Annotated in this window: 52 protein-coding genes, 1 tRNA gene and 2 pseudogenes (1 of these 55 only partly in view); 35 read left to right on the plus strand and 20 right to left on the minus strand. The window is 70.3% G+C overall.

All coding sequences use genetic code 11. The features are described from left to right. Window positions 1-293: 293 nt before the first annotated feature. The 3 genes from ACIRFL_RS09330 to ACIRFL_RS09340 all read left to right on the plus strand — a co-directional run bounded on the left by ACIRFL_RS09330 (window position 294) and on the right by ACIRFL_RS09340 (window position 3,674). On the plus strand, window positions 294-1,112 hold the full coding sequence (locus ACIRFL_RS09330; protein WP_404025757.1) for a hypothetical protein: 819 nt from the start codon (window positions 294-296) through the stop codon (window positions 1,110-1,112). Window positions 1,113-1,302: 190 nt separating this feature from the next. Beyond that, the gene (locus ACIRFL_RS09335; protein WP_404025760.1) at window positions 1,303-2,565 is read left to right on the plus strand and encodes a ParA family protein; all 1,263 of its coding nucleotides are present in this window, start codon (window positions 1,303-1,305) and stop codon (window positions 2,563-2,565) included. After that, on the plus strand, window positions 2,562-3,674 hold the full coding sequence (locus tag ACIRFL_RS09340; RefSeq protein WP_404025762.1) for a ParB/RepB/Spo0J family partition protein: 1,113 nt from the start codon (window positions 2,562-2,564) through the stop codon (window positions 3,672-3,674). Before ACIRFL_RS09335 ends, ACIRFL_RS09340 begins: the two co-directional genes overlap by 4 nt. Window positions 3,675-3,888: 214 nt before the next feature. Here ACIRFL_RS09340 and ACIRFL_RS09345 read toward each other — a convergent pair whose 3' ends face one another. Then, window positions 3,889-4,227 (minus strand): ankyrin repeat domain-containing protein, encoded by a 339-nt coding sequence (locus ACIRFL_RS09345; protein WP_404026148.1) that lies wholly within the window; start codon window positions 4,225-4,227, stop codon window positions 3,889-3,891. A gap of 252 nt (window positions 4,228-4,479) precedes the next feature. Between ACIRFL_RS09345 and ACIRFL_RS09350 the strand changes: the two genes are divergently transcribed. The 11 genes from ACIRFL_RS09350 (at window position 4,480) to ACIRFL_RS09400 (ending at window position 14,932) form a co-directional block, all read left to right on the plus strand. Then, window positions 4,480-4,779: a hypothetical protein gene (locus tag ACIRFL_RS09350; protein WP_404025765.1), complete on the plus strand. Its 300-nt coding sequence runs from the start codon at window positions 4,480-4,482 to the stop codon at window positions 4,777-4,779. A 122-nt stretch (window positions 4,780-4,901) separates the two neighbouring features. Continuing rightward, window positions 4,902-6,161: an MFS transporter gene (locus ACIRFL_RS09355; protein ID WP_404025768.1), complete on the plus strand. Its 1,260-nt coding sequence runs from the start codon at window positions 4,902-4,904 to the stop codon at window positions 6,159-6,161. A gap of 320 nt (window positions 6,162-6,481) precedes the next feature. After that, window positions 6,482-6,787, plus strand: a complete 306-nt coding sequence (locus tag ACIRFL_RS09360) for an MSMEG_0570 family nitrogen starvation response protein (protein WP_404025770.1) — start codon at window positions 6,482-6,484, stop codon at window positions 6,785-6,787. Beyond that, window positions 6,784-8,100 (plus strand): MSMEG_0569 family flavin-dependent oxidoreductase, encoded by a 1,317-nt coding sequence (locus ACIRFL_RS09365; RefSeq protein ID WP_404025772.1) that lies wholly within the window; start codon window positions 6,784-6,786, stop codon window positions 8,098-8,100. Before ACIRFL_RS09360 ends, ACIRFL_RS09365 begins: the two co-directional genes overlap by 4 nt. Before the next feature lie 4 nt (window positions 8,101-8,104). After that, complete coding sequence (locus tag ACIRFL_RS09370) at window positions 8,105-8,920, plus strand: amidohydrolase family protein (RefSeq protein WP_404025775.1); 816 nt, start codon at window positions 8,105-8,107, stop codon at window positions 8,918-8,920. A 39-nt stretch (window positions 8,921-8,959) separates the two neighbouring features. After that, complete coding sequence (locus ACIRFL_RS09375) at window positions 8,960-9,481, plus strand: MSMEG_0572/Sll0783 family nitrogen starvation response protein (protein ID WP_404025778.1); 522 nt, start codon at window positions 8,960-8,962, stop codon at window positions 9,479-9,481. Window positions 9,482-9,491: 10 nt separating this feature from the next. Beyond that, on the plus strand, window positions 9,492-10,583 hold the full coding sequence (locus ACIRFL_RS09380) for an MSMEG_0568 family radical SAM protein (protein ID WP_404025779.1): 1,092 nt from the start codon (window positions 9,492-9,494) through the stop codon (window positions 10,581-10,583). Window positions 10,584-10,588: 5 nt separating this feature from the next. Next, window positions 10,589-12,124: an MSMEG_0567/sll0787 family protein gene (locus tag ACIRFL_RS09385; RefSeq protein ID WP_404025781.1), complete on the plus strand. Its 1,536-nt coding sequence runs from the start codon at window positions 10,589-10,591 to the stop codon at window positions 12,122-12,124. Further along, complete coding sequence (locus ACIRFL_RS09390) at window positions 12,121-12,969, plus strand: carbon-nitrogen hydrolase family protein (RefSeq protein WP_404025784.1); 849 nt, start codon at window positions 12,121-12,123, stop codon at window positions 12,967-12,969. The genes ACIRFL_RS09385 and ACIRFL_RS09390 overlap by 4 nt, the downstream gene beginning before the upstream one ends. Continuing rightward, window positions 12,966-13,829: a carbon-nitrogen hydrolase family protein gene (locus tag ACIRFL_RS09395; protein ID WP_404025786.1), complete on the plus strand. Its 864-nt coding sequence runs from the start codon at window positions 12,966-12,968 to the stop codon at window positions 13,827-13,829. The genes ACIRFL_RS09390 and ACIRFL_RS09395 overlap by 4 nt, the downstream gene beginning before the upstream one ends. After that, on the plus strand, window positions 13,826-14,932 hold the full coding sequence (locus ACIRFL_RS09400; RefSeq protein ID WP_404025788.1) for an MSMEG_0565 family glycosyltransferase: 1,107 nt from the start codon (window positions 13,826-13,828) through the stop codon (window positions 14,930-14,932). The genes ACIRFL_RS09395 and ACIRFL_RS09400 overlap by 4 nt, the downstream gene beginning before the upstream one ends. Here the strand turns inward: ACIRFL_RS09400 and ACIRFL_RS09405 are convergent. Beyond that, a complete protein-coding gene (locus ACIRFL_RS09405) occupies window positions 14,919-15,944 on the minus strand; it encodes an NADP-dependent oxidoreductase (protein WP_404025791.1) in 1,026 nt (341 codons plus the stop codon). The genes ACIRFL_RS09400 and ACIRFL_RS09405 overlap by 14 nt on opposite strands. Window positions 15,945-16,014: 70 nt before the next feature. Between ACIRFL_RS09405 and ACIRFL_RS09410 the strand changes: the two genes are divergently transcribed. Next, window positions 16,015-17,085 (plus strand): GlxA family transcriptional regulator, encoded by a 1,071-nt coding sequence (locus tag ACIRFL_RS09410; protein WP_404025792.1) that lies wholly within the window; start codon window positions 16,015-16,017, stop codon window positions 17,083-17,085. Here ACIRFL_RS09410 and ACIRFL_RS09415 read toward each other — a convergent pair. Both ACIRFL_RS09415 and ACIRFL_RS09420 read right to left on the minus strand, forming a co-directional pair. Then, window positions 17,045-17,458 (minus strand): annotated as a pseudogene (locus tag ACIRFL_RS09415) (cupin domain-containing protein); the annotation flags it as partial. The gene ACIRFL_RS09410 and the pseudogene ACIRFL_RS09415 overlap by 41 nt on opposite strands. Before the next feature lie 144 nt (window positions 17,459-17,602). After that, a pseudogene (locus ACIRFL_RS09420) lies at window positions 17,603-17,823 on the minus strand (helix-turn-helix domain-containing protein); the annotation flags it as partial. 90 nt (window positions 17,824-17,913) lie between these two features. Between ACIRFL_RS09420 and ACIRFL_RS09425 the strand changes: the two are divergent. The 3 genes from ACIRFL_RS09425 to ACIRFL_RS09435 all read left to right on the plus strand — a co-directional run bounded on the left by ACIRFL_RS09425 (window position 17,914) and on the right by ACIRFL_RS09435 (window position 20,436). Then, a complete protein-coding gene (locus ACIRFL_RS09425; RefSeq protein ID WP_404025794.1) occupies window positions 17,914-18,972 on the plus strand; it encodes an NAD(P)/FAD-dependent oxidoreductase in 1,059 nt (352 codons plus the stop codon). A 248-nt stretch (window positions 18,973-19,220) separates the two neighbouring features. Next, window positions 19,221-20,294: a cyclophane-forming radical SAM peptide maturase AmcB gene (gene amcB, locus ACIRFL_RS09430; protein ID WP_404025797.1), complete on the plus strand. Its 1,074-nt coding sequence runs from the start codon at window positions 19,221-19,223 to the stop codon at window positions 20,292-20,294. Next, the gene (locus tag ACIRFL_RS09435; protein ID WP_404025799.1) at window positions 20,272-20,436 is read left to right on the plus strand and encodes a hypothetical protein; all 165 of its coding nucleotides are present in this window, start codon (window positions 20,272-20,274) and stop codon (window positions 20,434-20,436) included. Before amcB ends, ACIRFL_RS09435 begins: the two co-directional genes overlap by 23 nt. A gap of 400 nt (window positions 20,437-20,836) precedes the next feature. Here ACIRFL_RS09435 and ACIRFL_RS09440 read toward each other — a convergent pair whose 3' ends face one another. After that, entirely contained in the window at window positions 20,837-21,463 is a 627-nt protein-coding gene (locus ACIRFL_RS09440; protein WP_404025801.1) for a LysR substrate-binding domain-containing protein, read from the minus strand. 76 nt (window positions 21,464-21,539) lie between these two features. Here ACIRFL_RS09440 and ACIRFL_RS09445 point away from each other — a divergent pair, with 76 nt between their 5' ends. Continuing rightward, window positions 21,540-22,271: a Tn3 family transposase gene (locus ACIRFL_RS09445; RefSeq protein ID WP_404025804.1), complete on the plus strand. Its 732-nt coding sequence runs from the start codon at window positions 21,540-21,542 to the stop codon at window positions 22,269-22,271. Window positions 22,272-22,405: 134 nt separating this feature from the next. Here the strand turns inward: ACIRFL_RS09445 and ACIRFL_RS09450 are convergent, their stop codons facing one another. Together ACIRFL_RS09450 and ACIRFL_RS09455 are read right to left on the minus strand one after the other, a co-directional pair. Next, a complete protein-coding gene (locus tag ACIRFL_RS09450; RefSeq protein WP_404025806.1) occupies window positions 22,406-22,912 on the minus strand; it encodes a GNAT family N-acetyltransferase in 507 nt (168 codons plus the stop codon). Window positions 22,913-23,308: 396 nt separating this feature from the next. Further along, window positions 23,309-23,587, minus strand: coding sequence for a helix-turn-helix domain-containing protein (locus ACIRFL_RS09455; protein ID WP_404025808.1), 279 nt, complete (start codon window positions 23,585-23,587; stop codon window positions 23,309-23,311). Window positions 23,588-23,654: 67 nt separating this feature from the next. Here ACIRFL_RS09455 and map point away from each other — a divergent pair, with 67 nt between their 5' ends. Next, window positions 23,655-24,437, plus strand: a complete 783-nt coding sequence (gene map / locus ACIRFL_RS09460) for a type I methionyl aminopeptidase (protein ID WP_404025811.1) — start codon at window positions 23,655-23,657, stop codon at window positions 24,435-24,437. A 92-nt stretch (window positions 24,438-24,529) separates the two neighbouring features. Here map and ACIRFL_RS09465 read toward each other — a convergent pair whose 3' ends face one another. Beyond that, the gene (locus ACIRFL_RS09465; RefSeq protein WP_404025814.1) at window positions 24,530-25,768 is read right to left on the minus strand and encodes a right-handed parallel beta-helix repeat-containing protein; all 1,239 of its coding nucleotides are present in this window, start codon (window positions 25,766-25,768) and stop codon (window positions 24,530-24,532) included. 233 nt (window positions 25,769-26,001) lie between these two features. On the opposite strand from ACIRFL_RS09465, the gene ACIRFL_RS09470 reads away from it, so the two are divergent. Together ACIRFL_RS09470 and ACIRFL_RS09475 are read left to right on the plus strand one after the other, a co-directional pair. Beyond that, entirely contained in the window at window positions 26,002-26,670 is a 669-nt protein-coding gene (locus tag ACIRFL_RS09470; RefSeq protein ID WP_404025816.1) for a class I SAM-dependent DNA methyltransferase, read from the plus strand. 208 nt (window positions 26,671-26,878) lie between these two features. After that, a complete protein-coding gene (locus ACIRFL_RS09475; RefSeq protein ID WP_404025819.1) occupies window positions 26,879-27,847 on the plus strand; it encodes a ferritin family protein in 969 nt (322 codons plus the stop codon). A 162-nt stretch (window positions 27,848-28,009) separates the two neighbouring features. Here ACIRFL_RS09475 and ACIRFL_RS09480 read toward each other — a convergent pair whose 3' ends face one another. Further along, a complete protein-coding gene (locus tag ACIRFL_RS09480; protein WP_404025821.1) occupies window positions 28,010-28,972 on the minus strand; it encodes a GlxA family transcriptional regulator in 963 nt (320 codons plus the stop codon). Window positions 28,973-29,302: 330 nt separating this feature from the next. Between ACIRFL_RS09480 and ACIRFL_RS09485 the strand changes: the two genes are divergently transcribed. Then, entirely contained in the window at window positions 29,303-30,640 is a 1,338-nt protein-coding gene (locus ACIRFL_RS09485; RefSeq protein ID WP_404025823.1) for an MFS transporter, read from the plus strand. 42 nt (window positions 30,641-30,682) lie between these two features. Here ACIRFL_RS09485 and ACIRFL_RS09490 read toward each other — a convergent pair whose 3' ends face one another. Further along, entirely contained in the window at window positions 30,683-31,552 is an 870-nt protein-coding gene (locus tag ACIRFL_RS09490) for an oxidoreductase (RefSeq protein ID WP_404025826.1), read from the minus strand. 62 nt (window positions 31,553-31,614) lie between these two features. On the opposite strand from ACIRFL_RS09490, the gene ACIRFL_RS09495 reads away from it, so the two are divergent. From ACIRFL_RS09495 to ACIRFL_RS09510, 4 genes are all read left to right on the plus strand, one after another. Then, on the plus strand, window positions 31,615-32,241 hold the full coding sequence (locus ACIRFL_RS09495) for a TetR/AcrR family transcriptional regulator (RefSeq protein WP_404025829.1): 627 nt from the start codon (window positions 31,615-31,617) through the stop codon (window positions 32,239-32,241). Between the two features lie 241 nt (window positions 32,242-32,482). Then, on the plus strand, window positions 32,483-34,198 hold the full coding sequence (locus tag ACIRFL_RS09500; protein WP_404025832.1) for a SulP family inorganic anion transporter: 1,716 nt from the start codon (window positions 32,483-32,485) through the stop codon (window positions 34,196-34,198). A 449-nt stretch (window positions 34,199-34,647) separates the two neighbouring features. After that, window positions 34,648-35,073, plus strand: coding sequence for an ATP-binding protein (locus ACIRFL_RS09505; protein WP_404025834.1), 426 nt, complete (start codon window positions 34,648-34,650; stop codon window positions 35,071-35,073). 154 nt (window positions 35,074-35,227) lie between these two features. Further along, window positions 35,228-35,572, plus strand: a complete 345-nt coding sequence (locus ACIRFL_RS09510; protein ID WP_404026151.1) for an ArsR/SmtB family transcription factor — start codon at window positions 35,228-35,230, stop codon at window positions 35,570-35,572. A 16-nt stretch (window positions 35,573-35,588) separates the two neighbouring features. Here the strand turns inward: ACIRFL_RS09510 and ACIRFL_RS09515 are convergent, their stop codons facing one another. Continuing rightward, window positions 35,589-36,818, minus strand: a complete 1,230-nt coding sequence (locus ACIRFL_RS09515) for a nucleotide sugar dehydrogenase (RefSeq protein WP_404025837.1) — start codon at window positions 36,816-36,818, stop codon at window positions 35,589-35,591. A 258-nt stretch (window positions 36,819-37,076) separates the two neighbouring features. Between ACIRFL_RS09515 and ACIRFL_RS09520 the strand changes: the two genes are divergently transcribed. Then, window positions 37,077-37,490, plus strand: a complete 414-nt coding sequence (locus ACIRFL_RS09520; RefSeq protein WP_404026153.1) for an SsgA family sporulation/cell division regulator — start codon at window positions 37,077-37,079, stop codon at window positions 37,488-37,490. Window positions 37,491-37,521: 31 nt separating this feature from the next. Here ACIRFL_RS09520 and ACIRFL_RS09525 read toward each other — a convergent pair whose 3' ends face one another. Then, window positions 37,522-39,057 carry an LCP family protein gene (locus ACIRFL_RS09525; protein WP_404025840.1) on the minus strand — a complete coding sequence of 512 codons (1,536 nt, stop codon included), beginning with the start codon at window positions 39,055-39,057 and terminating at the stop codon, window positions 37,522-37,524. A 308-nt stretch (window positions 39,058-39,365) separates the two neighbouring features. Next, window positions 39,366-39,806, minus strand: coding sequence for a chaplin (locus ACIRFL_RS09530; RefSeq protein WP_404026155.1), 441 nt, complete (start codon window positions 39,804-39,806; stop codon window positions 39,366-39,368). 474 nt (window positions 39,807-40,280) lie between these two features. Here ACIRFL_RS09530 and ACIRFL_RS09535 point away from each other — a divergent pair. The 4 genes from ACIRFL_RS09535 to ACIRFL_RS09550 all read left to right on the plus strand — a co-directional run bounded on the left by ACIRFL_RS09535 (window position 40,281) and on the right by ACIRFL_RS09550 (window position 43,856). Beyond that, window positions 40,281-40,362: transfer RNA gene (locus ACIRFL_RS09535), tRNA-Leu, on the plus strand. A gap of 754 nt (window positions 40,363-41,116) precedes the next feature. Continuing rightward, on the plus strand, window positions 41,117-41,284 hold the full coding sequence (locus ACIRFL_RS09540; RefSeq protein ID WP_404025843.1) for a hypothetical protein: 168 nt from the start codon (window positions 41,117-41,119) through the stop codon (window positions 41,282-41,284). A gap of 410 nt (window positions 41,285-41,694) precedes the next feature. After that, window positions 41,695-41,877 (plus strand): hypothetical protein, encoded by a 183-nt coding sequence (locus ACIRFL_RS09545; RefSeq protein ID WP_404025846.1) that lies wholly within the window; start codon window positions 41,695-41,697, stop codon window positions 41,875-41,877. Further along, window positions 41,874-43,856 carry a hypothetical protein gene (locus tag ACIRFL_RS09550; RefSeq protein ID WP_404025849.1) on the plus strand — a complete coding sequence of 661 codons (1,983 nt, stop codon included), beginning with the start codon at window positions 41,874-41,876 and terminating at the stop codon, window positions 43,854-43,856. The genes ACIRFL_RS09545 and ACIRFL_RS09550 overlap by 4 nt, the downstream gene beginning before the upstream one ends. Window positions 43,857-43,988: 132 nt before the next feature. Here the strand turns inward: ACIRFL_RS09550 and ACIRFL_RS09555 are convergent, their stop codons facing one another. The 4 genes from ACIRFL_RS09555 to ACIRFL_RS09570 all read right to left on the minus strand — a co-directional run bounded on the left by ACIRFL_RS09555 (window position 43,989) and on the right by ACIRFL_RS09570 (window position 48,030). Next, a complete protein-coding gene (locus tag ACIRFL_RS09555; protein ID WP_404025852.1) occupies window positions 43,989-44,843 on the minus strand; it encodes a hypothetical protein in 855 nt (284 codons plus the stop codon). Between the two features lie 115 nt (window positions 44,844-44,958). Next, entirely contained in the window at window positions 44,959-45,552 is a 594-nt protein-coding gene (locus ACIRFL_RS09560) for a TetR family transcriptional regulator (protein ID WP_404025854.1), read from the minus strand. Window positions 45,553-46,078: 526 nt separating this feature from the next. Next, window positions 46,079-47,305 carry a DUF6923 family protein gene (locus tag ACIRFL_RS09565; protein WP_404025856.1) on the minus strand — a complete coding sequence of 409 codons (1,227 nt, stop codon included), beginning with the start codon at window positions 47,303-47,305 and terminating at the stop codon, window positions 46,079-46,081. A gap of 260 nt (window positions 47,306-47,565) precedes the next feature. After that, complete coding sequence (locus ACIRFL_RS09570; protein ID WP_404025858.1) at window positions 47,566-48,030, minus strand: ATP-binding protein; 465 nt, start codon at window positions 48,028-48,030, stop codon at window positions 47,566-47,568. Window positions 48,031-49,248: 1,218 nt separating this feature from the next. Here ACIRFL_RS09570 and ACIRFL_RS09575 point away from each other — a divergent pair. Beyond that, window positions 49,249-50,766: a phage/plasmid primase, P4 family gene (locus tag ACIRFL_RS09575; protein WP_404025861.1), complete on the plus strand. Its 1,518-nt coding sequence runs from the start codon at window positions 49,249-49,251 to the stop codon at window positions 50,764-50,766. Further along, entirely contained in the window at window positions 50,763-51,164 is a 402-nt protein-coding gene (locus ACIRFL_RS09580; RefSeq protein ID WP_404025862.1) for a DUF6009 family protein, read from the plus strand. The genes ACIRFL_RS09575 and ACIRFL_RS09580 overlap by 4 nt, the downstream gene beginning before the upstream one ends. A 1,126-nt stretch (window positions 51,165-52,290) precedes the next feature. Here ACIRFL_RS09580 and ACIRFL_RS09585 read toward each other — a convergent pair. Genes ACIRFL_RS09585 through ACIRFL_RS09595 form a run of 3 tightly spaced genes read right to left on the minus strand, consistent with a single transcriptional unit; the run spans window position 52,291 to window position 55,012 of the window. Beyond that, window positions 52,291-53,097: an amino acid ABC transporter ATP-binding protein gene (locus tag ACIRFL_RS09585; RefSeq protein ID WP_404025864.1), complete on the minus strand. Its 807-nt coding sequence runs from the start codon at window positions 53,095-53,097 to the stop codon at window positions 52,291-52,293. Then, window positions 53,094-54,023 carry an amino acid ABC transporter permease gene (locus tag ACIRFL_RS09590; protein ID WP_404025867.1) on the minus strand — a complete coding sequence of 310 codons (930 nt, stop codon included), beginning with the start codon at window positions 54,021-54,023 and terminating at the stop codon, window positions 53,094-53,096. Before ACIRFL_RS09590 ends, ACIRFL_RS09585 begins: the two co-directional genes overlap by 4 nt. A gap of 29 nt (window positions 54,024-54,052) precedes the next feature. Further along, window positions 54,053-55,012 (minus strand): ABC transporter substrate-binding protein, encoded by a 960-nt coding sequence (locus tag ACIRFL_RS09595; RefSeq protein WP_404025870.1) that lies wholly within the window; start codon window positions 55,010-55,012, stop codon window positions 54,053-54,055. 537 nt (window positions 55,013-55,549) lie between these two features. Between ACIRFL_RS09595 and ACIRFL_RS09600 the strand changes: the two genes are divergently transcribed. Beyond that, window positions 55,550-56,136, plus strand: the start of a protein-coding gene (locus tag ACIRFL_RS09600) for an NADP-dependent malic enzyme (RefSeq protein ID WP_404025873.1). It continues 637 nt past the right edge of the window; the window shows 587 of its 1,224 coding nt (coding positions 1-587); the start codon lies at window positions 55,550-55,552; its stop codon lies off the right edge, out of view.

Genomic DNA, 56,136 nt, shown 5'->3' on the forward strand with positions numbered 1-56,136 from the left:
CAGGCCGCCCCCATGCGCGTACCGCATGACGACGTCATACCGCAACGATCAAGAAGCGTCACGGGCCACCGGACTCCACGAGTTCAACCTGAGTAATCACCCGGCGGTCCCCGACCCATGGAGGAGTGTCGCCGTCAGGTACAGGGCCGGGGCGTTCTGTTGGGGGGTGGCCGCCGAGACTGGCTCACCTTCGGTGAGACGCGTCAAGGTTCCTGGGGGCGTGTAGCTGTTGGGAAAGAGGATTGGGCGATTCACAGAATGTGAATCTTGGTTTTCTGGGCACACTGGTTCGCATGGCTCGTCGTGTTCGTAAGTCCCTCTCCCCCACAACGCCGCTGGTCAAGCAGCCGCTACGGATTGGTGCGTTGGACGCGGTGGGCGTCGTCGGAGAGTTGCGTCAGCTGCATGAGGACGCGGAGGATCCCAGCGTTGAGCGTATGCCGGCGGACGACGAGGTCTATGGCGCCCTGCTGTATGTCGAGAAGCATGCCGGGGCGCTGCGCAGGCTGCCGGCCGAGCGGCAGAAGGCGGCTGCCCTCAAGCGCGTTCTGCTCTGGGAGTATCTGCGTGAGCGCGCCGAGGTTCATCAGGCCCGAGCCGTGGCGGAGGCGCGCGGCACCGGTGCCGAGTGGGCGGAGCTGGCTCCGGTGCTTGCCGTGAAGGCGCCGAGCGCCGCCTACAACAAGGCCAAGCGGCTGCGGGCGGCGGCCCTCGCCGACGAGGCGCCGCGCGATGCCGAGCCGCTGCGCCGCACCCCCGAGGCCGTCATCGCGGCCGAGAACCGGATCGCCCGTCAGCGGCAGGCCGAGCAACGGGCCCAGGAGGCGGTCAGGCGGCGCCATCACCTGCTGGTTCCGGTGGCGCAGCGGCTACTGGAGCAGCGTGCGGGGCTGGTCCTGGATGACGATGCCGAGTACTGGCTCGATGAGATGGCCGAGGTGCTGCCCAGTTGCACCACCGCGACTCAGATGATGAGCCTCAGCCGGTATCTGAGTGCCGCGGTTCGAGCGTTGAGCAGACGGGAGCAGCGCACCGCTCTGCCGGTAGCGACGACCGAGGAGGCACGCCTCGTGCTTGCCGCCGCCGTGGCCTGTGTGGCGGAGGAGATGTGATGGCCGGTCAGCCGGCGGTGGCCGACGCGGTCATGCGGCAGGCCCGCGACACGCGGATGGAGTAACGGCGAGGTGATTACGTCGTAATCGCTTCGTCGTTACCTTGGTGGAGCGACTCGTCGGCCATGGACCATCCATAACTAACGTGTCGGTCCTCCTAAGGATCATCGACGTTAGTATGGTGTCTAACATGAGCTCACCAGCAACCAGCGACCGGGAAAAGGTCGTCAGCAAGCTGCCCGGATGGCTCCGTCAGAATCTGAAGATCAGAGCCGCCCAGCACGGCGTCGAGATCCAGGCTGCGGTCGAACAGGGCATCAGAGATTGGTGCAACCTGGCCTCCGCGCCCACGGCCGTCGACACCGCCGGCGCCGACTCCTTCTCCACCTTCCTGCCCCCGGGACAGTGGGAGGACTTCCGGCAGATCGCCACCGACCGACGGGTGTCCCTGATCCAGGGGCTCGCCCAGTCCGTACAGCTGTGGCTCGACACCAATCCGGCGCCCGATGTCTCCCGTCCCGAGATCACGCGCCGCATCGTCGTGTGCAACCAGAAGGGCGGGGTCGGTAAGACGGCCATCACCGCCGGCCTAGGGGAAGCGCTCGCCGAGGACCCCAATTCACTCCACCCCGTACGAGTCGCCAAGGCCCTGACCCAGGCGCTGCGGCAGAGCGACACACACAACGACGACGCGGCGCAGGACGAGAACCCGCTCGACATCGAGAATCTGCCGGGCCCCGGCCAGCGTGTGCTCCTCGTGGACTTCGACCCGCAGTGCCACCTCACCAACCAACTGGGCGCCACTCCCCTGCCCATGGATGGCGACAGCCTCACCAATCACATGGCCGGTGACTCCAAGGGCGATCTTCGGGACCTCATCGTCTCGATCGACGAGGAGACGTTCAACGGCAGGCTGCACCTTCTCCCGGCCTGTCACGACGCCTTTCTGCTCGATGTCCGCCTCTCGGCGGTGCGTGCGCGCGAAGCCGGACTTGAGCGGGCCCTCGCGCCCCTCGAAGCTGATTACGACGTAATCATCGTCGACTGCCCGCCCAGCCTCGGCCTCAGCATGGACGCGGCGGCCTACTACGGTCGCCGGCGCGAGGGCGAACGCCCCGGCAATTCGGGGGCCCTGATCGTCGTCCAGGCCGAGGACAGCTCCGCGGACGCCTACGACCTGCTCACCACACAGATCGACGATCTGCGTGGCGACCTCCAGGTCGACATCGACTATCTCGGCATCGTCGTCAACCTCTATGACTCCCGCCGCGGTTACATCGCGACCTCGTCCCTGCAGGGATGGGTGGACATAAAGGATCCCCGGGTCGTCGGGCTCATCGGCGACCTCAAGGAACAGAAGGAAGCCGTCCGAGTGAAACAGCCCCTGCTGTCGTACGCCCCCAAGTCGCAGCAGTCGATCGGTATGCGCGCCCTGGCCAGGGAGGTGCTGTGAGCAAGGCCGACCAACTGGGTGCCGGCCGATTCGGCGGGGGAGTGCGCACCGTCAGCGCGCGCCGCCAGGCCGTGGCCGCGGCCACCGGTGTCCCCACCGAGGGCGTCGCCCCGCCTACGGAACTGCCCCCGAACCGCATCAGCCTCAACCCGGACAACCCGCGTTCCGCGCTCGGGGATCTCACCGATCTCGCGGGCAGCCTGAAGACCCATGGTCAGAAGCAGGCCATCACGGTCATGAACCGCGATGCCTATGTGAAGGCCAACCCGGACCGGGAAGCCGACATCGAGCCGGACAGCGCGTACGTCGTCATCGATGGCAGCAGCCGGCTCGCCGCCGCCCGTGAGGCCGGTCTTGCCGCGGTCAAGGTGATGGTCAGCGATGAGCAGGGCGCCACCTCCGAGGAACTGCTTGAATCCGCCCTCGTCGCCAATATCCATCGGCAGGACCTCGAAGAGCTGGATGAGGCCCGTGCGCTGCAACGCCTGCTGGCCATCCATGGCAGTCAGCGCGCGCTGGCCAAGCGGCTGCACCGTTCGCAGGGGTGGGTGTCGCAGCGGCTGTCCCTGCTGAATCTCACCCCCGAGCTTCAGGCGCGTATCCGCGAGGAGCCCATTGAGCTGCTGCGTGCGGTCGGGAACCGGCCGCAGGAGGAGCAGATTGCGGCTCTGGAGGAGCTCAAGGCCGAACGAGCGCGCAAGGAGGCGGAGAAGGCGGCCCCCAAGGCCCAGGCCGTCACCGCACCGGCGCCACCGGCGCCACCGGCAGCATCGTCGGCTCCCGCCGAGCCCGAACCGCGGAGCCAGCCGAGTGATTACGCCGTAATCACCCAGGAGTCTTCAGCAGCGCCGGTCGATGCCGCGCCGCGGCCGAAGCAGGAAGCGGCTCCCCGGACGGACATGGTTCCCGAGCCGCGTGGTGACGCCCAGTCCCCTGCCGTGCCGCGCCCCGCGGGTAGCCCGCCCAAACTGCCCTACGACGACGGCACCTTCATCGCCATGCATCTCATCAAGAGGATGGGGGACACCGAGTTCGACAAGATGCTGCACATCCTCAACGAACACCAACGTAAAAGGGACGCTGAGGCCGACGGCACCGTCGGAAGGTGAAGGCTTGGGGGAGTCCCGACCGAGCCATCCGATCCCACCCCCGCCGCGAGGGACACCGAGGCCGCGGCGGGGGAGTGGGGCAAGGGAACCGCCATGCGGCCTGCGATGTTGTGCAGGTGGGCCTTGTCAGGAGCCGACCCGATCCGCCCGGCTCGCCGCCTCCCGGACGCCGGGCCTTCCAGCGACCGAAGCGACTGAAGCGACTGTTCTTCGACTATGGCCCGGCGTACTCGCCATGTGGTCGGGCGCCTGCCGCGAGGAGCGCGGCGATGGTGTCGGGGTAGGGCCCCGTCATCGCCCATTCGAGCGGAGAACGGCCCGTGCCATGGTCTTCGCGGAGATCGGGGTCGGCGCCATGGGCGAGGAGCGCACGCACCGTCTCGGTATGACCCCAGCAAGCGGCCGCGCACAGGGGCGTGCCTTCCGCGCCACGCCCGCTCTCGGTGTCGGGCAAGGCTCCGGCCGCTAAGCGCTCCGCTGGAAATGCCGCGATATGCCGTCGGTCGTCTCCGGCACCGTCGTGGCTGGTCGCGCCCGCGCGGCGGAGCCGCATATCAATACAGCCCCGCGCCCCTTCGGTGCGCTGTCGAACCGCAGCGGACTTCACTGGACCTACTCAGTAGACACAGGACTTTGTCGACAGCTCCGTTGAGGATGCCTGGACAGCTTCTTCTGCTGCCTTCTGTTCACGATCGCTCACCGTACTCGGCGGGCATGTTCCGTGACGGGGGTATCAGGGTTCCCCGATGGACCACAGGACCCTCGATTTGGCGAGGCCGACAAGCTCGCCGCGAGCACCGACCCGATGGACGACCTCGCCCACCGCAGCGGGCTGGGTTTCCTCGGTCCGTTCCTGAGCCTCGGCTTCGCCGCGTCCTTCCTCGCCGGGCGCGCTGACCGTGTTGTGCGGTGTCGCGGGGGCGGCGGTGATGGCGTACGTCTTCTACCGCAACATGGTCCCCGTCCCCGCTTCCCCCCCCTGAACCTGCTGCCGTACGTGTTCGTGGGCTGCATGGCCGTGGGCCTCGCCGGATACGCCGCACTGCGCTTCCGAAACCCACAGGCCGCGACCAACGCGGGCACCTACGCCGAAGACGCCCAGTGACCTCAGGCCCCTGGAACGGGAGTTGGAGCGCCGCCCGCTCGGCCGGTTCGGTTGTCAGTGGCGTGTGGCACTGTCGGGGCCCGTGATGACCATCGTCAAGTGGACCAGTCGGGGGTGGCCCAGTGCCGGCTGCTGAGGAGACCGCGAAGGCTTCTGCGGCAGCCGGGGACCCGCGGGCGCAGGGCCGGCTGCCGCGGTCCTATGTGCTGTGGCTCGTCGGTGTCCTGGTGTCGCTCGCGGGCAACGCCGTCTTCTATTTCGCTCTCGGCTGGGCTGCCAGCGACTACGGCGGGAGCATCGCGGGTCTGACCCTGAGCGCGATCACGCTTCCCCGTGTCCTGCTCCTCCTTGTCGGGGGAGCGGTGAGCGACCGGGTCAGCGCGCGTCGTGTGCTGATCAGCGGTGATGCGGCGATGCTGGTCTTCTCGCTCGTTCTCGCGGTCGTTGCCTACCACTTGGGAACCCCGCCCCTGTTGCTCATCGCGACAGGGATTGCGGTCGGTGTCGTCGATGCCTTCTATCTGCCGGCCTCGGGGGCCATGCCGCGTCGGCTGGTGGCCAAGGACCGGTTGCCTCGGGCGTTGTCGCTGCGGCAGGCCGGTGGCCAGGTGATCAACATGGGGGGCGGTCCCCTGGGCGGCGTGCTGGTCGGGGTGGCGGGGTTCGCGGGTGCGGCTGTGGTCAATGCCGTCACATTCGCCTTCACCCTCGTCGTACTGGTGGCCATCCGCCCACGGCACGACGTGCCTTCGGCCCCGAGGACGGCCCTCCTCAAGGAAGCCATGGACGGCATGCGGGTGGCCTTCTCCCATGCGGTGCTACGCCCGAGTCTGCTGCTCACAGGAGCAGCGGCCGGCTTCATGCTGCCCGTGCTGTCCCTGTTGGTTCCCTTGCTCGCACGACAGGGGGAGTGGGGCGCGGGAGCCGCGGGCCTGGTGATCGGAGCGCAGGGTGTGGGCATGGTGGTGATCACCCTGGTGGTCGTGAAGAACGGGCCGCTGGGGCGGCCTGGTCTGCTGTCGGCGAGCGCGCTCGTGCTGGCGGGTGTGGGTGTACTCGCGCTCGGACTCTCATCCAGCGTGACAGGAGCCATGGTCGCCGGCCTGATCATCGGCGTCGGTAACGGGGCCTTCTCCGCGCACATCGCGCCGCTGGTTCTCGCATCGGCGCCCGAAACCCACTTGTCTCGCATCCAGGCGGTGCTCGTGCTGGTGCAGAGCCTGGCCTTGGTGTTCATGAACAGTGTGCTCGGCACGCTCGCCGAACTCCAAGGCGCCGCAGTTGTCGTCGTCACCTGCGGCATCGTGCTCGTCGGTGTCGGGTTGTCGGGTCTGGCCTGCGGACCGTTGCGCAGGGATCGGACGGGGCTGGGGGGCCGTTGAGCTCGGGCGGCACCTGGAATCCCGGGTGTCTTCGCCGGTGTGGGGGAGTGGCTTGTGGGGTGTGGGGATTGTCTGGTGAGCGTCGGGCAGGGGGACCCGGGCAAAACAGTGGGTGGTGGGTTTGCCTTGGGTTCTGGGCGGGGCCATGCCCGGGTTTTGCCTCTTGGGCAACTCTGCGTGCATTGATCGTAGCTGACTGTGAGGAGTCCGTAACTCGCCCTTATTCCGGATGACTTGGCTCCGTAATGGCCGCTGGCTGAAGTGGTGGGCACACGCAGCGGCGGGGTGTGACGGCCTCGGCGCCAGGCATGGAGGATGGCATGCCCGAGATGTATTTCGATGTGCGCTGGCCCGACGGTGCGACCCAGCGCTGTTATTCGCCCTCCACGGTGATCGAGGACTACTTCACGGCCGGTGGGACGTACGAACTGGCCGATTTCCTGGAGCGCAGTCGGACGGCGCTCGGCATCGCCGGTGAGCGGGTCCGGGAGAAGTTCGGGTTCCACTGCACCGGCGCGTCCGGCCAGTTGGCGCAGATCGAGCAGACGGCGCGGGTCGGTGCCTTCCCGGCCGGCAGCAAGGTCGTGGTCGAGGCGATCCTCGATGCCGAGGGGGGCTCGCGGTGACCTCCGTATCCCGGCTCGCCGGGGCCCACTACGCGGTGGCCGTGATCGGCGGCGGTCAGGCGGGCCTGTCCGTCAGCCACGGTCTGCGCGCCCGCGGTGTCGACCATGTGGTGGTCGAGGCCCACCGGGTGGGGCACGAGTGGCGGGAGCGCCGCTGGGACTCCTTCTGCCTGGTGACCCCCAACTGGCAGTGCAGGCTGCCCGGTCACCCCTACCGCGGCGATGACCCCGACGGCTTCATGGTCCGCGACGAGATCGTGCGGTATCTGGAGGAGTACGTCGCCGCGTTCCGGCCGCCGCTGGTGGAGCAGGTGGCCGTGACCAGGCTGCGCCGCTCGCCGAGCGGTGTCTTCGAAGTCACCACCACGGTGGGGGAGTTCACCGCCGACCAGGTCGTCGTGGCGACCGGCCCCTATCACACCCCGAAGCTGCCCCGGATGGCCGAGCGGCTGCCCGCGGCCGTGCGGCAGGTGCACTCCTCCGGCTACCGCAACCCGGGCCGGCTCCCGGACGGCGCCGTCCTCGTGGTGGGCACGGGCCAGTCCGGCTGCCAGATAGCCGAGGACCTGCATCTGGCAGGACGGCAGGTGCACCTCGCGGTCGGCAGCGCACCCCGCGTAGCCCGGTTCTACCGCGGCCGGGACTGCGTGGCCTGGCTGGACGACATGGGCCACTACACGAAGAGCATCGACGGCTTCGACGACGCCGACGCGGTGCGCCTGCGGGTCAACCACTATGTCACCGGGCGCGACGGCGGCCGCGACATCGACCTGCGGGCCTTCGCCCGGGACGGGATGCGGCTGTACGGGCGTCTGACGGGGATCGACGGGCCGGTGCTGGAGTTCGCCGACGACCTCGCCGCCAACCTGGACCACGCCGACGCGGTGGCCGAGGGCATCAAGGACGCGATCGACGCGCACATCGACGCCCACGGCATCGACGCGCCCGAGGAGGCCCGCTACCGGCCGGTGTGGCGGCCGGACGGACAACCCCGCACCCTCGACCTGGCCGAAGCCGGCATCACGTCCGTCGTCTGGGCGACCGGCTTCGCCCGGGACCACCGGTGGATCGAGGTCCCCGCCTTCGACGGACGCGGCTACCCGATGCACCGGCGCGGCGTCAGCAGCGTGCCCGGCCTGTACTTCCTGGGCCTGCCCTGGCAGTACACCTGGGGCTCGGGCCGGTTCGAGGCGGTGGGCCGGGACGCCGAGTTCCTGGCCGGTCACATCGACGCCTCGCGCCGCCTGGCCGACGTGTGCGGCACCCTGACCGGCGCGCCCGGCGCGCTCGCCTCCGCCCTCCCGATCGGCTGACGCCATGGTCCACGACGCACACCGCCACCTCGGTGTCCTGCCCGCCCACCCGTTCTACGGCGGCCCGCCCGTCCGCCCCGACACGACGGCACGCGCCACCATCAGACAACTGGTCGCGGACCTGGACGCGGAGGGCACCGAACGCGCCCTGGTCATCCCCAACTACGGTGTGCCCGACCCTGATGTCGCCTTCTCCTTCAACGAGTTGGTGCTCGAGGCGGCCCAGACGGACGACCGGATCCGGGCCGGACTGTGGGTGTCGCCGCGCCCCGAGGACACCGAACGCACCGCCCGCGCCCTGTCGCTGGCCGGTGAAGCCGGCGTCAGGGCACTGAAGTTGAGCTTCCTGCTCGGCGGACGGCCCACGGACCCGGCCTGCCGCCCGCTCCTCGACCGGATCTTCGCCACCGCGGCCCGGCACCGGCTGGTGGTGCACGTGCACACCTCGCCCGGCGCCGCATCCGACATCGACGAGGTCGGCCGTCTCGTCGACTGGTACGCCGACCAAGTCCCTGTTCATCTCGTGCACTTCGGCGGCGGCATGAGCGGCCACATCAAGCTCGCCGGCGCCCGGTTCTTCGACTGGATCGCCGCCGGCAAACGCGTCTACACCGACCTCTCCTGGGCCATCGGCTTTCTGCCGTACTGGCTGGCCCGGGAGATCGAGCACCGCGGCATCGGCCATGACCGGGTGCTCTTCGCCAGCGACCAGCCGTGGGGCGACTTCACCGGCGAGCACGCCCGGATGACCGCCGCGACCGGCGGCGGCGAACTGGCCGACCTCGTCTTCCGTGACACCTTCGCCGCCCTCTACGACTGACCGGACCCCCCAACCACCGCCTCCCGCAAGGAGACAGACATGTCGACCACCGCCCAGCTCAGCGACGTCGAGCAGAAGTCCCTCAACGAGATCCCGCACCCCTCCCTGCCGGAGGGCTCCAGCATCTACGGCACCACCAAGGTCTTCCCCGACTACCGGGCCGAGAACGGCGAGAGCTACTTCACCCTCGTCCACGGCATCGCACACGAGTCGTCGGTGTCCTTCGTCGCCGTCCTGCAGGCCACCCGCGCGCTGCGCAAGGGCTTCGAGACCGCCCTCTACTTCTACGGGCCCGGCTCCCTCAACTGCCTGGCCACCCGGGGCTTCCCGACCACCGGCAACTCCGCATTCCCCGGCGAGCACAACATCAACAACCAGCTCAAGACGTTCATCGCCGAGGGCGGCAAGGTCTACTGCTGCCGCTTCGGCCTCTCCCTGCACGGCGCCCGCGAGGAGGACCTGATCGAGGGCGTCATCCCCACCCATCCCCTCGACGTCCAGGACGCGTTGATCCACTACGCGCGCAAGGGCGCCATCATCAACTCCACCTACCAGCTGTAAGGGGGCCGCCGTGAGCGCTGGCACCGGTACCAGCAGTACGGCGGTGGCCGTGCGGATCATGACGCGCGCCGAACTCGCCCTGCACGGCGTGGCGTTGGACGCGCCAGTGCGCCGCCCTGACGGAGCGGGCCCGAGCGATGACGGCCATGTCCTCGTCGACGGCGCCAACGCCGCCCTGCCCACCAACCCCGCGAGCCCCTACCGGGTGCGCGACGGCCGGGTGTGGCTCGGCGAGCAGGACACCGGCCTCACCCTCACCGCCGTACGCCGCCCCCGGTTCTACGACCTCGCCACGGCTGACGGCATCCCCTACGAGCACATCGCCCGGCTGCACGGCGCGGACGTGCTGGCCACCACCGTCGTGCAGACCTGCGTCCGCTACGCCGAGTCCGACCGCTGCCGGTTCTGCACCATCGAGGAGTCCCTGCGCTCCGGAGCCACGGTGGCCGCCAAGACGCCGGCCCAGCTCGCGGAGGTCGCCGAGGCGGCGGTGCGGCTCGACGGCGTCAAGCAGATGGTCATGACCACCGGCACGACCACCGGCACGGACCGGGGCGCCCGAAATCTGGTGCGCTCCGTCCGGGCGGTGGTGCGGGCCGTACCGGACCTGCCGATCCAGGTGCAGTGCGAGCCGCCCGGCGACCTCGCCTGGATCCGTGCCCTGCACGACGCCGGGGCGACATCGATCGGCATCCATGCCGAATCCCTCGACGAGGAGGTGCGCCGCCGCTGGATGCCCGGCAAGTCGACGGTTCCGCTGGCCGAGTACCGGGCGGCGTGGGACGAGGCGGTGCGGGTCTTCGGACCGAACCGCGTCTCCACATACCTGCTCGTCGGACTCGGTGAGAATCCCGACGACCTCATCGCGGGCGCGGGCGAGTTGATCGAGCGCGGGGTGTATCCGTTCGTCGTACCCTTCCGGCCCATGCGGGGCACGCTCGCCGCCCGTGACGGTGTCCCGGCGCCGAGCGCGGACCTGCTGCGGTACGTCACCGAGGGCGTCGCCGCCAAGCTGCGGGCGGCCGGGATGCGCGGCACCGACCAGAAGGCAGGGTGCGCGGCCTGCGGAGCCTGTGGCGTGCTGTCGACGGCGGGCGGGTGAGCGGCGTGCTGCTTGACGGAACCCCGGCACCGCCCGCGACCGCATCCCCTGCGTCCCCGGCAGCGCAGGCGGCGCAGGGGCCGTACGACATCCTGGCCCTGCTGGGCGACCGGAGCACCCTCGCGCGCGAGACCCCCTTCCATATCGAGGAGGCGCGCGGGCGCGACGAACGGGCGGCGTACCGGCGGCTGCGCCGGGAGGTGTTCGTGTACGAGCAGCACCTCTTCACCGGCCATGACCTGGACGACCGGGACGCCGATCCGCGCACACTGGTCCTGGTCGCCAAGGACGCCACGGGCACGGTCGTCGGCGGGGTGCGGCTCGGGCCGGTCGCCGACGGACCCGACCTCGGCTGGTGGGCGGGCGGCCGGCTGGTCGTCGCGCCCCGCGCCCGCGGCTCCCAGGGCATCGGCGCGGCACTGGTACGGGCGGCGTGCGCACGGGCGGAGGCCGAGGGCGTGCTGCGCTTCGACGCGACCGTCCAGGCGCGCAACGAGCCCCTGTTCCGGCGGCTCGGCTGGCAGTCGGTGCGGCCGGTCGCGGTCGCCGACACGCCGCATCTGCTGATGCGTTGGCCCATCGGCCGGATCGCGGCCCAGACGGCCGCCACCAAGTCCGCGCTCGGCCCGCTGCTTCGCGGGCTCCTCGAACCGGCGGCCCGCGGCGCCACCTGGGACCCGGTCGGCGGGGCCCCGGGCGGGGCGTCGCGGGCCGCCCTCGGCGGCACGGGATTCGTCGGCGACGACGGCGCACCCCTGCCCGGCACCGACGTGATCGCCGCGTGCGACGCGATCGTGCCGTCCATGGTCGAGCGCGACCCCGACTGGGCGGGCTGGTGCGCCGTCCTCGTGAACGTCAACGACCTTGCCGCGATGGGTGCTTCACCGCTCGGCCTGCTCGACGCGATCGGCGCGCGGGACGCCGCGCACGCCGCCCGGGTACTGGCGGGCCTGGACCGTGCCGCGCGGGCCTACGGCGTGCCGGTACTCGGCGGACACACCCAACTCGGCGTCCCCGGCGCCCTGTCCGTCACCGCGCTGGGCCGCGCCCCGCATCCCGTACCCGGGGGCGGCGGCAGGCCCGGGCACGCCGTCCGGCTCACCGCCGACCTCGGCGGCAACTGGCGACGCGGATACCGGGGCCGCCAGTGGGACTCCACGAGCCACCGCCGCACCGACGAACTGCGGGCCATGACCGGCGCGGTGGCCGCCGCCCGGCCGGCGTCCGCCAAGGACGTCTCCATGGCCGGTATCGCCGGCACCCTCGGCATGCTCGCCGAGGCGAGCGGCTGCCGGGCGGTCCTCGACGTGGCCGCCGTGCCCCGCCCGCGGACCGCGGCCATGGGGGACTGGCTGACCTGCTTCCCGGGCTTCGCGATGCTCACCACCGACCCGCCCGGGACCGCACCGCTGCCCGCGGGCCCCGCGACGGGCGCCGTGTGCGGCGGGCTGACCGGGGGAGAAGGCGTCGGGCTGCGCTGGCCCGACGGCGAGATCACCGAAGCGGTCGCCTCGACGGTGACCGGGATGGGAGCCGCATGACCGCCCTGCGCATGGCGGCCGTGGCCGCCGAGTTCGGCCGCGACCTGGAAGAGGACTTCGCGATCGCCGAACGGCTGATCGGACAGGCCCGCGGGCAGGGCGTACGACTGCTCGCGCTGCCCGAGGCTTGCCTCGGCGGATATCTGCTGAGCCTCGACGACGAGACCGCGCTCGACGCGGGGCCGCCCGCGCTCGCCCTCGACGGCCCCGAGATCCGCCGACTGGCGTCCCTGGCCGGGGAGATGACGATCGTCGCGGGCTACTGCGAGGCCGCAGGCGAGTCCCGCTACAACAGCGTCGTCTGCGTCAGCGGCGACGGAGTCCTCGGCAACCACCGCAAGGTCCACCAACCGCTCGGCGAGGACGCCTCGTACGCCTCCGGTGACCGCTTCCACGCCTTCGACACCCCGGTCGGCAGGATCGGCATGATGATCTGCTACGACAAGGCGTTCCCGGAGTCGGCGCGGGCGCTGGCGCTGGACGGCGCCGAGATCGGGGTGTGCGTCTCGGCCTGGCCGGGCGCGCGCACCAGTCCCGCCGCGGATCTCGCACAGGACCGCTGGAAGCGCCGCTTCGACCTGTTCGACCGGGCCCGCGCCCTGGAGAACCAGATCGTGTGGCTGTCGGCCAACCAGGCGGGCACGTTCGGCTCGCTGCGCTTCGTCGGCAGCGCCAAGGTCGTCGACCCGGGCGGCGACATCCTCGCCGACACGGGAGTTCAGGCCGGTGTCGCCGTCGCCGAACTCGACGTCGCCCGGGCCCTTCAGACCGCACGCCGCTCCATGGGGCACCTGCGCGACCGTCGGCCCGACACCTACACGTACGCAGGAGCGGTCACCGCATGAGCTCGATCCGGATCGCGGCCGCGGCCGCCCACTTCGGCCGTGACCTGGAGTTCGACCTGGCCCGCATCGCCAAACTGATCGACGACGCACGGGCGTTGGGCGCCAGGCTGCTCGTGCTGCCCGACGCCGCGCTCGGCGGCTACCTTGCCGACCTGCGCCACCCCGACCCCGAGGCGCTGCCCCCGGCCCTCGGCCCCGACGACCCGCTGATCCGCCAAGTCGCCCGGCTGGCCGCCGAGATGGTGGTGTGCGTCGGCTACTGCGAGGACGGCGGCGACGTGCGCTACAACGCCGCCGTCTGCGTCAGCGGCGACGGAGTCCTCGGCCGACACCGCAAGGTCCATCTGCCGGCCGGCGAGGTCGCCGCCTACAGCGCCGGCGACCGCTTCGACGCCTTCGACACCCCCGTCGGCCGCCTCGGCATGCTCATCGACTACGACAAGACGTTCCCCGAGTCGGCCCGCTCCCTGGCCCTGGACGGCGCCGAGGTCCTGGCCTGCCTGTCCGCCTGGCCCACCAGCATCACCAACCGCGCCCCGCGCCTGGCCCAGGACCGGCAGGCCAAGCTCTTCGACCTGTACGACCAGGCCCGCGCCGCCGAGAACCAGGTCGTCCTCGCCTCCTCCAACCAGACCGGCGCCATGGGCGGCATGCGCTTCCTCGGCCAGGCCAAGGTCGTCGGCCCCGGCGGCGACATCCTCGCCCGCACCTGGTCCAAGGCCGGCCTCGCCGTCGCCGAGACCGACGTGGCCGCCGAGATCGACCGCGCCCGCCGGGTCCTGCGCCACCTCGGCGAACGGCGCCCCACCGCCTACCGGGACACCCCGTCGCCCCTCAGCCTCCGGGAGCACCCCTCGTGAAGATCGCCCTGCTCAGCTACTCCACCAAGCCCCGCGGCGGCGTCGTACACACCCTCGCCCTCGCCGAAGCCCTCGCCGCCCTCGGCGAGGACGTCACCGTGTGGACCCTGGGCCGGGGCGGCGACGCGGGCTTCTTCCGCCCGGTCGACCCCGCCGTACGGCTGCGGATCGTGCCCTTCGCCGACGGGCCCGCGGGCGAGACGGTCGGCGACCGCGTCCTGCGCTCCATCGCCACCCTCCGCGCCGCCTTCGACCCGACGCCCTACGACATCGTCCACGCCCAGGACTGCATCAGCGCCAACGCGGTGAACGCGGCCTGTATCCGCACCGTCCACCACATCGACCACTTCACCACGCCCGAGCTGGCCGCCTGCCACGAACGGGCCATCGTCGAACCGTACGCACACGTGTGCGTTTCGACGGCCGTGGCCGCCGAACTCGCGGACGGCTGGGGCATCAAGGCCGCCGTCATCCCCAACGGGGTGGCCTACGACCGTTTCGCCGGCACCGACCGGGCGGCAAGGGCGGGTTGGCGCTCCCGGCTGGGCCGCTACATCCTCACCGTCGGCGGCATCGAACCCCGCAAGGGCTCGATGGACCTGCTGGAGGCGTACGCCCTGCTGCGCGCCGGGCACCCCGGCGTACGGCTGGTCATCGCAGGCGGCGAGACCCTTTTCGACTACCGCGACTACCGGAGCCGCTGGGAGCGGCGGGCGGCCGAACTCGGCGTCAAGCCGGTCCTGTTGGGGGCGGTACCGGACGACGAACTGCCGCCGCTGGTGGCAGCGGCCGACGCGTTCGCCTTCCCCTCCCTGAAGGAGGGCTTCGGACTGGCGGCCATGGAGGCACTGGCGGCAGGCGTGCCCCTGGTCGTCCGCGAACTCCCGGTGCTGCGCGAGGTGTTCGGCCCGGCGGCCCGCTTCGGCACGACCCCCGAGGACCTGGCCCGCGAACTGGCCGCGGCCCTCACGGACGACGACCCGGACCGCCGGACGGCCGGACGGAAACTCGCCGCCCGCCACACCTGGACGGAGACGGCCCAGCGTCATGCGGCCCTGTACCGCGCCCTGGCCGGTGAACCGTCCCGTCTCAGCGGACGGTGATGACCAGCTTGCCCGTGGTGCGGCCCGTCTCACCCAGGGCGTGGGCCCGGGCGCCCTCGGCGAGCGGGAAGGTACCGGAGACATGGGCGCGGAGCCGGCCCCGGTCGACGAGCTCGGCGATGGCCCGCATCCCGGCCCGGTCGTGCTCGACGAGCAGGCCGACGGCCCGGACCTGTGCCTTCTTTGCCGCGGCCGGGGTGTCCTCGGCCTGCGGCACCAGGGAAACGAGGACGCCGCCGGGGCGCAGCACGCTCACGGAACGCGTGGCGGTCTGCCCGCCGAGGGCGTCGAGGACGACGTCGTAGCGGTCCTCGGTGTCGGTGAAGTCCTCCGAGCGGCGGTCGATACAGGCGTCCGCGCCGAGTTCACGCAGGAAGGCGTGCTTGGGGGCGCTCGCCGTACCGGTGACGTGCGCGCCGCGCTCCTTGGCGATCTGTACGGCGAGATGGCCGACACCGCCGGCCGCGGCGTGGATCAGGACGCGCTGCCCGGCCCGCAGACCCGCGGTCTCCACGAGGGCCTGCCAGGCGGTGAGCGCGGCCAGCGGCAGGGCGGCCGCCTGGACGTGGTCGATCCCGGCGGGCTTGGCGGCGAAGGCGCGGGTGGGCCCGGTCACGTACTCGGCGTGGGAGCCGGCCCCGTACGGGTAGGGCAGCATGCCGAACACCTCGTCACCGGGTTGGAAGAGGGTGACGCCGAAGCCGGTCTCCACCACGGTGCCGGAGACGTCCCAGCCGAGGGTCAGCGGCGGGGGCGGCAGGAAGATGCTCATGGCGCGGTGCTTGAAGTCCGTGGGGTTGAGTCCGGCCGCGTGCACGGCGACAAGGATCTCCCCGGGGCCGGGCGCGGGCCGCGGAAGTTCGGTCAGCCGCAGGACCTCGGGGCCGCCGAGGGCCGTCTGGTGCAGGGCGAGCATCACGGGGGCGCCGTCCGCGGCGGCGTCGTCCGGGGAGTCCGCGGTGGCCGCCGGGTCCGGGGAACCGGGGTTCACAGGGGTGTGCGTCGAAGTCATGTCTCGATCCTTGCCGCACGGTCCGTCCCCGGGCGATGGCCAGAAGGTCAGCCTCCGATACGTTTCTGCCATGCATATCGACCCTGCCGCCCGTCGCGCTCCCGGTGCCCACAAGGTCGTCGTCCTCGCCCTCGACGGCGTCTATCCCTTCGAACTCGGCATCCCGCACCGGGTCCTCGGGTCAGCCGGCGGCCGCTACGAGGTGCTGTCCGCGAGCGTGGACGGGCAGCCCGTGCGTACCGATGCGGACCTGACCGTCACCCCCGGGCACGGTCCCGAGGCGCTGGCCGAGGCGGACACCGTGGTCATCCCTCCGTACGCGGTCTCCCAGGCATCGGCCGCCGCCCCGGACCCGCGGGCCCTCGCCGCCCTGTCCCGCGTCCGCCCCGGCACCCGTCTGGTGTCCATCTGCACCGGCGCCTTCCTGCTGGCCGCCGCCGGTCTCCTGGACGGGCGCCGGGCCACCACCCACTGGGCGCTCGCCGACCACTTCCGGGAGCTGTTCCCCCGGGTCGAGCTGGACGCCGGGGTGCTCTTCGTCGACCACGGTGACGTGCTGACCTCCGCCGGGGCGGCGAGCGGTGTCGACGTCTGCCTGCACCTGGTGCGCCAGGACCACGGCAGCGAGGTGGCCAACCACGTCGCCCGCTGCTGTGTGGTGCCGCCGTACCGGGACGGCGGGCAGGCGCAGTACATCGAGCGGCCGCTGCCGCCGGCCAGCGGAACCGGCACAGGACCGACCCGCGACTGGGCGCTGCGACGGCTCGAACTGCCACTGTCCCTGGACGAGTTGGCCGCGCACGCGGCGATGAGCACCCGTACCTTCGCGCGGCGCTTCCGGGAGGAGACCGGGATGAGCCCCGGCCGCTGGCTGACCCAGCAACGGCTGCGGCGGGCGCGGCACCTGCTGGAGTCCAGCGATCTGCCCGTGGAACGGGTCGCCCATGAGGTCGGCTTCGCCACCGCCACCTCGCTGCGGCGGCACCTGGCGGCGGAGGCGGGGGTCGCCCCGTCGGCGTACCGGCGCACCTTCCGCGCCTCGGGCCCGGCCCCGGGCGACACCGGGGAGGCATCGGCCTCGCCACAGCCCGCGGGCCTGCTCACTGGGGACGGGGGCCGTCGGGGCGGTAGCGGGCTCTGATGTGGACGCGCTCGCCTTGCGGGCCGAGGATGCTGAGGAACTCCACGGAGCGTTCGTCGGCGTTGCCGAACCAGTGGGGGAGATGGGTGTCGAATTCGGCGGCCTCGCCCTCGGTGAGGACGACGTCCTTGTCGCCGAGTACGACGCGGAGCCGGCCGCGCAGGACGTACAGCCAGTGGTAGCCCTCGTGCGAGCGGGGATCGGGTGGGCGGCCGTCGGTCAGGCCGGCGGGCAGGATGTGCTTGAACGCCTGCAGCCCGCCGGGTTTGCGGGTCAGGGGGACGACGGTCATGCCGTTGCGGGTGAACGGCTGCGGATACACCCGGGGGTCTAGGTCCTGTCGTCAAATTCCCGTCGTTCGCCCGGAGGGCGGGCCCTGCGGCGTCAGGTGCGTGCTCTCGGTGTGCCGGGCGCAGGTCCTCGTACTGGACGTACTTGGGCCTGTGACCGGTGCGGCGAGAGTGCGTGCATGGCGTCGCGGGGCAGGCGGGTATTTGACGACAGGGCCTAGGTCGGCCGGGGCGCCGATCAACTCGTCGATCGGCACCTGATAGGCCCTGGCCAGCGGAAGCAGGAGTTCCAGGCCCGGTCTGCGCTGCCCGGACTCCAGCCGGGACAGAGTGCTGATCGGGATGCCGGTGGTCTCGGACAGGGCGGTCAGGGGGCCCCGCGGCGACGGCGCAGCTCGCGCAGCCGGGGTCCGACCGCGGCGAGCACGGCGTCGAGGTCGTCGTTCATGCCTTCACCGTGCCCCCGTTTTGCGATTCCCGCAAAGAACTTTGCGGATACGGCGCAAGGGGCGGGACCTTGGTGCCGGAGGTGGTCACGATGATCCGGAATTCCCAGGCCGGCAGCGTTGATCGGTACGACGTGGTGGTGGTCGGCGCGGGCCCGGCGGGGCTGAGCGCGGCGCTCATGCTCGGCCGTGCCCGCAGGTCGGTGCTGGTGCTCGACGACGGCCGGCCCCGGAACGCGCCGGCGGCCGACATGCATGGCTTTCTCTCCCGTGACGGCGCCTCACCCCGTGACCTGCTGACGGCGGGGCGCCGCGAGGTGGCCGGCTACGGCGGTGTCGTACGGGAGGGCCGGGCGCTGTCCGCCGCACGGGACGGCGACGGCTTCCTGGTCGAGACCGACACCGGTCACGGGGTCCGGGCGCGGCGGCTGCTGGTCACGTCCGGAGTCACCGACGAACTGCCCGACCTGCCGGGACTTGCGGCACGTTGGGGACGGGACGTGGTGCACTGCCCCTACTGCCACGGCTGGGAGATCCGCGACCAGCCGATCGGTGTCCTCGCCACGAGCCCGTTGGGGGTGCACCAGGCCCTGCTGTTCCGGCAGTGGACCGACCGGCTGACCCTGCTGCTGCACACCGCGCCCCGACCCACCTCCGAACAGGCCGAGCAACTGGCCGCGCGCCGGATCACGGTGGTGACCGGTGAGGTGACCGGCCTGGAAGTCACCGACGACCGGCTGAGCGGTGTCCGCCTGCGAAGCGGCGAACCGATCCCGCTGCGCGCGCTGGCCGTGGCGCCCGTGCCGGTGCCGCGCGCGGAGGTCCTGGCCTCGCTCGGCCTTGCGCCCACCCCGCAACCGAGCGGGCTCGGCGCGTACTTCGCAGCCGACCGGACCGGGCTCACCCCGGTACCGGGCGTATGGGTCGCGGGCAACCTCGCCGACCCGAACGCGAACGTCCTCGGATCGGCCGCCTCCGGCTCGATGGCCGCGGGAGCGATCAACGCCGACCTCGTCGCCGAGGACATCCGGCACGCGGTGCAGGCCCACAACGACCCCTTCTCGCCCGGATCCGAGGCCCGCGTCTGCGAACAGGTCATGGGCGACCGGCGTCCCGGCCTGGACCCGGTCGTCAGACCGAACACCGGGTGAAGACCGGCCCTAAGCACCCACCGGGAGCCCGCCAACTGCCCACTACCCACCGCTTCTTCGAGTACCTGTTCGGCGTGGAGTGTGCTGTGCAGGATCTGATCGCTCGGACGGGTGGTTCGGCGAAGGACCGGGCTTGGTCGTGAGGGGGTGGACCTACGCTCAAGGCGTGTCCACTGCTCAGGCCAGATCCGCTGGGCGAGAAGCCCGTCCGAACCGGCGCTGCACGGCTGGCCGAGGTGCCGTCGGTGATGCTGATGCAGCCGACGACGCTGTGCAATCTCGACTGCACCTACTGCTATCTACCGGACCGGAAGGTGTCGCGGCGGATGAGTACGGAGGTCGCGCAGGCAGTTGCGGCGGGCGTCCGGGAATGGTCCAGGCAGCGCCCGGTCGCCGTCGTATGGCACGGCGGCGAACCACGCGCGGTGGGCCCCGCCCACTTCCGGACCCTCACCGAGCCCTTCGGCACGGGTGAGACACATCCGGTGGTACACGCCGTACAGACCAACGCCACGCTCATCGACGAGGCGTGGTGCGAGGTGTTCGCCACCCTTCCCGTCCGTGTCACCGTGAGCCTCGACGGTCCGGGGGAAGAGAACGCCTCACGTGTGGACTGGGCGGGCGGGCCGAGCACCCAGCGGGCGATGAGCGGCATCGCCATGCTGCGGCAGGCCGGCATCGGCTTCGGCTTGATCGCTGTGGTGGCCGACGTGTCCCCGGGAGCCGCCACCGACCTCTACCGGTTCGCCTGCGAGCTGGGCTGCGACGACCTCGGCGTCAACCTTGCCGAGAAGAAGGGCGTGTACGCGGGCGGACAGGACCCCAAGCACTCGGTCGTGGCGTTCTGGGAGGAACTGGCTGCCTGCTGGCAGGCCGATCCACGGATCCAGGTCCGCGAGCTGGACCACGCTTACACCTACATCCGCGAGGAACTGTCCGGTGCGGCGGCACTGCGCGCCGACCGTCCCGTCATGCCGCTTCCCATGGTGACCTGGGACGGCGACTTCCTTCCGCTCGGTGCCGAGCTGGCGGGCTTCCGCTCACCCCAACACGGCCCGTTCACCGCGGGAAACGTCCTTGACACACCCCTGACCGTGCTGGCCGCCCGGGCCGCGGAAGTGCCCTGGGTCGCCGAGGCCCTGGCGGGTGTGACCAACTGCCGTGAGCAGTGCGACTACTTCGCCTACTGCCGCGGTGGCCAGGTGGCCAACAAGTACTTCGAGACCGGCCGTCTGGACAGCACCGAAACCGACTACTGCCGAACCAGCAAGATCAGTCTCATGGAAGGAATCCTCCGCTATGCAGAACGTACACATCTCTGAGAAGTCCGCACCGGCCACGACCCCGCTGGCCCAAAGGATCAGCGCCTGCCGCGACCAGCTCGCCCGGTCCACCGCGCACGCCGGTGAACTCCACGACACCGCGAGCATCTTCGGCTGGGCCTACCTGCGGCCTCAGGACTGATCCCGGTCGGCCCGGTCCATCTGGCGGCGCGGCACGGCGTGCGCCGTCCCAGACCACCAGGTGGGCGGAGGAGATACGCGTAATAGCCGCCACTTTATAGCAGAGCGTGACGCTCAAATACGATGAGTGTGCGTGCGCTCTGTGATCTGGCCCTGGCCCCGCTACCGGGATCGTCGCTGTTCATGGCTTTGCGGTAGCAGGCGCGGATCTTCCAACGGAGTTGGGCCTGACCTGCGATGACGTCCGCTGTCTCACGAACTCCCGAGCGCGTGGCGTAGGCCCGTACGCGGGAAGTGATACAGCGGCGACTTGCGGAGACGTGCTGGTGGCGGAGCCTCTCGCGGGCGAAGGTTCCGGTACGGCGGGCAGGCGTTGAAAACGCGGCGCCTGCCACCAAGGCTCATCCGCCAGCTCGGGATTTCCCCGCGCGCACCAGGCCTTCCAGCAGCTCGACGGTGCGCTGGGCTGCGGGGTGCCGCGCGATCGACTTCTTCACCGCGAGACTGATATGCCGAACCGGGGTGGGGGACACCAGGGCGACGGTCGTCAGGTCTTCCGGCAGCTCGCCGATACCGAGCGCCGGTACTACAGTCAGCCCGATTCCCGTTGCCACGAAGGACATAGCGGTCCGGTAGTCGTGTGTTTCCACCACGAAACTCGGGGAGAACCCGGCTTGCGCGCAGGCGTTGAGGAGCACCTGGCGGCACGCCCCTTCGCGGGGTTCGTTGTCCACCCAATGCCGCTCGGCGAGGTCCGCCAATGGCACCTGGGGCACCTCGGCGAGTGGGTCGTCGACGCGGACGACGGCGAGGTAGGGGTCCTGGGCGAGTCTGTGCACATCGACGGACCCGGGGCGCTCGACACCTGTCTCCTCCACGAAGATGTCGATGTCCGGGTCGCCCGGCGTGGACTCGGTCAGCAGCAGGTCCAGCCGGAGGTCTGGGATCTCGGCACGCAGCGTGGCAACGGTCGGCGCCAGCCATGCCGCGCCGGCCGAGCCGAAGTGGTGCGGAGCTGACGTGCTCAACGCCCATGCCAGCCTGGATCTGACGGCGGCGTGGGGGGATGGGTCGGTAGCGGCGGTGGACGGTACCCCGGACACCTTGCACGCTGACACCCAGGGACAGTCCTTCCCGGTCTTCGGACTCGCCCACCTGCTCGGCATCGACCTACTGCCGCGAATACGGAACTTCCAGGACCTCACTTTCCACCGCCCCGACCCGGGGGCACGCTACCGGCACATCGACGCGCTGTTCTCCACCGACCCGCGCACCTGCATCGACTGGCAGCTCATCGAGAACGGCTGGAAGGACCTCATACAGGTCGGCCTGTCGGTGCGAGAAGGCGTGTCCTCCGTCACCCTCCTGCGACGCCTGAACAACCACTCCCAAAAGAACCAGATCTACCGGGTCTTCCGTGAGGTCGGCCGCGCCATCTGTACGATCGTTCTCCTTCGTTACCTGCCGGATCCTCAGCTTCGCGAGCAGATCGCCAGGGCGACGAACAAGGCCGAGGCATACAACGGATGCACGAAATGGCTCCACTCCGGAGGGGACAGCTACCTGCGCTCCCGCGACCCCGAACTCCAGGAGAAAGCCGTCAAGTTCCTCGGCCTGATGGCCAACAGCATCATCTTCTCCACCACCGTCGACATGACCGACACACTTCGCCAGATGGCAGCCCAAGGCCGGGAGGTGAACCCCTACGACATCGCCGCGCTCAGCCCGCACCGCAGGGACAACGTGCTCCGCTTCGGCGACTACGACACCGCCACCCTTCACATCCCGCCCGGCCCGTACGACAGCGCGCTTCGCCTTCCTGCGGATGGTCTCTGACAGGGCAGCCGAGAATGGCGGACAACCGGAATAGAGCCGGAACAGGCAAGTTCGGAAAATCCGGGCATTTTCGCTCGGTGGGATCCGCAGGAGTGCGCCGTGCGTAAGGGCGGATCGGCCAGTGTGAGCCAGTCCTACCGGCTGGAGGGAACCACCGGCCCCCGGGCGATCAGGACGTCGGCTTCGTGGCGCCAGCCGAGGGAGGAGTAGAGGCGCTGGCCTTCCTCACTGGCGATGAGAAGACCGGTACGGGCGCCCTGGGTCACGGCGGCCTCCGCCAGAGCGCTCATCATGGCGCGGCCCAGGCCGCGTCGCCGGTGCGCCGCGTCCGTCTCGATGCGATCGGCGATCGCATCGGCGCCGACCACGGCGATGGTGCCGCGCGCCGCCACCTCTCCGGAGGAGTCATGGAGGGAGACGACCGTGACCGGTCCCTCCGTGCGGACCTCGCGCTCGTACGGCGCGGCGGGCGCGTGCTGCGGGTGCCCGGTCAGATCGGTCGTCATGAACCACTCGGACCGGTGGAGCAACTCCGGTCCGGCGGCGCCGACGACGGCTTCGACGGTGCCTGGGCGCAGCGTAGGTACCGTGAGCCAGGTGGGCTGCCTCGCGGCGGCGACGGCTGCCGCCAGCCGTGCCAAGGACTCGGCTCTTCGTCCGCACGCAGCGCGAACACCTCGACCTCGCGGCCGGGTTGGTCGCACTTGGACCGCAGGCCGTCCCCGGCGGACTCGACCGGCTCGGCCTCGGGCAGGGAACGAGCCACGGTCCAGCCGTTCAGCCAACGTTGTATCAGCTCTGATTCGATCTTCTTCATCCGGCGATTAGAGCATGACCGCAACCGGTGGACGGGCGAATAACCACCCCCCGTCGTCCGCCGCCGCCAGGCGACGCCCTCCTCCAAAGACCCACCAGAGCCAACGTGCCGAAGCACAGCGCTGGCGTCACACCTATCTGCCACTGCCCGGCTGGTCCACGGCCGCGGCCCACCGAGGCGTCGATCTGGGGGAGTCCTACCCGGTGTGCCGGATGGCGGCTTACGCGGTCAGTCGCTCGCGTGTGACGTCATGTTCGGGCCGGCTGATCTCCGCCCACACCGCGTCGAGGGAGAGGCCGAGGACGTCGGCGATCGCCGCGATGGTCGGGAAGGCAGGGGTGGCCACGCGGCCCGACTCGATCTTCCGGAGGGTCTCCGGTGAGACATGTGCGTCGAGCGCGATGTCGAGCATCGAGCGTTCTCCCCTGGCCCGGCGTAGCAGGGCGCCGAGGCGCTGTCCGCGTTCGACCTCTGCGGGAGTGAGCGGCAGTCTGACCATGACTCCGATTCTAGTACCGGTATAGTATGGCCGGTATAGTTATTGGCCGCATGAGAAGGGCGCCGCCTTGATCGAGATCCTGAACCCCACCCTGCTGGCCCGGGCAAGAGACACGGGCGCCCTGGTCGCCGACATCCTGCAGACGCTGAAGGGCCGCAGCACGGTCGGCACCAACCTTCTGGACATCGACCGGTGGGCCAAGGCCATGATCGTCGAGGCGGGCGCGCAGTCCTGCTACGTCGACTACGCGCCGTCCTTCGGACGCGGCCCGTTCGGCCACTACATCTGCACGGCCGTCAACGACGCCGTGCTCCACGGACGGCCGTACGACTACACGCTCGCCGACGGCGACCTGCTCACACTCGACCTCGCCGTCTCCCGAGGCGGAGTCGCCGCGGACGCCGCCATCAGCTTCCTCGTGGGCGAGGCGAAGCCCCCGGAGAGCGTCGCGATGATCAGCACCACCGAACGCGCGCTCGCCGCAGGGATCGCCGCGGCCGGGCCCGGGGCTCGCATCGGTGACATCTCCCATGCCATCGGCACGGTCCTCAGCGAGGCGGGGTACCCGATCAACACCGAGTTCGGAGGCCATGGCATCGGGTCCACGATGCACCAGGACCCGCATGTCGCGAACACCGGGCGGCCCGGCCGCGGATACAAACTGCGGCCCGGGCTGCTGCTGGCACTGGAGCCGTGGGTCATGGCGGACACCGCGAAACTCGTCACCGACGCCGACGGGTGGACGCTCCGCAGCGCGACGGGCTGCCGGACGGCGCACAGTGAGCACACGATCGCCATCACCGACGACGGAGCCGAAATCCTCACCCTGCCGAAGCAGGCACGGCCGTGAGGCCGCAGCCGTAGCAGCCCCCACGGCGATCTGAACGCCGCCGAATCACCGGAAAACGCCTCGACTTGGGCCACACGCTCCCACCCGCGACTTCAGGGGTAGATGATGTTTCCGCTGAACTGGTTGAACGGGTTGGTGGCGTTGTTCTGGAAAGCGGCGGCGTGCGTGTCGGACACGACGGTGTTGTTCGAGAAGTTGATCACGCCGTTGCCGTAGAACCGTGCACCGGCTGAGTTGCCCGTGATGTCGTTGCCGGTGATGGTCACTTTGGCGCCGCCGTCGACGAGGAGCGCGGGCCCGCCGTGTCCTTCCATCTCGGAGCTTGAGATCGTCACGTAGTAGCCGCCGTGGACGTACACCGCCGCCGAATTGTTGGAGCGGAAGTGGCCGGCCGACACGTTGACCCGGCTTTCGCTTCCCGTGATCGCCAGAGCGTGGTGGAAGGTGAAGTGGGTCGAGTTGGTGAGGGTCACGAGCGTCTTGTCCGCGCTCAGTACTCCGACGTTGCAGAAGTCGGTGGTGAGGCCGTCGATGGTGCCCCAGGTGGCGCCTTTGTCCGTCCCCTGCAGGAGCACGCCGGTGTTCGCGCCGAAGACGAAGGCGTTGTTCATGCGGAACGCGTCGAGGTGGCCCAGTTCGATGCCTACGCCGCTGTTCCAGAACGCTCCCTGGTAGACGGTGGGCGGTGTCCACACTTCCACGTTCGAGATCGTCGTGGCATCCCAGCCGGTGTCGATCCGCATGCCCAGCCTGGCGGGTGCGGAGATGAACACATCCTGGATGACCGCGCGTCCGGTGTTGTCACCGACGGACTCGATCCCCGCCCAGGGGAAGGAGATCTTCACGTTGCTGACGCGGGTTCCGACACCGTCGAGGAGGACGGTCGTGGCGAACTGCGTCGGGGTGGCGGAGCTTTGGTCCTGGGCGTGATGGAAGTTCAGGCCGCTGATCGCGCCGCCGTCCTTGAGACGGATCGCGCTGTGCGCGGGGTCGGCTTCCACGATGGTGGGGAGCGTCTGATAGTCGGAGGTGTAGCTGGCGTGGTTGTCCCCGGTCATCAGCTGCTTGTCCAGCGTGAGGGTGTCGGTGATCTTGTACGTGCCCATGGGGACGTAGACCGGGACCTTTGTCGCGGCCGACCGGGCGATGGCCTGCTGGAAGGCCGCGGTGTCATCGGCGGTGCCGTCACCGACAGCACCGAAATCCCGGACATCGACCACTTCCGGTGCGGGGGCGGCCACCCTCTTGCGCACCTTGAGGTGCTGGGGAGGGTCCATCGGCGTGACGAACGACGTCTGCACAGGTGCCTCGGCCGCAACGGCTTGCGCCATGCTTCCCGTCCCCGTGATGCCGCAAGCCAAAAGTACGGCGGTGAATATCCGGCCTATTCGTCGATTCATGCGTCTTCCTTCGGGTGGGAAAGCCGGGGCAGTGGCGGCGAGCCCGGCAACGACCGCGGCCGGACTCAGCCGCGCATGACATGACTGACATGCAGAAAGACGTGCTGTTCGCCCCTGTATGACGGCCGGTCACCCATAGGACGTCGCACACTATTGTTCGGCTCGTGCGCGCCTACCGTATTGACCGCCCAGCCGATCTCGACGCAGTCCGTGAGTCCTATGACCGCGTGGCCGACAACTACGCCCACATGGTGGTGACGACGGGAGTCGGCGACATCCGCAGCCATCCCTGGCTCAAGGCGTCGATCGACGCCTTCGCCGATACCGTGAGCGGACTCGGGCCCGTCCTCGACGTCGGCTGCGGACCGGGAACGGTGACCGCCTACCTCGCCGAACGCGGACTCGACGTGTCCGGGGTCGATCTGTCTCCCCGCATGATCGAGAACGCCCGCCGTCTTCATCCGCACTGCCGTTTCAGCGTGGCCTCGGCCACCGACCTCGACCTCGGTGAAGCGTCCCTCGGCGGCGTGCTCGGCTGGTGGTCACTGTTCAACCTGCCCCGTGACGTCCTTCCGCAGGTCCTCGCCCTGTTCGCGCGCGCCCTGAAGCCGGGCGGACACTTCATCACCGCGACACACGTCGGCGACGAGGACGTGGTGCGCACCGAAGCCTACGGAGGCGTGCCCGTTCGTTGGACGACACACAAATGGCGGCCGGAACACCTCGTGGACCTGATCGAGCAGGCCGGGCTGCGTCCCGTGGCCGAACTTCGCCTCCCCGCGGATGAGCAGAGCGGGCCGGGTCTGGTCGTCACGGCCAAGCGACCCGACTGAGAACCGGACGCCGGAAGCGGCACGGGTCCCGGGGGCAACTCCGCAGCTCACTGGCCGGTGACCGCCGACTCGTCGACGCCATCGAGCCCGCGATTACTGTACGTATTCACTCGGATGGGTGTGGTGAAGGGGCAGTGAGGCGCATGCGCGGGTGGCATGAGGAGGGGGCGTTCACACCCGGAAGGGTGTGCTCCGGAAGGAGGACATCGTGTTCCACCATTCGACACGTATGCTCGTCGCGGGCCTGTGCGCGCTGGCCGCATCTGTGCCGGCGCAGCCGGTTCTGGCCGCCCCGGCCGGGGGCCCACCGCCCCCGGCGCCGCACACCGCCGCCCGGGCTCTCCAGGCCCAGACGCTCGCCGACCTGACCACCACGATGAAGGGCGAGGCGTACGCCTACGCCGCCTACAGCCTCTTTGCCGCAGAGGCCGACCGCCAGGGCATGTCGGCCGTCGGCAAGCTCTTCCGGAGCACGGCGCAGACCGAGCTGAACGAGCACCTGCACGAGGCGGCCGCCCTGGCCGGAACCGTCGGATCGAACGCGGCCAACCTGCGCCAGGCCATCAGCGGCGAGACCTACGAGCACCAGGTCATGTACCGCCGCTTCGCTGAGCAGGCCCGCGCGGACGGGGACCTTGGGGCCGCGAAACTCTTCAGCGAGATCGCCGCCGACGAGGGCCGCCACCGCGACGCCTTCCGCACAGCCCTCACGGCCGTGACCAACGGCCGCGGCGCCGTCCCGGCGCCGACGAAGGCCGACGTGGTGGCGGTGCCCGCCGGGCTGCCGAAGGTGAAGGCCACCCGCACCAGGGCCAACCTGGACACTGCCTTGCACGGCGAGGCACTCGCCCACGCCAAGTACATGCTCTTCGCCGCCCACGCCCGGCAGACCGGCAACACCGCGCTGGCCCGCCTGTGGGAGGGCACGGCCAAGGTGGAACTGCACGAGCACCTCGCCGGCGAGGCGGTCCTGACCGGACTGGTCCGTACGACGAGGGAGAACCTGCGCACGGCCATCACTGGGGAGCACAACGAGGAGACCACCGTGTACCCGGGGTTCGCCAAGCGCGCCACCGGCGTCGGTGACACCAGCGCCGTTGGCTACTTCCGCAACACCGCAGCCGACGAGGCCAAGCACGCCGCTGCCTTCCAGCAGGCACTCGACCAGCTGCGCTGACCGCCCTGGCCGTACCCGGAGACCGGCCGCCCGCATCACGCCAGGCAGTCCGGCCGACGCCTCACCCAGGTCGACCGGACTGCCTCGGGCGTTCTCCTACGTGGGAGAGCACATCCCTCGCTGGTTCGCGAAGGCCACGGGAACAGCTGAGGATGTCGCACGTCACGTGTGCGCGGTGTGGTGGGTGAAGGCGCGGCGGTAGGCGGTCGGTGTGGTGTTGAGTGCGCGGCGGAAGTGCAGGCGCAGGTTGGCGGCCGAGCCCAGGCCGGAGTCGCGGGCGACCAGGTCGATCGACTGGTCGGTGGTTTCCAGGAGTTCGCGTGCCAGGCCGAGCCGTGCACCGACCAGCCACTGAAGGGGCGTCGTGCCCGTCTCCTCGGTGAACCGGCGCATGAAGGAGCGTTCGGACATGCCGGCGTGGCGGGCGAGTTGGGGCACGGTGAGCGGCTGCCCGAGGCGTTCCAGGGCCCAGGCCCGGGTGTCGGCGAGCGAGGTGTCCCCGGTGACCGCGACGGGTGCGGGCACGTACTGGGCCTGGCCGCCCTCGCGGTGCGGAGCGGCGACTATGCTGCGGGCGATCTGGTTGGCCACGACGGCGCCCAGGTCGCGGCGCACGATGTGCAGGCACAGGTCGATGCCGCAGCACATCCCGGCCGAGGTGAGGATGTCGCCCTCGTCCACGTAGAGCACGTCACGCTCCACGTGCACGGCGGGGTGTTCCCGTTCGAGTAGGTCCGTGTACTGCCAGTGGGTGGTGGCGTGCAGCCCGTCGAGCAGTCCGGCCGCGGCCAGCGCGAATGCGCCGGTACAGATGGACACCACCCGCCGGCCCCGGTCGCGCGCCGCGACCAGCGCGTCGAGCACCGCCGGCGGCAACGGCCCTGACTGCGGCGGGAACTCCGGTCCGGACCCCGGCACGATCAGCGTGTCAGCTGCCCGCAGGACATCCAGCCCGCCGGTGACGGCCAGTGCGAAGCCGCTGGTGGAGGAGACGGAACCGGCAGGCCCGCACACGGAGACCTGGTAGGGCGTCTCCGTGCGCGGGCCGAAGATCTGCAGAGGAATGGCCAGGTCGAGCGGGGCCATCCCGTCCAGCGCCAGTACGGCCACTCGATGGACGGTCATGGCGGCATCCTAACGAAACAAGGCATTTCTGCCACTCGTGGGGGCTGCGCGATATGGCGAGGCTTGAGGCCATGACCGGATCCGCTCCACAACCGGCGACCGAGCCGGCGTCCGACGACGCGGGCGGCGTGGCCGCCTGCCCGGACAGCGCCCCGCGGTGACCGCCCCGCGCGCGGCGAACCGTACGGCTCGCGACTCGACGAAGACGCCCCTGTGGCCGGCCGTCGCACGGCACGGACGCCATGGATGCCGTGGACGCGTACCGGCCGCTCCCGAAGACATCGCCGCCCGCCACGCGGTGTGCCCGGCCCCGCCCCATCGAGGTTGACTGTGAATCCTGCCCGTTCCTCCACCCAGAGCCCGCCGCGGCACGGCGTGACCACCGTCCGCGCGCGGCGCCCCGGCGTCGGCAGCCTCGTGCTGCTGGCCTCGATCGTCGTGTCCTTCCTGGCCGCCTCCAGCGCGCCGACCCCGCTGTACGCGACGTACGCCCGCATGTGGGACTTCTCGCCGATCACCACCACCGTCGTCTTCGGCGTGTACGCGATCGCCGTACTGCTCGCGCTGCTGGTGCTCGGACGGCTGTCCGACCACGTCGGCCGTCGGCCGGTGCTGCTGGCCGCGCTCGCGGTGCAGACGGCCGCGATGGTGGTGCTCACCACCGCGGACGGGGTCGGTGCCCTGCTGGCCGGCCGGGTGCTGCAAGGTGTTTCCACCGGTGGGGCGCTCGGCGCGCTCGGCGCGGCGATGGTCGACGTCGACCGCGGCCGCGGCACGGTGGCCAACGCGGCCGCGCCGGGAATCGGTACCGGCACCGGAGCGCTGCTGTCCGGGCTGCTGGTCCAGTACGCGCCGGCGCCCACGCACCTGATCTATCTCCTGCTCGTCGGCGTCTTCCTCCTGCAAGGTGTCGCAGTGGCCCTGATGCCGGAGACCGTGTCCCGCAAGCCCGGTGCGCGCGCCGCGGTCGTACCCGAGTTCACGGTGCCCGCCGGCCTGCGTGGCCCGGTACTCGCGGCGGCGCCGATCCTGTTCGCCGTGTGGGCGCTCGCGGGTTTCTACGGATCGCTCGGACCGGCGCTGGCGAGGCAGCTGTCCGGCTCCTCCTCGGTGGTGCTGGGCGCGCTCGGGTTCTTCCTGCTCGCCGTGGTCGGATCGCTGGCGACCGTCGTGCTCGGCCGCATGGCGCCCCGCACCGTGATGCTGGTCGGTATCGCCATGCTCGTGGTGGCCGGGGCGGGCACGCTGGTCGCCGTCGACCAGTCCTCGACCGTCGGGTTCTTCAGCAGCACCGCCGTCGCGGGCATCGGTTTCGGGGCCGGTTTCCAGGGCGGCATCCGCACCGTCGCGCCGCTCGCCGCCCCGCACGAACGGGCCGGTGTGCTCTCGGTCCTCTACGTCGTCTGCTACCTGGGCATGGGCGCGCCCTCCGTCGTCGCCGGGGTGCTGGTCGTACATGGCGGGGGGCTCGTCACCACCGCCCGCTACTACACGGTGTTCGTCCTCGTCCTCGCGGTCGCGGCGCTGGCCGGACTGCTGTCGACGAACCGTTCGGCACGCCGCGTCGGGCCGGCGGAGGTCCGTGCGAGCCGACGTGTCTCGGGCAGCGGCGACCACGGCGATCCCGCCTGCCGGGACGGGGCTCGCACCTCCCCGGGATGCCGCTGAGCAGGAGACCGGCGCACCGGGCGGGCGCCGGCGGTCGCGGTGTCAGAGGCCGAACGAGACGCCGGTGAGCTTCTCCGAGGCGTCCCAGAGCCGCCGGGCCAGCTCGGTGTCCCGCGCGGTCCTGGAACGGCCGATCAGTTCGGCACCGCCGCGCATGTGCATCCAGTGCTTCGGTCCGGTGAAGCTGTCACCGGGGACGTCGCCGGTCGCGGCGTACAGCACCGGCAGGGCGCCCTCGTCCGGGCCCTGTGCCAGCAGGCGGAGCATCAGCCTGATGCCGGCTCCCGTCGCCCGGTCGTAGATGGGGGTCGCGACGAAGCCGGGGTGCGCCGCGACGGCGAGCACGCTCGACCCGGCGGCGGTCAGCCGGCGCTGCAGCTCGGAGGAGAACAGCACGTTCGCGAGCTTCGACGTCGCGTAGGCGCGGGACTGCTTGTAGGGGGTGCGCTCCCAGTTGAGATCGTCGAGGTCGATCCGCCCCGTCCGTTCCGCCTGTGAGGCCAGCGACACCACGCGTCCGGTGATGTGCGGCAGGAGCAGATTCGTCAGGGCGAACGGGCCGAGGTGGTTGGTGCCGAACTGCAGCTCGAACCCGTCCGCCGTCCGGCTCAGCTCGGGGGCCGAGATTCCGGCGTTGTTGATCAGCAGATGGATCGGACCCTGCCAGTCGGCGGCGAAGCGGCGGATCGACGCCAGGTCGGCCAGATCCAGCCGGCGCACCTCGGTGTCACCGGGCGTCGCGTCGGCGGCCCGCTCGCCCTTGACCGGGTCACGCACCGCGAAGACGACGCGTGCGCCGTATCCGGCCAGGGCCTGGGCGGTGGCGCGGCCGATCCCGCTGTTCGCGCCGGTCACGATGGCTGTCCTGCCGGTCAGATCGGGAGCGGGGGAGGCATCGGTAGGAGGTGTCATGACGCCGAGACTAGACACTGTCTAGAAACTAGTCAATGCCTAGTTCTGGATAGGATGAGCGGGTGAACGACAGGCCCTTCCACCACGGGAACCTACGAGCCGTCCTGCTCGACCAGGCCGAGCGGACCCTGCGCGAGGGCGGCATCGAAGCGCTGTCGCTGCGTGAGCTGGCGCGGCAGGCCGGCGTCAGCCACGGCGCGCCGCGGAGCCACTTCGTCGACCGGCAGGCACTTCTGGACGCGCTCGCCGAGCGGGGCTTCCACCGCCTGGCCGACGAACTGGAAGCCGTGATCGCCTCGGACGCCGGGAACGCCGGGAACGCCGGGAACGCCGGGAACGCCGGGAACTTCGAGCAGCGGTTCCGCGCCGTCGCGACCGCGTACGTGCGTTTCGCCGTCACCGACGCCGCGCTCCTGGACCTGATGTTCACCGCGAAGAACGGCGACGCACCCGAAGGGCTGCGCGTCGCCTCGGAACGGCTCTTCGCGGCCTTCGGCGAGCTGATCGGCCGCGGCACCGAGGCGGGAGAACTCGCACCCCAGGACCCGTACCGACTCACGTTGCTGTTCGCCGCCACCATGCAGGGCATCGCCGTCCTCGTCGGCAGCCGCCGGATCTCCTCGGAGGACGGCGACCGCCTCATCCATGACGCGGTCTCTCTCCTCGTCCAGGGACGACAGGACACCTGAGACGGCAGGACACCTGAGACGGCGGGGCAGGTGAGCGGTGCCCGTGTGGGGTGCCTGCCGCCGGCCGTGGGCCGGCCTGATAGCGAATTGCTAAATTTAGCAATTGGTTAGATGCTGTATTGGCTGCGCCCGCAGGTAGCCGTGGGCGCAGCCCTCTGTGTGCGCCCCCGGGGTGGGGCTTCGTCAGGGAAGTCGAGGCGATGTGTCCGTTCCGCCGTGCCAGGCCGAGGGCCGCCGCGCGATGAAGACGTATCGAGGCCGTGCCTGGGGCCGGATCGCCCCGCTGCTGCCCGGTCGCGGCGATCTCGTGGACATGCGCCGCGATCCGCGGCGTGACATGGTCGCAGGGCTGACGGTGGCGATCGTGGCGTTGCCGCTCGCGCTGGGCTTCGGGGTCTCGTCCGGGCTGGGCGCCGAGGCGGGCCTGGCCACCGCGGTGGTCGCCGGTGCGCTGGCCGCGCTCTTCGGCGGCTCGAACCTCCAGGTGTCCGGGCCGACTGGGGCGATGACCGTCGTCCTGGTGCCGATCGTCGGCCAGTACGGGCCCACCGGTGTGCTGACCGTCGGCCTGATGGCGGGTGTGCTGCTCGTCGCGCTGGCCGTGCTGCGGGCCGGGAAGTACATGCGGTACGTGCCCGCGCCGGTGGTGGAGGGTTTCACGCTGGGCATCGCGTGTGTGATCGGCCTGCAACAGGTGCCGAACGCGCTGGGGGTGCCCAAGCCCGAAGGCGACCGGGTCGTGGTCGTCACCTGGCGTGCGGTCGAGGAGTTCGTCCGGACGCCGAACTGGACCGCCGTCGGCATCACCGTCTCGGTGGCCGCGGTCATGCTGGCCGGAGCGCGATGGCGGCCGACCGTGCCGTTCTCTGTCGTCGCCGTGATCGCCGCGACGGTCGTCGCGCACACCGCGGGGCTGGACGCCGCACGGCCGATCGGCGATCTGCCCTCCGGTCTGCCCGCTCCGTCCCTCGCCTTCCTCGACATCGGCTCCGTGGGTTCCCTGCTCGCCCCGGCCGTGGCGGTCGCCGCGCTGGCCGCGCTGGAGTCACTGCTGTCCGCGTCGGTCGCCGACGGCATGACCGTGGGCCAGCGGCACGACGCGGACCGGGAACTGTTCGGGCAGGGCCTCGCCAACATCGCCGCCCCGCTCTTCGGCGGCGTACCGGCCACCGGCGCCATCGCCCGCACCGCCGTCAACGTACGTACCGGCGCCGCCTCCCGGCTCGCCGCCCTCGCGCACGCCGCCGTCCTGGCCGTGATCGTCTTCGCGGCGGCCCCGCTGGTCTCGAAGATCCCGCTGGCCGCGCTCGCGGGTGTGCTGCTGGCCACGGCGATCCGCATGGTCGAGGTCGGCTCGCTGAAGGCGATGGCCCGCTCGACCCGCTCGGACGCGCTGATCCTGACGCTGACCGCCGCCGCGACGCTCGCCCTCGACCTGGTCTACGCGGTCATCGTCGGCCTGGCCGTGGCGGGCGCCCTGGCCCTGCGCGCCGTGGCCAAGCAGGCCCGTCTCGACCAGGTGCCCCTGGACCGCGGCGACCACTCGGCCGAGGAACACGCCCTGCTGGCCGAGCACATCGTGGCCTACCGGATCGACGGTCCCCTGTTCTTCGCCGCCGCCCACCGCTTCCTGCTGGAGTTGACGGACGTCGCCGATGTGCGGGTGGTCATCCTGCGGATGTCGCGCATCTCGACGATGGACGCCACCGGCGCCCTCGTCCTCAAGGACGCGGCACAGAAGCTGGAACGGCGCGGCATCCTTGTCCTGGCCTCCGGCATACGCCCGGACCACCGCCGGGTCCTCGACTCCGTCGGCGCGCTGGAGCCGCTGCGTCACGAGGGCCGGGACCACGCCACCACCCCCGACGCGATCCGGGCCGCCCGTGACCATCTGGAGCGCACGGGAGTCCTGCCTGCCCGCCCGACCGGCGCCGCACACGAGGAACCGGCCCGGTGAGCCCGCGCGGCAGGCCCACGTCGCGAACGGACCGTAGTCCGGCTCGCCCGGCGGATCCGGGAGTCCGTGCGCTCTGCCGTCTGGCGGGTCCGGGTGTCCGTGCGCTCGGCCGCTCGACGGGTCCGGGAGCCCGTGCGCTCGGCCGCCTGGCGGGTCCGGGAGTCCGTACGCCCGGCCGTCCGGCGGATCCGGGAGCCCGCACGCCCAGCTGCCCGGCGGGTCCGGGTGTCCGTACGCCTGGCCGTCCGGCGGGTCCGGGTGTCCGTGCGCCCGGGCGTCCGGGACGCAGTCGCCCGCGGTCGGCGCACCCTGGGCCGCCGGACGTACGGCCCGCACGCCCCGTTCCCGCTCATCCGCCCGATCCTGCTCATCCGTCCGACGACGGTGACCGGCCTGCGCCCCACGACGGTGGCCGGCTCGCGTCCGACCTGCCCGGAGAAAAGACCCCCATGCAGCCGCACGACCTGCTCCACCGGCATGTGCTCACCCTGCCTGCCGAGCCGAACGCGGTCCGTCTCGCGCGTGAGACGGCCGAGCAGGCGTGGACGGAATGGGGCATCAGCCTGCGCCACCCCACGATAGGTCCGGCCCTGCTCATCCTGAGCGAGTTGGTCACCAACAGCGTCCGGCACGCCGCCGCTGTCTCCCCGCAGGTCACGATCGTCTACGCGACCGGCCCCGGCCGCCTGGCCTTCGCCGTCCACGACCGCCACCCCTACCGGCCGGCGCTGTACGCGTCGTTGACCGGCAGCGGCACCGGCACCGGGGGCCTGGCCACCGTCATGGAACTCACCCTCGGCCTGGACGGCACCGCGGACGTGCGGATGGACGCCGACGCGGGAGGCAAGAGCATCTGGGTCACACTGCCCTTGTGAGCCGCCCCGCGATCCGGCGGCCCGGGGGAGCGGATTCGGTGCTGTCGCTGTGGCAGGCGAGGATGGGCCTCATGCTGTCGACGAGTGGGTGGATGCGATGGACCGACGTCCGGCCGGTGCGGCCGCGCTGCCGGGCCGGGAAGGGGACAGCGCGGTGAGTACACCGCTGTACCAGCTGAAAGCCGAGTTCTTCAAGACACTCGGTCATCCGGCGCGGATCCGCGTCCTTGAGCTCTTGAGCGAGCGTGAGCACGCGGTCGGCGAGATGCTGCCGGAGGTGGGGATCGAGCCCGCCCACTTGTCCCAGCAACTCGCGGTGCTGCGCCGGGCGAACCTGGTCAAGACCCGCAAGGAGGGCTCGAACGTGTACTACTCGCTGACCAGCCCGCACGTCGCCGAGCTGCTGCGGGTGGCCCGGACCATCCTGTCCGGCGTGCTGGCCGGGCAGGCCGAACTCCTCGCCGGCCTGCAGGCCACCCAGGGGGAGACCAAGCAGTAGCCCCAGGGGCAGATGCTCACAGCCGCTCGACGTGCGCGGCGTGGGGCATGACGCCGCGCGTGTCCAGCACGTACTCGCTCTCCGCGGTGACGGCCGCGAGGTCGAACCCGTCGTACGCGGTGAGCAGCACGGCGGCGTCGTAGGCCCGGTACGGCAGCGGCGGGCGCAGCGGGTGCTCGCCCTCCGTGAGCTGCGGATCCACCACGTCGACGAGTGCGCCCCTGCGCTCCAGTTCGGCGACCACCTCGGCGGCGGGCGACCGGTGGGAGCCGCCGCCGCCGATCCTGCGGGTGGTGAGCCCGAGCGCCAGCACGCGGGCACCCTTGAGGGGTTTGTCGTGCCGGGTGCCGAGGGCGTCCTGGAGGCGGTCGACGACATAGGCGGGCTGCGCCCCGTTGATGTCTTCGGCCAGTTCGACCAGCCGGAACGCCTCCCTGTGCCGTGCCTTGTCCTGCTGGCTCAGGTGCGTCGGATCGACCGGTAGGCTCTGGCCGTCCGCTCCGGGTCCCGGACGGAACGTCGTGAAGCCGACCGGGTTCGAGCCGGCGAGGTCGAGGGTGTGCCAGGCGTCCAGATCCAGCGAGTGCGCCACTTTGCACAGTTCATTGGCGAGCGCGGTGTTCACATACCGGAAGGCGTCCTCGAACACCTTGGCCAGTTCGGCCTCTTCGACGCTGTTCGCCGGCACCACGTTCTGTGTGATGCCGCCGTAGAAGGCTGCCACCTGGTCACGGCACTTGTCGGTGAGCCCGGAGACGATCTTGGGAGTGTTGGCGAAGGTCCACCGTTCGTCGCCCGGTTCGACGCGTGCCGGGCTGTACCCGAGGTGGAAGCCGGCACCCGCCCGCATCCACGACAGCGCCTCCAGGATCGGGCGCACGATCTTGCGGGTGGTACCGGGGTGTGCGGTGGACTCAAGGACGACCGTGGTGCCCTTGCGTACATGCCGCGCAAGGCTCTCCGTCGCCTCCCGTACGGCCCCGAGATCCGCTACCCGCTCTCTCGGCGGTGTGGGCACGGCGATGACGGCGACGTCGAAGTCGGCCAGCGCATCCTCCTCGCGGGTCGCCTGGTACCGGCCGGACTTCAGGGCCGCCTCCAGTGTCTTGTCGGGGACGTCCTCGATGGGGGAGACGCCGTCGCGCAGCTGCTCAAGGCGCTGTGCGTCGCGCTCGAAACCGATCACGTGATGGCCTGCCTCGACGGCGGCCATGGCCAGGGGAAGACCGGCCTGGCCCTGTCCCATGACAGCAATGTTCACTGGTTTCCCTTCCCGGGATGCGTGCCGGTGGTCGCTCGTAGAGGAAGAGACCGCGGCGGCGACTATATGACGATAGGTCGCCTATACGGCGCAATGATCTTGCGTATGGGCATACGGCAGGAAATATGAGTGATGCACGTCACGTTTGATCTCTGCGGATTCCGCGTAATACGAGACGTGTTCGCGGGTCTTAAGGGCACGTCGGCATACGTCGGCGTCGGCCCGAACGTGGAGAAGGACCCCATGGACATCACCATCGAGCAGCCCGCCCGCGCCCGACTGATCACCTCGGAGAGCCAGGAACTGCCCGTCTCGGCCACGCTGCGGTACACCTCGGGAGACCCGTTCGCCGTGCACATCGGTTTCCCGCCCGACGTCTCGCTCAGCGGCACCGACGTCACCTGGACCTTCTCGCGTGAACTGCTGAAGGAAGGGCTGGCGGCACCGGCCGGTCACGGTGATGTGCACATCTGGCCGTGCGGCCGGGCCCACACGGTCGTCGAGTTCCACGCGCCGGAGGGCCTGGCGCTGATCCAGTTCGACACGTACGCCCTGCGCCGCTTCCTGCGGCGCACGTTCGCCGTCGTGGCCCTCGGGCAGGAGAACATCGGCCAGGCCGTCGACCGCGGACTGGCCTCCCTCGTGGGCGGAGTGTGAGCGGGAGGCCGGGGGAGGGGGCGTGCGGTGGTCAGCCGTACGACAGGTCGGAGCACGGGTCGTCATCGGCGGACCGGATGTCACCGGTCACCGCGGCCGGCCCGGACGCCTGGGCGGGCCCGGCGTCCGGGGCGTGCTCCGCGTAGGACCGGCCCAGGATCACGTTGATGCCCAGCGCGCCGATTGACTGGAGCCGGGCCCCGGGGAAGAGCCCGGCGACCGTCTGGGCCTGGGACTCCAGGCCCGAGCCGTACTGGATCACGGTAGTGGTGTGGTCCTGGCTGCGGGCGTTCGCGGTGCCGGTGACGGTGAAGCCGCGCTCGGTGAGCCGCGCGGCGGCGGTGGCGGCCAGGCCGGAGGCGTCGGTGCCGTTGTAGACCGCGACGCCGATGCCCTCGCCGACGACGGCGTCAGCGGCGCTCGGCGAGCCCGGACTCGAACCGGTCGTCGCCGTGTCCTTCGCGCCGTCGGCGCCCAGGTCCTCGATGGGACGGTCCGCCTTGAGCGCGGCCCACAGCCGGTCGGCGTCCGGCTGGACGATCGCGACACGCGCTCCCTGGTAACGCCAGGGCACCGTCACGAACTTGGTGTCGTGCAGGTCGATGTCCTTCAGCGACATCAGGAACGAGATCAGCTTGTGCGCGGTGCCGAGACCCGGGTCGACGGTCATCGACCTGGTGACGGCGTCGGCCAGCGGCAGCAGCCTGGCCGGGGTGAGCCCGTCGCTCTTGACCTTCTTGACGAGACCGGCGACGAACGCCTGCTGACGTTTGATCCGCCCCATGTCGGAGCCGTCGCCGATGCCGTGCCGGATGCGGACGTAGTCCAGGGCCCGCTGCCCGGAGACGGTCTGCTCGCCCTTCTTGAACAGCAGCTCGCCCTGGGTGCCGCGGTTGGGGTCGAGATCCTTCTCGTAGACGTCGTTCGGCACGCACACCCGCACCCCGCCGACCACGTCCGTCACCGCCGCGAAGCCCTTGAAGTCGACGACCACGGTGTGGTCGACGTGCAGTCCGGTCAGCTTCTCCACGGTGTTCTGGGTGCAGGCCGGGTTGCCCTTCTTGGTCTGCCCGACCGAGAAGGCCGCGTTGAACATGGCGTTCGTCTGGGGCTCCGTCCACCCGCCGTCGGGCAGCCGGCACGGGGGAATGGTGACCAGGGTGTCCCGCGGGATGGACACGGCGACCGCGTGCCTGCGATCGGCGGGAATGTGCAGCAGCAGCACGGTGTCGGAGCGGCCCGTGTCGTCCGTGTGGCCGCCGCCCAGCGCGCTGTTGCCCTCGTTGCGCGCGTCGGAGCCGATGACCAGGACGTTCTGGCCCTTGGAGGAGGCGGCGTCGGGGCGGTCCTCGGACAGGCCGTTCCCGTCGAAGGTCCGGATGTTCCCGTTCAGCCTCAGCTGGAACCAGCCCACGCAGACCGTGCCGAGCACCATCAACGTCAGCGCGATGAACAGTGCTGACCGCAGTCGGCTTCCCGTGCGCCGCCGTGCCGCTCTGCTGCCGTGGCGGGGCGGTTCGGCCGGGCGCCGGTGGCGGGAGGGCGCGGCCCGGTCAGTGGTGGTCATCCGAGCGTCCTCATTCGTCCGACTGGTACGGAGGGACGGCCGACACCTCGGGGCCCCTGTCGGACGGCGGTGGCACGCACGGGGCGGATGCCGGGGCCGGGCGTGCCGCACCCACACGGCCGGGGCGAGGGCCGATACCCCCGCCCCGGCGGAACTTCGTGTCTCACCGCGCCCAAGGGCCCGTACGTCGCACGGCACGGGGAACCCGTGCTCCGGCGGCGACGGCGGGAAGGCGCGGTCAGGGATGCGTCAGACGCGTGCCGCGAGCGGCGGCAGGAACGTCAGGACGCGTTGGTGACGCGGTCGTTCTAGAACAGGACGAGGTCGTCCGGGTTCGGGGCCGCCCCGATGGGCGGCACAACGTCGGCCACGCCGCCGGCGACGCCGCCGAGGACACCGCCGTCGGCCGCACCGCCGGCGACGCCGCCGAGGACACCGCCGTCGGCCGCACCGCCGGCGACGCCGCCGAGGACACCACCGACGGCACCGCCGACCGGGTCGGTGTCCTGCGGCTTGGCCGCGGGCGTGCACCCGTTGCCACTGCCGGACGACAGCGGCTCCAGGCCGAGGATGCTGATGGTGTTCCCGCACACCGTGACCGGAATGTGCAGCGGCAGCTGGAGCAGGTTGCCCGACAGGACCGAGCCGTTGCCCGAGTCTTCGGGGGCGGCGGGCGCTGCGGCAGCGCCCAGCGCACTGGTCAGGACCAGCGAGGCGGAGGATGCCCCAAGGACGGCAGCCGTCATCATCTTGCGCACGGATTGTCTCCAGATCTGGTTGGACGCTTCCTGGACAGGCTGCGTGTCTGTACTCGCTCAAGAAGCCATGCGGAGCACCCGGGCCGTGGCACGGCCTTCGGCAGCCTGTAGTGAAAGAGGCCCTGCGAGAAGGGTTATGACGCGGGACGGCAACGCGGGTTGACGTCTTTTCGATCCCTGCCGTCGTACGGTCCGGATTGCCGGGCGCTCACCACTCGTTCGGTGCATGGGCGGTTTCCTGAGAACGCCGCCGGCGTTGTGTCGGAGAGAGCGCCGGGATCCCCTGCCATGGCGCGGCAGGGGACCCCGCAGCGTTGAAGTTCCGCAACGGGCCGGCGCATACCGGCAATTGGTTCCCGCAGAGCGGAGCAGAGCCGCTGTTTCCCATACGATCGGGAAAATGCGGTGATGGCTGGGCCGCCTGTCGCACGGCCTGAGGAGAAAGGGTATTCTGGGCGCCCGTTGGGGAGTGTGGCGGAACTGGAAGACGCGCCGGATTCAAGTCCCGGTGTCCTGTGGCGTGAGGGTTCGAATCCCTCCACTCCTACTCAAGTCGATTCTCCCGATCCGTGGGCGCACACGCCCGCGGGCTCGGGGTTCCGCTGCTGCGTCGCTGGTGGCCGTGGGGTGCCCCGGGCTCCCGCCGCCGACTCGATGCCCCGGAAAGGGAATGCGCGGCGGCCCTTTCATTCCACAGTGATATGTCACATGCGGCATGTGAAGGCGAAGCCGTCGGCAACAGCCGGAAGATTGCATTCCGTTCAGTGTGGCGGCGCGGGCGCCGGCGCATACGCCCTGGGTGGGAGTGTCCGAATCCCGCGCACCGGCACGTACTCCGCGTCGTTTCGCCACATACTCCCCGCGGGTTCGGGGAACGCTCCCGGCGACCGCGCGTCCAGGGCCAAAAGATCCAGGGTTCAAGATCGGATACCGCAGGTGAATACGGCAGTACGCTTGTCTGATTTTGACGGAACGAGATCGGCGTTGTGTTGAGAGTAAATCACTCTGAAGGGTGTATTACCCGATACGGTGAATTAGCTTGCGAAACTCCGTGGGTCGGCCCCGTTGATCCCGTGTGCGGGGTAGGTTGATGGCTGCTCAATTTTCCACGCCGACTTGAGGGGGAAGCCTTGGGGAGCCCATCGCACCGGGGCCCTGACCGACGCCCAGGCCTCACATCAGGGGAAATCGCCCGGATGTCAGGTACGGTCACCCGTCCCACCGTTGCTTCGGTGGCGGCGACCGCAGGAGTGCCGGGGCACGGAGTCCGCAGAGGGATCTCCGAGGAGAACGGCCGGCGCATGGCGGCCGCGATGTCCGTCGGACTGTTGACCGAGCGCTCCGCGCGATGCATCGCCGAGGACCCGCAAGCGGTCATCAGGGCGGCGCAGGAGCTTCAGGCCCTGGTGTGGGAGATCATGCGCGCCAGATTCGAGGAAGAAAGCACTGACACAACGGCAATTGCCTAGGTAGGAAGACACCGGCCCGACGCACCTCAGCCAAAGAAGCATCCGGGCCGGTGTCCACAGACAGTTCGCCCGGCGGGCCCATGTTCGCTCATGGGCCCCAAAGGTGACGAACCACTGCTAGGGGAAAGAGAATACCCATGTCTGCGGCAATTCGGGGGGGCGGACACCCAAGTCTCCTCAACCTCACGTTCACGGCAACTCCCCGCCAGGGCACCGGAACTGGGCCCGAGATGACGCCTGTTACCGGCCGTCATGACTGGTGGTACGCGGTTTCGACGGTGCGTCAGAAGCCCGGCGTCTGGAAGCGGTCCGGAGGCCGGACGGTACAAGTCCTCGCCTGGTGCCCGGAAGTACTCGCCAGGCTCGCCGCATTGGACGCCGAAGGCACGTGCCACAGGCACCATTATGTGGTGCGGGTAAACCGGCAGTTGGCCCTGCTCTGCGACCGTGACATCCCGGAGGGAAAGGGCTGGGAGCAGTTCACGGGCATCGACATCTGGGAGAGCCTTGCCCTCAAGGACGTCCTCGCCGACATCGTCCAGCAGCAGGCCCGGCAGCTCCCCCAGGTCGTCTTCGGGGAGGAGGACCGGTGAGCGTCGAGACCATCGCCGGCGCCGCGTCCACGGCGGCGCCGGGCGCCTACGGGCGGGGCAGGCAAGAGCGGGCCGCCGAGCACGGCAGCCGGGACCACCTGCCCGCGGCCCGGGAAGGATCGGGGGATCCCGAGTCCGAGACCCCTCCGGGCCGCCCGGTCATCGGATCGGCCGGCTGGTACTACGAAGCCCATGAGGACCACGGCACGGTCTGGAAGGCCAACCGCGGCAAGGACGGAGGCTGGGACGTCGTCCTGGACTGGGCGCCCTACGTCTCCGAACGCCTGGTGCTGATCGGTGAGGACGGCAAGTCCGCCGGCCGCTACTACACGATCACCATCGGAGCGGACACCCTCACCAAGAGCCTGTCGGACCTGCGCACCGCCGACGGCTGGAACGACTTCAGCGACGACAGCGGCGCCGCCTCCCGCGCCATCCGCGAAGTCCTCATCAACATCATCACCGACCAGGGCAAACGCCTGCCCCGTACCCCCGTGGTGGCGCACACCGGCTGGCACCGCCTGCCGGACGCCGGCCTGACCTATGTGTACGCGGACGGCCGCAGCTACCCGCCCAGCGGCTCCGTACGCGTCATCGGCGCCCCGGAACCCCTGCGGCAGGCCGCCACCCCCCTGGAGCGCACCGCCACGGACGAGGAGTGCCGCCGGGCGGTCGACGACATCGCCGGCCACGGCTGGGCCTCGCTGATGGCCCTGGCGGTCGGCGCCCGTTCCCTCGCCTACTCGCTGCGCCCGGTCTCGGCGGCCTTCGTGCTCGACGCCGCGCCCAACTCGGGCAAGACGTCGGCCGCGAACACCGCGCGCAGTCTCCTTCTTACCTCCCGGCCCCATGCCTGGCCCCCGGTGCCGACCAAGGGCATGAGCAGCACCGCCACGGACATCGAGTGCGCACTCGACTTCGAAGGGGACATGCCGACCCTGCTCGACGACATTCCCCTCACCCGCGCCTCCTCCGCCGCCCAGATGCGCGACATGGAGAAGAAGCTGGAACTCGTGATCCGCGCGGCGGGGAACGCGACCGAGATCAAGGGGCGGCGCAACCGCGATCTGACGGCCAGGCCGGCCAACCGGATCCGTTCCATTCCCGTCATCGCCGCCCAGATGCTGCCCCCGAGCATGCAGGAATCCCTGTACCGGCGCTCGGTGGTCATCTATCTCTCGCGGGACGGCGGCGAGGTCGACTGGCGCTGGTACAAGTCCGGCGGCGGCCAGAGCCTCACTGTTCCCCTTCGCACCCTCGGCGACCGGATCATCGCCCATCTCCACTCCCTGCCGGACGCCGACAGCCATCTCGCGGAGCTGGAGAAGCGGGCCCTCGCCCAGCTCAGCCCGCATGTGGACGCGGTGCTGCCGGAGCCGGGCGACACGATGGACGGCGTCATCACCGCCGCGGCCGCCATGCTGGCCGGCCTCGGTCTGGTCGCCGCGGTCACGGACACGGACATGGCCGGCCTGGTCGATGTCGTGGCCGCTCCGCTCGCCGCCTCGCTCGCCCGGCAGGCCGCCCGCATGGACGCGCAGAGCACCGCCCAGGACGGAGTGGCCACCGCCGTGGGAGAGGTCCTGCGCCGGGCGTTCTCCCGGGGGCGGCTGCACATCCGGGACGAGAAGGGCGTCGTACGTCCCGCGGTCTCCGGTCAGGTGGAACAGGACCAGGGCCTGGTCCAGAAGCGGGACGGCAGCGGCTGGGAGGGCAAGGGACCCGCCGCCTACTGGCTCCCCGGGCGAGGCCCGGCCCTGGGCATCACCACCAAGAACCTCAACATGCTGCTCAAGGCCAGCGGCGACTCCCGGGTCAACTGCTACGTCGACCGTTCCCTGCCTGACGCCCTGCTTCAGGCCGACGCGATCCTGCGCAACAACAGCCAGAAGGACCGGATCGCCTCCCACCGGGTGCGCGTGGGCACGGAGAACCTGCGGCTTCTGCTGCTGAAGCCGGACCTGATCTGGGACTTCTAGAGCGGCAGCGCAAGGTGTCTGCTGCCGCGGCGCCGGGGGCCGCGGCAGCAGAGCGCTGGGTTGCGCGGCGGACGAGGGAACTCTCACCCGGCCCGCCGCTTCCTGAACTCGGCCCGCCCGTACCACCCGCGGCTACCTGTGCTGGTCGTGCTGGTCGTGGTGGTCGTGGTGGTCGTGCTGGTCGTGGTGGTCGCCCTGTTCGACGGCGAGGAGACGCGCCCGGAAGTGCCGTTGCACGCTGCGGTGGTCTCCCGGGGTCCGCAGCGTCAGATCCTGCGCGAGGCTCTGGGCGAGGTCGTGGGGTCCGGTCAGCGGCGCGATGACCTCGGTGTACTCCAACAGGTCCCACAGGGCGCGCAGTTCACTGTGCCGGATGGGCAGGAAGAGGACCCGGTCGTCCCCGGAGGCCAGCGTCTTCAGTACCCGGTCGCGGTACGCGGCCCCCTGTGCCTCGACGAAGCGGTGCTCATAGTCGGCCTGGGCGAGTGGGGTGTGCCCGGCCCCGGGCGCGAACCTTTCGAAACCGGCCGCAAGCTCGTTGAGTTGGTCGCAGGGTGTCCGAAAGTGCGGACGCTCACCGGTGCCGGCCGTGTCGGGGTCGACGCGCACGGCGGAGACGAAGGCGGCCACCCGGTCGGGAGGGGGCAGCAGGCCCGCGTCGAGCCAACGGGCGTGCCCGGAGGGGGAATCGGCGCCCGCCGGTGGATGGATGGTGCGGTAACACCAGCCCGACGTACCGACCCAGTGCAGGAAGGACTCGCCTGGACCGTTGAGACTCAGCTGAAACGCCTTGGTGAAGTGGACACTGCCCTCGATATCGTTGTCATCGATCAAGCGCTCATCGTCGGCGGCATAGGCATAAATGGACGCGACGGGCAGCCCGTCGGCGAGAAGCCGCTCCGCCACGGCGGCCATGTAGTGGCCGACGCCGGTTTCCAGCTTGCCCCTGAGGCCCTTCCCCCTCGCGTCCTTCGTGGTCTCTCTCATGCCTTTCCTCCCGGTGCGCATGCGTTGATCAATGAGGGTTTCCGACTTGGGTAAGAGGCGGATACCGGTGGGCCCGCCCCTCGGGGCTTCCCCGGTTCCGGCAACGGGCGCCCCGTCAGAAGCGGTTCGAGACGGGGGCCAGCCACAGGCCGACGATCGCGTCGATCAGACCGGCGGTGGTCTCCTGCCAACTCGGGCAGGACGAAGGCGTGTTCCCGGCCAGGGCGCCCTCACGCTCCGCGCACATGTGCACGATCAGCTGGAGAGCCATGCCGACGCGCTCGGCGTGCACCTCCGACGGCAGATCCGTGCGGCAGCGGCGCAGTCCCTCAAGGACGCGCCGCAGCGCGGGGGAGTGGCGTAACTCCCCGTCCGCGATGCCGCGCAGCGCGGGATCGATCATCACTTGAGCGCAGAACCGGGCGTACCAACTGGGAGAGCCCAGGGCGGTCAGATGCTCGGTGACCGGTCGCACGAGGCAGGCCACCCAGTCCCGTACGTCCCCGGAGTCGCCGGTCTCGGCCAGCAGGCGCACACGGATCTGCTCGATGTGCTCGCCGTGGGTGCGGACGATCGCGCGCACCAGGTCGGCCTTGGAGCCGAAGCGGTGGTCGGCCGCGCCCCACGCCGGTGGCTCGCCGCCGTGGCGATGGGCGAACGCGGGCACCCCGCGCTCGGCGAACAGCCGCTCGGCCGTCGTCAGGATCATCTCCCGTGTTCCCGCGGCGCGTTCGACGCGTGCGGCTCGGCCCACCGAGGTCGCCTCCCCTCCGGACGTCCCGACGTGACCAGGTGCCCGAGACCCCCGAACCGCGCAGCGCCGATACGTCAACGAGCGCGTGGCACCGCGGTTCGCTGATGGTGGAGTGCGGCTCGGCCCTCTTCGGAGCCTCGCCCGGAAAACCCTCATGGACAGATCAACGCGCCACCGGCACGGCAGTTACGAGCGAATTTTTTGACTTCTCTTCAACCGGCACAAAAAGGTCATGAATATGCCGCCGCTATCGACAGAATGTCAATAGCGTGCGGTGTTTCCGGTGCCGTTGCCGGACCGGAAGGCCGCTGCTGCCTGCACCGATGCGCTCGGCAGCAGTTGTTGTGGAAAGAAGAGGGGGCGGTGGTCCGCCCATGCCCCGGCGGTCGAAGAGAAAGCTCCATTGCTTCGCTCCGACCGCCTCGGACACGGGTTCCTTCCGCCCCCGAAAAGGTTACCTGCGGAACACCGGCAGGTCGTTTTACCGCTGTTCCCCGTCGGCGTTGCGCCGGCGACGGAGGACGACGGTGCCGAGAGCACCGATGCCCACGGCGGTGGCCGCACCCACGGCCGGGTCGATGAGCGGGACCTCGACCTCGGTGGTCACGGAGGAATCGTTGTTCCCGGGGACGGGGTCGGGGTCGTTGCCGCGGACGGTGGCGATGTTGTCCAGGAAAAGACCTCCGGGAATGGGCGCCGTGCCGCTGACCTTGATGGTGGCGGTGTCCCCCACCTTCAGGGCCCCGCCGGTGCAGGACAGCTTCAGGCCGTCGATGGTGCAGCCCGGGGTGGAGGTGCTGGGGTTCTGGAGCTTGGCCGGCAGGGTGTCGGTGACTGTCCAGCCCGAGGAATCCGCCGGGCCGTTGTTGAGCACCGTGAGCTCGTAGTTGACCGGAGCACCCTCGGGGACCTTCTCCGGCCCGGTCTTGACCAGCGCAAGGTCGGCACGCGCCACGAAGCACGCCGTCGCGTCGACGGCGCTGGCCGCGGTCGATTCCTGCGAGGACAGGAGCGTGAACGTGGGGGCCGCGTTGCCCGGGTTCTTCACGGCGACCCGGTGGAGGGTGCCGCCGTTGTCGAAGAAGCCCAGGTCGTTGTTGCCGTAGGTGAGGGCACCGCCGTAGCCCTTCTTGGTGGCCGGCACCATGCCGGAGAAGTTGTCGACCTTCCCCGTCGTGGGGTTGATGCGCTGGATGACACCGTCGATCGTCGCGCTCCAGAAGAAGCCCGACGCGTATGTGATGTCGCCCACGCCATCACCCAGCGGAGCGCTGAGCTTCGTCTGGGAGACGACCTTGCGCTGCTTGGTGTCGACCTTGTACAGCGGGGTCTTGTTGCCGGCGATGTAGAAGTCGCCCGCCTTGTCGAACCCACCGATGTAGTAGTTCGCCGTGTTCGGCAGCCCGGCGATCGCGCCGAGGTCCTTCACCGCGCCCTTGTTGTTGATCTGCAGGAGGTGGTTGTTGTCGCGGCGCATCGCGAAGATGTACTGCGTGTCGGGGTCCACCCCGATGGCGTTGTAGCCGGGACCCGTCGGGCCGAGCGCCGAGAACGACACGGTGCCCGGACCGACCGTACCCGTGTAGAGCTTGACCTGGCTGGTGGAGCCGGCCGACTGGAAGATCTGGCCGTCGCATTCGAAACCGTCCGAGGCCGGTGCCGCGAAGGCCTGCGGCGCGCCGAGGAGCCCGAGCGAGCCTCCCGTCACCGCACCCACTGTGAGCGCGCCTGCAAGTAGCCGACGTGTGAGACGCCTGTTCATGTGTCTTACTTGCCTTCCGTCTGCGGAGGGGACATGCATGTAAGACCTCGGTGCGGCCTCCGGCATGACGGGCAGCTGATCTGAACAGGTGACGCCTTGTGAAGCCGAACGGCACGCGCGGCCCGGCTCGGCACCAGGTCCTGTCGTCAAACTCCCGTCGTTCGCCCGGAGGGCGGGCGGCGGTTTGACGACAGGACCTGGCGCCGCTACGCGGTCGCGAGGACGCACCAGACCCAGCCGGCGGCGTCGACCCCCCACGCGTCGGCCAGCGCGTCGACGAGCAGCAGGCCCCGTCCGTCCTCGTCGAGCAGCCCGGGATCGCGGGCCGTCAACGTGTTCACCGGGCCGCTGCGCACCTCGATCCTCACCTCACCCGGGGCGTAGGACAGGCGCACCCCGACCTGGCTGCCGGAGCCGTGCTGGATCGCGTTGGTGACCAGCTCGCTCAGGAGCAGTCGTACGGAGTCGTCGAGCCGCTCCAGCCCCCAGTTCCGCAGCCGCCCGCCGCAGATCCGGCGGACCTCGCCCACCCGCACCAGGTCCCGGGCCGCGGGCTCCTCGTCCGCTCCGACCGGGGTCCGCGGAAAAGCGAAGGCGATACGCGCACGGAATGTCCGGTCCGTTACGGGCAGCGTGGCCCGCTCGATCCGACCGGTCGCTGTGAGGGCCATTGTGTTCAGCCTCCAGCCTGGACGCTCGGCACCGGCCCCCGCCGATCGCGCACCGCCACCTCGCCGCCCATGCTGCGGACGGTCGTCCGGCGGTCGTCCGGCAATGACGCACGCAGCAGGTGAATGCCTGACATATGGAGCTCCTACGAGCAGAACGGGGAAGGCAGCTCAATATACGCGGCCCTAAGGGTGAGGGCATGCGCTTCCAGGATGCCGGGCAACCTGTCAGGTGACGGCATTTCAATTCTGGCGAACTGGTGTTCCGGGTGCCGGAAGAAAGCCGGGAAAAAGGAAACTCGGTATTCGCAAGGGCGAAGAACCATGAGTTCTTGACCTGCGGACATGCCCTGTGGCCCACGCACCGCGGGCATCCGAACAACCGTCCGCTCATCGCCACCGGCGGGTGATCTTCATCATCCATGTGACGCAGTGATGCAACCGTTTCCGACCCCCGGTCGCTCTCGACAGGTGTGTGGCGAGCGCGTCCCGAAGACCCCGCGGTGGGGCGTGGCCGTCGGTCTGGAAGGGCCGAACACGCAGGTCACCAGGGCGACCGGGCAGTCGGCAGTGACCGAAGCGACTGAAAATTCGGTAGAGGAACACATTCACGTGCGCAGGTGCTTCGCCTGCCCCTGACGCCGGTTGCCCGAGACGGTTCCATGCCCGGAGGCATCCCATGTGAGCTGCGGTTTCTTTTTCGGGTGCAGAGGGTGGGGCGCGAACGGCCGACGGTCGATTCCGCTCTGCTCGGCGGCCGACCGGCCATGCCGTGAATCGTATGATCAGTGCGGCTGCTCCGTTCGTATCGGGATCCGCGCCGCCTCACCAAGGCTTCGCTAATCTGCGTCCGTCGTTGAGTCGCTTCAGTCACTGATAGAGGGACTACATGCCTGCTGAGCTGCCTTTTCCCGATCGCAACTCGCGGCAGGCGCTCTCGTATGCCCCGGCCGCTCCCCGGCGGCCGCAGCTGAGCAGGCAACGACCCGCCCGTCGAGGCCGGCCGGAGCGCCCCCTCACCCCCGCCACCAGCGGCGGTTACGGTCCGTGCACCCTGCCGGCGGGTGCCCGCGAACCCACCCTCCTGCGATCCCGGCCCGGGCACGGACTCGAACACGCCGTTCCCGCGCGCGCCTTCCGCGGACACACCCCGCACGCGGTAACCGTCCGCCAGATGTTCGCCGCCGGAGCGCAGCGCCCCCCGCATCCCGGGAGCCGCTCATGACGGTCCCCGGCAACGAGAACGTCCTGTTCGACTTCGACCCCCAGACCGTTGCCGCCCAGATCCTCGCCCACCGGCCAACTCCCCTGGTTTCCCAGGCGGTCGGCGGCCAGACATCCTTCGCCGACCGGGCCGGTGAGCACGGCCTGCTGCCCGACACGCTCAGCGACCGCGGCATGGCCAAGCTGTTCGTCAAGCGGTACGCCGGTGAGTACCAGTACGTGCCCGGCCTGGGCTGGTACCGCTGGGGCGGCACCCGGTGGCAGGTCGACGAGGACGACACCGTGCTGTGGGCCGCGGGCGACCTCGCCGAGAGCATCGCCGTCACCGATCCGCAGGGCCTGCACAGCGTCCAGGCCCTGCGCAAGCACCGCCGCCGGGCGCTGTCCACCGCCGGTATCAACGCCATGCTCGTGCAGGCCAGATCGGCGCCCGGGATGGTGTTGAACGCGGCGTTGCTGGACGCCGATCCGTACGCGCTGTGCACGCCCGACGGCATCGTCGATCTGCGCACCGGCGGAATGAAGCGGCCCGATCCGGCCAAGGACTTCCACTCCCGCTCCACGGCGGTCAGCCCCCGGCATGTGCCCACCCCGCGCTGGCAGCGCTTCCTGGCCGACACCTTCGGCGACGACGCCGAGGGCCTGGAGATGATCCGCTTCCTGCAACTTCTGCTCGGCTATTCCGTCACCGGCGATGTCGGCGGCCAGGTGATGCCCTTCCTGTTCGGAGCGGGCAAGAATGGCAAGTCGGTTCTGCTGGACGTGCTGATGAAATTGCTGGGTGATTATGCCGATGCGGCTCCGCCCGGCTTTCTGATGGCGCGGCCTTATGAGGGGCATCCGACGGATCTGGCGGAGTTGCACGGTCGGCGGGTGATCGTGTGTTCGGAGGTGAAGCCGGGTGACAAGTTCGATGAGGCGCGGGTCAAGCTTCTGACGGGTGGGGACCGGATCAAGGCGCGTCGGATGCGGCAGGACTTCTTCAGTTTCGAGCCGACCCACAAGCTGTGGCTGTTGGGGAACCATCGGCCGGAGGTGGGTACGGGTGGTTTCGCGTTCTGGCGTCGTATGCGGTTGATCCCTTTCGAGCGTGTCGTCCCCGACCACCGCAAGATCGACAACCTGGCGGACATCCTCGTCACCGAGGAGGGGCCGGGCATCCTCGGCTGGCTCATCGACGGCGCCCGCCACTACCTCGGCGGCGACAGGGACATCACCGGTCCCGAACGGGTGCGCATCGCCACCAACGCCTACGCCGAGACCGAGGACCACACCGGCCGCTTCTTCGACGAGTGCTGTGCCCGTGGGCCCGACCGGCGGGTCGAGCAGGCCGGTCTCTACGCGGCCTACAGAACGTGGTGCGAACAAGAAGGAGCCACGGCCATCTCCTCCCGGGTGTTCGCCCAACGGGCGCGCGAGCTGGCCGGGCTGGCCTCACCCAAGGAGATGATCCTGTCCAACTCGCGCAAGTACTACCCGGGCATCGGCCTGCTCTCCGACGAGGAGAAGGTATGAGTTCCCTGATCAGCGAAGACGAGATCAGCCACGAGACGGAACTCGTCTGGCTTGAGGACGTCGGCGGCCTCGACTACGTGCGGCAGAGCCTGGACCGGCTCTCCACCCGTCGCGGCAGGCCGGCCTACCGGCGTGACGGCCGGATGGTGGGCTATGCCCAACTCGGGCCCCGAGCAAAGGCGTCACACTGCTCCGGGACCTTTCGGCGCCGCGTCTTCTGGCTGCTGCCGCACGACCGCGACAGCGTTCCCGACGGCCTGTACGCCAGTGGGGCCCCGGCCGAGGCCATCGATCCGCGCACGCTGGCCCCGGGCCATAAGGGCCGCAAGACAGAGCGCTCCGAGGGCGGCCCGCCGTCTCCCGCGATGCGGGAACTGGGCCTGGAACTGTCCTGGTGACCCCGCCGGCCCGGGCGGATGACCTCGCGGCCGGGCTGGGTGACCTTGCCGTCCGGGCTCGGTGACCCTCGCGGTCCGGCGGGGGTGTTCCCGGGCGCGGGCCCGGACCCGGGCTGCCGGGGCGACGGGTCCGGGGGCGGGGAGTCCACGATGTCGTAGCCGGGGGCGGGAGCCCACGGCACGGTGGTGTCCCAGCCGGCCGAGGCGGTCGGCGCGAAGGTCGCCGTCACCGCGGGAAGCAAGGACAAGTCGGAGCGCTGCGCCGAGCTGGGCGCGGAACGTCCCGGATCCGGGCCAACTACCGGCTACTGGAAGAGGACGGCGGGAAATGGCGCGATCGCCAACGGTGCTGCCTTACTGGTGTCGCAGTCGGGGGGGCGGCAGGTTTCTGGGGCGACCGGGCTCGGTCGGGCCGGTGAGGGCGTCGTCGTGGTGGTCGCTGGGGGCGCCTGCTGCGGTGCTTCCGCCGGTGACGACAACTCCGGGGCCGACCGGACCCGCCCGGCCGGTGCCCGCCCTTCCGCCCCGGTGCCCGCCCTGCCGCACCCGGAGGGTGCCGTCCGATGCACCCGCGGGGCACGGCCGCAGAGAGGGTCGCGGGAAATGGCGCGATCCCCCATGTTGCTGCCGCACTGGTGTCGCAGCCGGGGCGGCAGGTGCTGGGGCGGCCGGGCTCGCTGGTGAGGGCGTCGCCGTCGGTGTTGTCGTGGTGGTGGTCGTCGGGGCCGCCAACTGCGGTGCTTCCGCCGGTGACGACAACTCCGCGAGCGACCGGTGCCCGCCCTGCCGCGTCGGTGTCCGCCGTGCCGTACCCGGAGGGTGCCGTCCGAGCGGTCGGAGTGCACCCTCCGTGGTGAGCCTGTCGGGGCCCCGGACGGGCGTGTGACGCGACGACGGGGCGGACGTGACGGGTCGGGGCGGGGGGGGGGGGGGCCGGCCCCCCCCCGGGGGGGGGGGGGGGGGGGGGGGGGGGGGGGGGGGGGGGGGGGGGGGGGTGTGCGGGCCGAGTGGCGGCGGCTGGACAGTGCCGGGCATCGGCTGGGCGCCGCGGTGGTCGTGTACGGCGGTGGGCCCGCGTGCCCGGAGGGGCAGCGCGGGCCCAGGGGTGGGGTTCGCCCGGTCAGGGCTAGAGGACCTTGGACAGGAAGGATCTCGTGCGTTCGTGCTGGGGATTCGTCAGTACCTCGCGGGGATGGCCGGACTCGACCACCACACCGTCGTCCATGAACACCAGCGAATCCCCGACCTCACGGGCGAAGCCCATCTCGTGCGTGACGACGATCATCGTCATGCCGTCCTCGGCGAGGTCCCGCATCACGTCGAGGACTTCGCCGACCAGCTCAGGGTCGAGCGCCGACGTCGGCTCGTCGAACAGCATCAGCTTGGGCTCCATCGCCAGGGCACGGGCGATGGCGACCCGCTGCTGCTGGCCGCCGGAGAGCTGCGCCGGATAGTGCCCGGTGCGGTCGCCGAGGCCCACCCGGTCGAGCAGCCGCTGCGCACGCTCCCGGGCGACCGCCTTGGACTCCCGCTTGACCTGGACCGGCGCCTCCATGACGTTCTCCAGCGCCGTCATGTGCGGGAAGAGGTTGAAGCGCTGGAACACCATGCCGATGTCCCGCCGCTGCGCCGCGACCTCCCGCTCCTTCAGCTCGTAGAGCTTGTCGCCGCGCTGCCGGTAGCCGACGAGGTCGCCGTCGACGTACAGCCGGCCCGCGCTGATCTTCTCCAGGTGGTTGATGCACCGCAGGAAGGTGGACTTGCCCGAGCCGGAGGGCCCGATGATGCAGAAGACCTCGCGCGGGTTCACCTCCAGGTCGATGCCCTTGAGGATGTGCGAGAGCCCGAAGGACTTGTGCACGCCCTCGGCCCTGACCATCGGCCCGCCGGCCGAGCCGCGGCCGAAGCCGGTGTCCTTGCTGAGACTGGTCATCGGGCCACCTCCGGACGGCGGAACGAACCGAACTGGCGGAGGTTCTTCCTGAGCCGCTGCAGCGGTGTCGGCGGCAGGCTGTGCGAGGAGCCGCGCGCGTACCGGCGCTCCACGTAGTACTGCACGATGCTGAACACCGTGGTCAGGATCAGGTACCAGATCGACGCCACGAAGTACATCTCGACGACCGCGAGCGAGGTGCTGGAGATGTCCGTGGCCCGTTTGATCAGCTCGTTGAACTGGACCGCGTACGCGAGCGACGAGGTCTTCAGCATGTTGATGAACTCGTTGCCGGTCGGCGGGACGATGACCCGCATCGCCTGCGGGAGGATCACCCGGCGCAGCGTCCGGCCCTGGGTCATGCCCAGCGCGTGCGACGCCTCCGTCTGGCCCAGGTCAACCGACTGGATGCCGGCCCGGACGATCTCCGACATGTACGCGGCCTCGTTCAGGCCGAGGCCCAGCAGCGCGGTCAGGAACGGCGTCATGACCTGGTTCATCTCGTTCTTGTAGAACCCCAGGTTGAGGACGGGGAACACCAGCGAGATGTTGTACCAGAGCAGCAGTTGGACGAGGACCGGGGTGCCGCGGAAGAACCAGACGTAGAACCAGGCCACCGTGCTGGTCACCGGGTTCGACGACATCCGCATCACGGCGATGACGACGCCCAGGACCAGGCCCAGCGCCATGGCGAGCACGGAGATGTACAGCGTGTGCCAGGCCCCGGACAGGATGGTCCCGTCCGTCAGGTACTGCGGGATGATGCTGTAGTTGATCTTCGCGTTGGAGAACGCCGTGCCGATCAGCACCAGGACGGCGATGACCAGCGCGCCGGCCACCCACCGGCCGTAGTGGCGCACGGGGATGGCCTTGATCTGTTCCGGTGGAACCGGTGGCGCGGGAATCTTCTCGGCGGTGTCAGACACGGTGGCTGCCCTTCAGTCGCTCGGGACGCTCAGGAACCGCCGTTGATCTTCGCTTCGGTCACCGCGCCGGCCGTGACGTTCCACTTCTCCATGATCTTGGTGTACTCGCCGTTCTTGATGATGGCGCTCACGGCCGCCTGGAGGGCGTCGCGCAGCTGGGTGTTCTCCTTGCTGACGCCGATGCCGTACGGACCGGCCTCGATCTGCTCGCCGATCACCTCGAAGTCCTTGCCGCCGCCGGAGGTCTTGGCGTTGTAGGCGGCCACCGGGAAGTCGTTGAGGTCCGCCACCGACGCGCCCTGCTTGAGGCGGAGCAGCGCCTCGGGGTCGGTGTCGAAGGTCTGCAGCTTGATCGCCTTCTTGCCGTCCTGCGTACACTTCTTGGTCTGCGCCTTGGCGATGCCCTCGGACGTGGTGCCCTTCTGCAGGGCCACGACCTTGCCGCACAGGTCGTCCAGCGTCTTGATGCCCTTCGGGTTGCCCTTCTGGACGAGGATCGAGGTGCCGGCCGTGAAGTAGTCCACGAAGTCGATGCCGTTGCCGACCTTCTGGCCGTTGTCCGAGTTGATGCCGTCCTGGCGGTCCTTGGTGTCGTTCATCGCGGACATGATCACGTTGAACCGCTTGGCCTGCAGGCCGACGATGAGGTTGTCGAACTTGCCGTTCTGGAACTCGAACTTCACGCCCAACTGCTTGCCGAGGGCGTCCGCGATGTCCGGGTCGATGCCGACGGCCTTGCCGCCCTCCATGTACTCCACCGGCGGGTAGGCGATGTCCGAGCCCACCTTGATGACGCCCGCATCGCGGATGTCCTTGGGGAGCTTGTCGGCGAGCGGTGCCGAGGAGGAGGAAGCGTCGGAACCGCTGCCGCCCTTGTCGGTCTGGTCACCGCAGCCGGTGAGCAGCAGGGCGCCGGTGACCGCGATCGCACCGACCGCTGCTAGCCGGGAGTGCGCGGCGGTGGTGCGACGGGTCGAGCGAGCGGTCATGGGGTTCCTCCGGCGGATGGGTAGCGTTGCCGATGGGTCGACGAGAACACACACCTTCGGGTGTCGCGACCTCGTGGGTTACCGCATCTTGCCATTTGGGCTAGGCCAATCAGGGGACCCGCTATGTCAAAATCGGATAACGGGTGACCCCCGAACCGCCCAGGTCGGTACATCCAGCCGGACCGTCTGTGGAAAACCCCGGTATCGACCGGAATATCTTCGGCGCATCTCACCATGCGGTCGATGCTTGCCCGGTGCCCGCCGTCGTGCAAGCGAACGGGGCGCGGACCACGGGCCACCGGAACGTGGCCGCCGGACCGTGCCAGGTGATCTTGCACCCAATGGACTCGTCGTCGGCGCCGTCCGTCGGGTAAGAAGGTGCTTTACACCCCTCATCCGGGGCTCAGGGCGCGTGTGCGGCGCGCCCGTCGCGTACGACCCGTACGCAACGGTCAAACCGGGTCGTATGCGGTCCCGCCCACTCTTCACCAGGAGTGGCCCTCACCCTCACACCATGAACACCTAAGGGGTAAACAAGTGGCAGCGGAGATCGTCAATCCTCGCAGCGACAGCAGTGCCGACCAGGACGGCGGGGCCGAGCCCCTCGATTCCTTCGACCCTGCTTTCGCGCTCCACCGCGGCGGCAAGATGGCCGTGCGGGCCACCGTGCCGGTCCGCGACAAGGACGACCTGTCCCTCGCCTACACGCCCGGCGTCGCGCGCGTGTGCACCGCGATCGCGGAGCAGCCGGAACTGGTCAACGACTACACGTGGAAGTCGTCCGTGGTGGCCGTCGTCACCGACGGCACGGCCGTCCTCGGACTCGGGGACATCGGCCCCCAGGCCTCCCTTCCGGTGATGGAGGGCAAGGCGATCCTGTTCAAGCAGTTCGGCGGCGTGGACGCGGTGCCGATCGCGCTCGACTGCACGGACGCCGACGAGATCGTGGAGACCGTGGTCCGCCTCGCCCCCTCCTTCGGCGGCGTGAACCTGGAGGACATCTCGGCGCCGCGGTGCTTCGAGATCGAGCGCAAGCTCCAGGAGCGGCTGGACATTCCCGTCTTCCACGACGACCAGCACGGTACGGCGGTCGTGACGCTGGCCGCGCTGCGTAACGCCGCGCG

The organism is Streptomyces sp. NPDC102462, from assembly GCF_044765425.1.
Taxonomy (GTDB): Bacteria; Actinomycetota; Actinomycetes; order Streptomycetales; family Streptomycetaceae; genus Streptomyces.

Coding starts and splice junctions, on each gene's coding strand:
- ACIRFL_RS09595 (WP_404025870.1), bottom strand. CDS start 55,012: ATGACCGCTCGCTCGACCCGTCGCACCACCGCCGCGCACTCCCGGCTA.
- ACIRFL_RS09465 (WP_404025814.1), bottom strand. CDS start 25,768: ATGGCGCAAGCCGTTGCGGCCGAGGCACCTGTGCAGACGTCGTTCGTC.
- ACIRFL_RS09515 (WP_404025837.1), bottom strand. CDS start 36,818: ATGGGACAGGGCCAGGCCGGTCTTCCCCTGGCCATGGCCGCCGTCGAG.
- ACIRFL_RS09455 (WP_404025808.1), bottom strand. CDS start 23,587: ATGGTCAGACTGCCGCTCACTCCCGCAGAGGTCGAACGCGGACAGCGC.
- ACIRFL_RS09530 (WP_404026155.1), bottom strand. CDS start 39,806: ATGATGACGGCTGCCGTCCTTGGGGCATCCTCCGCCTCGCTGGTCCTG.
- ACIRFL_RS09435 (WP_404025799.1), top strand. CDS start 20,272: ATGCAGAACGTACACATCTCTGAGAAGTCCGCACCGGCCACGACCCCG.
- ACIRFL_RS09395 (WP_404025786.1), top strand. CDS start 12,966: ATGAGCTCGATCCGGATCGCGGCCGCGGCCGCCCACTTCGGCCGTGAC.
- ACIRFL_RS09375 (WP_404025778.1), top strand. CDS start 8,960: ATGTCGACCACCGCCCAGCTCAGCGACGTCGAGCAGAAGTCCCTCAAC.
- ACIRFL_RS09350 (WP_404025765.1), top strand. CDS start 4,480: ATGGACGACCTCGCCCACCGCAGCGGGCTGGGTTTCCTCGGTCCGTTC.
- ACIRFL_RS09500 (WP_404025832.1), top strand. CDS start 32,483: ATGAAGACGTATCGAGGCCGTGCCTGGGGCCGGATCGCCCCGCTGCTG.
- ACIRFL_RS09345 (WP_404026148.1), bottom strand. CDS start 4,227: ATGCGGCTCCGCCGCGCGGGCGCGACCAGCCACGACGGTGCCGGAGAC.
- ACIRFL_RS09525 (WP_404025840.1), bottom strand. CDS start 39,057: ATGACCACCACTGACCGGGCCGCGCCCTCCCGCCACCGGCGCCCGGCC.
- ACIRFL_RS09330 (WP_404025757.1), top strand. CDS start 294: ATGGCTCGTCGTGTTCGTAAGTCCCTCTCCCCCACAACGCCGCTGGTC.
- ACIRFL_RS09580 (WP_404025862.1), top strand. CDS start 50,763: ATGAGTTCCCTGATCAGCGAAGACGAGATCAGCCACGAGACGGAACTC.
- amcB (WP_404025797.1), top strand. CDS start 19,221: ATGCTGATGCAGCCGACGACGCTGTGCAATCTCGACTGCACCTACTGC.
- ACIRFL_RS09575 (WP_404025861.1), top strand. CDS start 49,249: ATGACGGTCCCCGGCAACGAGAACGTCCTGTTCGACTTCGACCCCCAG.
- ACIRFL_RS09405 (WP_404025791.1), bottom strand. CDS start 15,944: ATGACTTCGACGCACACCCCTGTGAACCCCGGTTCCCCGGACCCGGCG.
- ACIRFL_RS09540 (WP_404025843.1), top strand. CDS start 41,117: ATGGCGGCCGCGATGTCCGTCGGACTGTTGACCGAGCGCTCCGCGCGA.
- ACIRFL_RS09570 (WP_404025858.1), bottom strand. CDS start 48,030: ATGGCCCTCACAGCGACCGGTCGGATCGAGCGGGCCACGCTGCCCGTA.
- ACIRFL_RS09410 (WP_404025792.1), top strand. CDS start 16,015: ATGCATATCGACCCTGCCGCCCGTCGCGCTCCCGGTGCCCACAAGGTC.
- ACIRFL_RS09360 (WP_404025770.1), top strand. CDS start 6,482: ATGCCCGAGATGTATTTCGATGTGCGCTGGCCCGACGGTGCGACCCAG.
- ACIRFL_RS09585 (WP_404025864.1), bottom strand. CDS start 53,097: ATGACCAGTCTCAGCAAGGACACCGGCTTCGGCCGCGGCTCGGCCGGC.
- ACIRFL_RS09390 (WP_404025784.1), top strand. CDS start 12,121: ATGACCGCCCTGCGCATGGCGGCCGTGGCCGCCGAGTTCGGCCGCGAC.
- ACIRFL_RS09370 (WP_404025775.1), top strand. CDS start 8,105: ATGGTCCACGACGCACACCGCCACCTCGGTGTCCTGCCCGCCCACCCG.
- ACIRFL_RS09505 (WP_404025834.1), top strand. CDS start 34,648: ATGCAGCCGCACGACCTGCTCCACCGGCATGTGCTCACCCTGCCTGCC.
- ACIRFL_RS09520 (WP_404026153.1), top strand. CDS start 37,077: ATGGACATCACCATCGAGCAGCCCGCCCGCGCCCGACTGATCACCTCG.
- ACIRFL_RS09560 (WP_404025854.1), bottom strand. CDS start 45,552: ATGATCCTGACGACGGCCGAGCGGCTGTTCGCCGAGCGCGGGGTGCCC.
- ACIRFL_RS09480 (WP_404025821.1), bottom strand. CDS start 28,972: ATGACCGTCCATCGAGTGGCCGTACTGGCGCTGGACGGGATGGCCCCG.
- ACIRFL_RS09335 (WP_404025760.1), top strand. CDS start 1,303: ATGAGCTCACCAGCAACCAGCGACCGGGAAAAGGTCGTCAGCAAGCTG.
- ACIRFL_RS09555 (WP_404025852.1), bottom strand. CDS start 44,843: ATGAGAGAGACCACGAAGGACGCGAGGGGGAAGGGCCTCAGGGGCAAG.
- ACIRFL_RS09425 (WP_404025794.1), top strand. CDS start 17,914: ATGATCCGGAATTCCCAGGCCGGCAGCGTTGATCGGTACGACGTGGTG.
- ACIRFL_RS09490 (WP_404025826.1), bottom strand. CDS start 31,552: ATGACACCTCCTACCGATGCCTCCCCCGCTCCCGATCTGACCGGCAGG.